Origin of the sequence: Nocardia rhizosphaerihabitans (assembly GCF_014646295.1) — a bacterium.
In the GTDB taxonomy this organism is placed as follows: Bacteria; Actinomycetota; Actinomycetes; order Mycobacteriales; family Mycobacteriaceae; genus Nocardia; species Nocardia rhizosphaerihabitans.
The window spans coordinates 223,989-280,770 of the sequence record NZ_BMNE01000006.1 but is presented as its reverse complement, the minus strand read 5'-3'; the positions used below and the strand labels follow the sequence as shown (position 1 = coordinate 280,770).

Sequence of the window (56,782 nt, the reverse complement as noted above, 5' to 3'; positions counted from 1 at the left end):
GCACATGGCCAGTACCCAGCCGGCAGGCGGCCATCCTGGTTGCCAGAGCCGGACCGGGACGAGTACCACGGAGACGCCGAGGGCTCCGACAGCGAGCAGCCGGCGGGTCTTCGACCAGCGCAAGGCCGCGACGATGGTGACGACGATCGCCGCTGCGATCAACCCTCCGATCAGGCCCGACTGCACCGTGACGGTGGCACCGGGAACAGCGGCCGTGCGGTCGGCCACCGAGAGCAACCACCACAGCGGTGGCCGTGCGCACCACAGCACCCACACCGCCGCGTCGTCCCACACGCACGCGAGGACCGCGCCCACCGCCCCGATCACCGTGATGAGCCCGACCACCGGCGCGACCAGTGCATTCGCGATGATCGCCACCAGACTCACCCGCCCCGACAGCGCGACCATGAGTGGCAGCGTCACGACGAAGGCCCCCGCGGACACCGCGACGATCTCCGCAGGCGCACGCCACCATCCGCGCGCCCGCAGCCAATCCGCCCAGCTCGGGGCGAGCAGGATCAGCCCGGCTGTGGCCAGGACCGACAGCGCGAATCCGGCACTCACCGCCAATTGCGGTGCCACACCGAGCAATCCGATGACCGCGGCACCGAGTGCGGGCAACGCCTGTTTACGCCGGCCGGTGAGCAGCGCGAGCACCGTTACCGAGCCCATCGCCGCCGCGCGCAGCACACTCGGGTCGGGGCGGGCGAGGACGACGAACAGGACGACCACCCCGGCGGCGGCCACGACGCTGGTACGCGGACCTGCCGTGAGCAGCCGGGTAAGTGCCAGCAACGCAGTCAGCAGGATCGTGAAATTTGCACCACTAACCACACAAAGGTGTTGCAGCCCTGCGATTTCGAACGCTTCGCGAACATCATCGGACAGTTCGGAGGTGTCGCCGACAACGAGTGCCGGTAGCAGGCCCGCCGCGGCTTGCGGGAGCGCTCGCCCTGCTGCCTCGACGAGATCCGCCCGGACGTCCGCGGCAAGCCGCTGCCACCACGGCAGGGTGCCGACGAGCTCCGGATCGGCTACCGCGTTCAGGGTCGCCACGGTCAGGTCCGCTCGATTCGGCTCGCTCACGCGGGCGCGGAACCGGATCATCTGCCCGGGCGACAGGTCCGCCCATTCGCCACCACCGGCGAGGACGACCACCGCCCCACCCGCCCGCATCGTCGACGCACCGCCGCCGAACTCGCGCAGCCCGGCATGGACAATCCACCGCCGCTGCCCACCGAACCCGCCGGCACGCATCGGTTTCGCGTCATCGGTGACAACGGCCAGCACCGTCACCGACCGCCCGAACGATTCCCGCAACGGGTGCGTCTGCACGTGATGCTCACGCCACGCCCCCGCCGCCCCGAAACCAGCCGCGAGCAGCATCGACGCCAGCCCCGCCACCGCGACAACTCGCCACCGCTCCCGCTGGTGCGCGATCGCCCACAACAACACAACCCACAACCCGATCGCCACCACCACAGCACCGACCGCCAGCATCAACCCCGCGAGCCACCCGAGCGACACCGCGACAATCGTCGCCACCCAGCACCCCAGTGCGGCAGGCACCAGCCGCATATCGAGGACCTGCCGCTCCGACTCCTCCACCACCTCCTCGTCACGCGACCCCGCCCTCATTCGCAAGCCGGGTTCACGCCCGAACCATCGCCGCCCACCCCGCGCCGCCCGAGAACCGACCCCACCCCGAGGCATCCGAACTCCACACTGCTGCACGAATGTCCGACACAGTCCGCAAAACAGGGCGAAAATTCACCTGCCGACGCCACGTGATCGCCGGTCGACACCACGTGATCCGCGACCGACACAACGTGGTCCGCAGTTGACGGGACTCCCCCTGCGGCCGATGCCAGATGGTCGACAGTCGATCCCGCGTGGGCTGGGTTCGATGCCACGTACTCGAGGGGCGGCACAAAGTGGTCCTCGACTGATACGGCGCAGTCCGCGATCAGCGCCAGCTGGTCCGCGGTCGACGTCGAGTGCGCCAGTGCGGGTACGACGAGGCTGTCCGCGGTCGATGCGACACGGTCTACGGATGATGCCGCAAGGTCGGGTGTCGAGGTTGTGGCGTGGCTGACCGTCAGACGATCGCCCGGCGGGCCGGTATCTATGGTGGAGCCGGTGGTTTCGCGGTCTCCTGCCGGATCGGGCAGTGGAGTCATGTCGTCACCAGGTCGCGCAGGCGGGCGAGGCGGGCGGGGCCGATGCCGTCTACTTCGCCCAGTTGGGCGACGTCGGTGAATCGGCCATTTGTCGAGCGCCAGGCGAGGATCGCTGTGGCGGTGACCGGTCCGACGCCGGGAAGCGCGTCGAGCTCCGCTTCCGTCGCGGTGTTCAGGTTGAGGCGGGCCTTGCCGCCCTTGCCGTTCGGGGCGGTGGCGGTGTTCGTGCCCGCGGTGCTCGCCGCGGTCGGTGCGGTAGCGGAGGCCGTGTCGGCGGCGCCGATCATTATGCTGCCTAGGCGTGGGGGACCTGGTTGGGGGCCGGTCGCGCCGACGACGAGCTGATCGCCGTCGGACAGCCGTTGCGCCAGGTTCAGGCCGGCCAGGTCCGCGCCGTCTCGGGCGCCGCCCGCGATCTCGATGGCGTCGGCGATGCGGGAGCCGCCGGGCAGACGGTGCAGGCCCGGCCGGTCGACCAGACCCACCACGCTGACCACGACTTCCGTGCTCGCGCTCGGTCCGGTCCCTGCTACCGCGGCGGCTGTGGCGGTCGGCTCGGCACGTACACCGACGCTCTCCGCGCGCACTAGCGGCACCGGCGGCACCGCCTGCTGGGCCGGCTGATCGCGCACCACCATGATGCCGGTGAGCACGACGGCGACCAGCCCCACCAGGCCGAGTACCAGCGCACCCCGGCGTCCTGGATCGAGGCGCGCCCCACGGAACCGGTCGGGCACAAGCCGTTGCAGGCCGCCGGGTTGCGCGCCGTCGTCGAGCCAACCCGGCGCACGCACCTCCCCTACCGACGGCGTGAGTTCTTCATCGTCCCAGCGACCCTCGGCGCCGCCATCGACGCGGGGACCTGCCGGGGTGGCACCGCGATCTGACTCACCGCGCATGCCGCCCGGCCCCACCTTCTCGCGTACCGCCAGCCCGCCCAGCCGTTGCCGTACCCGCTCGTGCTCTTCGTGTCGTGACATGGCAGCGACGCTACGAGGACGCGGCCTCGGCAAACCGCCGCCGACCTGGGCATGAAACGAACCTGTGGACAACGTCGAGCCTGTGGACAACTCCCGGTCCTGGCGGCCGCGCGCGTGAACGGCGCGCTCGCGGTGCCCTACCGTGGCGAACCAGTTTCGCGATCTCATACCGTACGGGTGACGACCGGCCGACGTCGGCGGGGAAGCCTTGGTTTGTGGTCGACCGACCGCGTACACCGGAAACGGAGGACCCTATGCCAAAGACCGACGACGAAACATTCGTCTATCTCGCGACATATCCGAACGAGGCCGCGGCTCGCGACGATTACCAAGTTGTCAAGGACCTGCACGGCGAGGGCTTGGTCGGCTCCTATGACGCGGCCGTGGTCACCAAAGATGCCAAAGGCAAGGTTCACGAGAACAAGGACGAGACGGCGACTCGCCACGGCGCGTGGGGAGGTATCGCAGCAGGCGCGGTACTAGGAGTGATCTTCCCGCCTGCGGTCCTCGCATCGGCAGCTGTCGGCGGCGTCGTCGGAAGCGTCGGCGGGCACCTCGCCAGGGGCATATCGCGTTCGAAGGTCAAGGAACTCGGCGACTTCATCGACCCCGGCCAGGCCGGCCTCGTCGTCATCGGGGAGCTCAAGGTCAAAGAAGCCATCGAGAAGGCTGTGACCAGGGCAGAGAAGGAAACCGCCGAAGAACTCGGTGTCGCACCCGAGGAGATCGATCGGGTGTTGCAGGAGGCTTTGAAGGGGCTGTAGCGCACGGTTCCTGCACCGTGCCGAATGCCCGGGTCGAGTACCCGGGCATTCGGGGCCACGTCACGGCCGGGTCGTGTGTTGCTCAGCTCGAGGATGGCGCCCGGCCCAGGCGGCGTAACGCTGGGCCAGGGGTGCGGCACTGAGTCCATGAGCCAGTACCGAAAGTCCGATCGTCACGACCGCGGTGGTCAAGAGCAGATCTTCGTGGGGCAGTTCTTGGTGTTCTTCGAGGATAAGGATGACGAAGACGATCGTGGCGAGCCCGCGGGGTCCGAACCAGCCGACGAAGGCAATGGTCGGGGCACGGGTGTGGGTGCCGATCATCGACAGCGCGACCGGGACCATCCGGACAACGGTGAGGCTCAGCACCGCGTAGCCCAGTACCGCCCAGGACAGGTGACCGAGGGCCGGACCGAGCAGCACGGCGCCGAAGACGATGAAGGTGACGGCGTTGAACAGGTCGCCGGATTCGTCGAGCAGGCCGGCGTTGTCGCTGTCGTTCGCGGTGCGGCGGCGGATCGTGCCGAAAGTCAGTCCACCGACGAATGCCGCGATAAACCCCGACCCGCCCAGTGGCACGGCGACGGTGTAGCCGAGTAGGGCGGCCGCGACGGGAACGATCTGCGCCCAGAGTGGGTCGATGGTGTGGCGACGCTGCGCAGTGACCAGAATCGCGGCGGCGATCGCCCCGGCGACAAGCCCTGCCAAGACGCCGTACCCGATCTGTTCGGAGACCAGCCGGGCCGCGGCGCCCTCGCCGATCGCACCGGACTCGGCGTGTGCGATCGCCAACACGATCAAGAACAGGGGCACACAGATTCCGTCGTTGAGACCACTTTCGACATTCAAGCCTTGCCGCACGCGCGCAGGCAGCACCGGTAGCGTGACCACCGCCTGTCCCAACGCGGCGTCGGTAGGAGCCAGAATGACCGCGAGCAGCAGCGCCTCTGGCCAAGCGAGATCACCGAGCACGACCACCGCTACGGCGAAACCCGCAGCGATAGTCAACGGCAAACCGATTCCGAGAAGCCTCATGGGAAGAGAGATCTCGGCACGCAACTCGGCCAGGTCCACCCGCGAGGCATCGGAAAACAACACCATCGCCAACGTCACCTCGGCGAGGAGTTTGATGATCTCGGCGGTGGCTTCCACATCGATCAGCCCCAGCGACACGCCCCCGAGCAACAGGCCCGCGGCGGTGAAGATCATCGGTGCGGTGATCGGTGTACCCGAGACCCGTCCCGAGATCGACGCGAAGATCAACAACACCGTGGCGATCGCCGGTAATGCCCACGTCACGCGCGCTGTCCTTATCGCACCCGGTCGAGCTCGGGGGCATCGAACAACAACAACCGAGCGGTCGCCTGGCCGATGGCGGCAGCCTCGTCCAGGACCTTGCGCATCCGCTGGTCAGGGGTGATCTGCGCCGGAACGGTGTCGCGATCGATGCTCATCTCTCTGTGTTCCCTTCAATCCGGTTAGGCGATGTCGGACGTCGGCAGAATCTGGCGTGAGGACGATCGGCCGACCGCACGGCCTCGGGCCCGCGTCACCGGCCACTGCAGAAATAGCCTCCTCCGAAAGGGGCGCGCACGCTTCACACGAATCGGGTGAGGCTCCCATGCTTCGCTCACTCGGCTTTCCCGATCACCCCATGGGCGACCTCTGCGCGGTGGTCACCGGCCGCACGTACCACTCAATCGACCTTCAGGGCTCGCGCCGGATACTGCACACCGGTCAGCCGCTCGGAGACCTCCCACAGTCGCCCTTGCCGGTGACGGTCACGCGAGTCCGAACTCGATCGCACCCGCTCCGGGTAGCCTTGGATTTCGAAAAGCCCTGAAGGACCGTAATATTCGCTTCCCGCTGCGCTCGGGTCGGTGGCTGCGCGCAGCGTCGGCAGTGCGCCCATGGCGGGCGTCCGGCCGAAAAGGCGGGCGATCGCCAGATTGGGCAATCGAAACGCTGCCGGCGAGTAGCGGAAGACGTCGGTACTCGCGCCACCGGGATGAGCGGCCAACGCCACCGCCGAGGTATCGGCGAGACGGCGATCGAGCTCGTAGGTGAACAGCAGGTTCGCCAATTTCGACTTTCCGTAGGCGTTTCCGATCGGTGCGGCCGGATCATCGAGATCGATTCGGCCGAACCGGTGGCCGATACTGCTGACGGTGACCACCCTCGCCGCATCGGCGGCCGTGATGCGGTCCAACAGCAAACCTGTCAGAGCGAAGTGCCCGAGGTGGTTGACGCCGAATTGCACCTCGAATCCGTCCTCGGTGGTCCCGGGCAACCCGGTCACACCCGCGTTGTTGATCAGCAGATCGATGCGGTCATGACGAGCGCCGATGGCCGCGGCCGCGACGCGGACCGACGCGAGCGAAGCGAGATCGAGTTCGACGGTATCGATCACGGCGCCGGGCACCCGGCACCCGATGCGGTCGGCAGCGGCCTGAGCCTTGCCCTGATCGCGACAGGCGAGCACGACCTCGGCGCCTCGTTCCGCCAGTGCCGTCGCGGTCTCGAAACCTAGACCGGTGTTCGCTCCGGTGATCACGGCGACCCTGCCGGTGAGGTCGGGCATGTCGGCTGTAGTCCACTTACTCACGGCATCTCCTAAGATGAACGAGTGGTTCACATTAAAGTGAACCACTCGTTCATGTTGTTCGCAAGAGGAGCCCAGGAGGAGCAGATGACCGGTAGACCCCAGCGCGCGGACGCGCTGCGCAATCGCCAGGCGATCGTCGGCGCCGCGCGCGAGCTGGTCATCAGTCGCGGACCGGGCGTCGGAATGGATCAGCTCGCCGCTGCCGCAGGTGTCGCGGTGGGGACGCTGTATCGACATTTCCCGACCAAGAAGGACCTGATAGAGGCGATCGTGGACGAACTCTCGTCGACGATCGGCGAATCACTGGACGCCGCCCTCGCGCGAGCCGAAGCGAATCCGGGTTCGGCCCGCGAGGAGCTGATCGCATTGCTGCGCAGCGTGGTGATCGACATGAGTCAGGAGCGCCTTTTCCGTTTCGCCGTCGCCGAGATAGCCGAGGCGCCTTTCCGGGAGCTGCACGAGCGTGGCCGCGCCGCCGTCGACCGACTGGTCGCGCTCGCGCACCGCGCCGACGCGCTGTATCCCGATATCACCAGCGATGATGTGATCCTGCTGCTGGCCACCGCGCCCGCCGAAGACATCGAAGAACCACAACGACTTCGGTGGCTGGCGCTGGCCCGCCGGGCGCTCACGCCGGACAGCGGGCCGACGGGAGATTGACCGAAGCGACGCAGGAAACGAACCTGTGGACAACGTCGAGCCTGTGGACAACTCCCGGTCAGCGGCCACCTGAACGCGGAATCCGCGCGGTCGGAGCGAATACGGTGCGCGCATGGCCGAAACGACGTACGGATGGTGCCATGGACCTGGCACAGCGATTCCGCGACTTCGCGTTCCGCGAGGTACACAACAATTCCCCGCTCTACCATCGGCGGGCTGTCCACATCGCCGAGGACCAGGCGGTGCTGGCGTTGATCGCCGAGCTGCCCACGGACAAACAGCAACCCAACCTGGTCCTGGCGGCCGCGCGGGTGAACGGCGCAGTCGCGGTGTCCTACCGCGAGTTCCGCGGACAGCTGATCGCGCACTGGCCCGCGATCTCGGCGACAGCGCTGGCCAGACGCACCCAGACGAACGAAGCAGGCCGAGCGGCGACACTGCTGCCGGTGCTCGCCCGGCTTCCCGGACCACTGTCGGTGACCGAGGTCGGCGCCTCGGCGGGACTGTGCCTGTACCCCGACCGCTTCAGCTACCGCTACGACGACATCTCGCTGGATCCCGCCGATGGGCCGTCCCCAGTGGTGTTGCCGTGCAAGGTAACCGGCGACGCCCCGATACCGGCTCGGCTACCCGAAGTGGTGCATCGAGCCGGAGTCGACCTGAACCCGCTGGACGCGGACGACATCCGGGATCGGGAATGGCTGGAAGCACTGGTCTGGCCGGGGCAGGACGAACGACTCGCCAGGCTGCGAGCATCCTGCGCGATCGCTGCCGCGAACCCTCCGCTCCTGGTGACGGGCGACCTGAACGAGAAGGTCGCCGAGCTGGTCCACACCGCGCCGCCCGGCAGCACCGTAGTCGTATTCCACAGCGCGGTACTCACCTATCTGCCCCCACCGGCTCGCGAGGAGTTCATCACCTCGGTGCGCGAGCTCCCCTGCCATTGGGTGTCCCAGGAGGGCACCGGTGTGATCGCGGAGTTCACCGATCGGCTGCCCCAAAGGGACTCGGCCACAGCGCGAATGGTGCTCGCGGTGGACGGCGAGCCGGTGGCCTACGCCGGGCCGCACGGCCAGTCGCTGGACTGGTTCGGCCCGGCGTAGCGCGGACGATGTCAGATCCGGCGCATCACCGAGACCACCCGGCCCAGGATCACGGCCTCGTCGCCGTCGATGACCGAGTAGGCGGGGTTGCGGGGTTCGAGCTGCACATGGCCGTTGCGTCGGCGATACACCTTGACGGTGGCTTCCTCGCCGATCATGGCGGCGACGATGTCACCGGAGTTTGCCTCGCGCTGGCTGCGGACCACGACGAGGTCGCCGTCGCAGATCGCGGCATCGATCATCGAGTCGCCACGGACGCGGAGGCCGAAAACCTCGCCGCGGCCGACGAGTTCACGCGGCAGGGTGAGCAGATCGTCGGCGTGCTGCTCGGCCAGGATCGGGGTGCCAGCGGCGATGTCGCCGACCACGGGCACCGTCACCGACCCGTCAGAGCTCCCGCCCGGTGCGTGCCGCAGGAACAGGCGCACATCGATGGGGCGGGTCATCGTGGCACCGCGGCGCAGAAAGCCGTCCTCCTCCAAGGCTTTCAGATGCTTGGAGACAGTGGACGTGGAGCGCAGGCCGACGGCGTCGGCGATCTCCCTGGCGCTGGGCGGGTAGCCGTGCGCGAGCACCGAGTCCCGGATCACGGCGAGGATGTGTTGCCTGCGGGGCGGCAGGTGCGCGGTGTCGGGGTAGTCGAAGTCGTCGTATCCGGTCACCGGGGCATCGTAGAGGCCGGCGGGTTCAGACCGTCGGCGCAGGCTCCCGGCGTGGCATCCTGCGGCGGAAACCGGTGCCGGTCACGAACACCCGCCGGGGACAACGAGCACGCCGAGCGCGCCGACGCCGAGGTGCACGCCCAGGGTGGGGCCGAACTCGGTGACGTAGAGCTCTTCGACCTCGGGCACCTGTTCGCGCAGCTGAGCGGCGATGGTCTCGGCGGCATCGGCGGCTCCCAGATGCTGCACGCCCAGCGCAGCGCCGTCCCGGCCCGCGGCATCCACCGCGGCGGCCACCAGCTTCGCGTAGGCACGGGATCTCGTCCGCACCTTCTCGCGCAGTTCCAGTTTGCCCTCGACCAATTGCAGCAGTGGCTTCGTCACCAGTTCGCTGCCGAAGAACGCGGCGGCACTGCTGAGCCTGCCGCCCTTGCGGAGCTGCTCGGTGCGGTTGACCAGGATGAACGTGCGAGCACGAGCGGAGGCCGCCACCGCACGTTCGTAGACGGCATCCAGCGCCTCGCCCGCGCGTGCCCGGCGCGCGGCAGCGAGCACAGGCAAACCGGTCGCCAAGCCGGCGCCGAGCGAATCCACCAGGCGCACACTATCTTCGGCACCCATATCACGGACCGCCTGCCTGCCCGACTCCCAGGTCGCCGACAGGGTGCGCGACAGGTGCACGGCGACGACACCGTCGCCGTCGCTGTGACTCAGCGCGCGTTCGTAGGCCTCGCGCAGCTCACCCGGCGAGGCAGCCGAGGTAGTGACCGAGTCCGTCGAGTAGTCGATCTCGACGGGGTCGACGCCCTCCCGGATCTGCCGGTCGCCGACGAGCACATGCAACGGCACCACTTCGATACCGAGCTCGGCGACGACGTCGGCGGACAGCCCGGCCGCCGAATCGGTGACCACCACAACCGGCACGGACTACCGGACCTCCTGCAGCGCCTTGGTCATCGCCGTCGCCACCGCCGCGTGTCCCGCCCAGCCCCAGTGGATGCCGTCCGGGTTCGCCGCACCCGACTCGATGTCGTCGCGCACGGCCTCACCGAGGTCGACCAGCGGCACCGAGGTACGGCCCGACCACGCCTGCAGCGCCTTGACCGCGCGTGCCCGGCCCCGGTGCACCCGCCCGTAGGCATCACACTTGTGTACCGACGGCAGCACCGCGACCACGGGCAGCTCGGGACGCAGATGGTTCAGCGCCTCGCGCGACTGCTCCAGGTAGTCGACACTCACCTTCGGCGGAAGCGCCACCGGCCGACCGAGCTTCGACAGCTTCGGCTGCAGCCAGTTGTAGGAGGCGCGCACGCCACGGCGCAGCTTGGGCGGGCGGATGTAGCGGATCAGTTCCCGCAGCGCGGTGGGCAGCGGGGAGGGCAGCGTGTCCATGCCACCGACGGCGAACACGACCGCGCCGGCCCGCGGCACCGCGGCCCAGACCCGGGGATCACCGATGAGCGCCCAGTAGGCGTCGCGGCAGGTCCAGCCGATTCGGGCGATCAGCTCCACATCCCAATCCAGTTCGGCGGCCACCATATTCGGCCAGATCCGCGGATCGTCCGCGGGCAGACCACCCTTCGGCCCGTAGTAGGCGAGGGAGTCGGCGATCACCAGCAGCACGGGGCGCGGCGACGCGGATTCCACCGGCCGGGGCGCGGTGGCTTCCTCGACGAGCACGACCTCCACGGCCGCCTCGGCGAGCGGTTCACCCTGTGCGGCAGCGGTCTCCACAACCAGCGAGTCCGGAGCGGATACCTCGGCCACCGAGACTGCCTCGGCGGCAGAATCCGCAGACACCGCGACGGACTCCGCCGTCACCGTCTCGATCGAGTCGCCCACCGGCTCGGCACCCGCAGCAGGGTCTGCATCGGCTGCCGGATCGCCGGAACCATCAGCCGCAGTGGCCGACTGGAGGTCCTGCGCCGCGGCGGGCTCTGCCACGGAGCTCGTCGTTGCCTCGAGATCGTCAGCATCCGCAGCGGGGCTCGCAGCATCGGACGACTCCGTCACGGATACGGCCGACTCGGCGGTATCCGACTGCGCAACAGCCGATTCGGCATCGGCACCATCCGGCTGCGCGGCAGAGTCCGCTACGGCCTCGGCGTCAGTCTCGGCGACAGCATCGCCCGCTGTGGCAGGCTCGCCGTCGACATCGGCGTCCGAGTCCTCCGACGAGTCGCCCGCGGACGCCGAATCGCTTGCCGCCGAGTCGACCTGCTCGGGCTCGGCGGTTACCGGAGCCGGCGGCGGCCCGAACAGCGCGTCGGGTAGCGAGCGTTCGCTGCGCGCGGTGACCTGCTTGAAGAGTTCGTCCGGTACCGAACGGATGGGCTCCTCACGCTCGGGGCGTGCGGGCCGAGCGGGTGGCGGGCCGAACAGCGCGTCCGGCAATTGCCGTCCGGGCTTGGCCGTCACCTGCTGGAACAGTTCGTCCGGTACCGATCGGACGGGCTCTTCAGAGGACATCGGGAGCTACCTTCGCCGCTGCGTTCCAAACATCGAGGCGCCAGCCGGGTCGGTCGATGTCCGGGCCGTGACTGGACAGCTGTACCCAGCTCGTATTGGCCAGCCCACCGAGGGCAGGCCAGTTCTCTGGGGGCAGTTCCAGCAACGCGGCCGTGAGGGCAGCGATCAACCCGCCGTGCGCCACCAGGATGATAGTCCGGCCGGGCCAATCCTGTCGCTCGTTGTACAGTTCGCGCACCACGGGCAGCGAACGCGCACCGACCTCGAGTTTGCTCTCGCCACCGGGCGGTGTGTAGGTGGCGTCGAGCCGCCACTGCACACGCGCGCCGGGGTAGTCGGCGTCGACCTCGAGATGGGTCAGACCCTCCCAGTCGCCGAGGTGGGTCTCGCGCAGCCGCTGATCGGTGACGACCGGCAGCTCACTGATGTCGCCGAGCGCCTGCGCCGTCTCCTTGGCGCGCCGCAGATCGGAGGCGTGGATGGCGATGGCATTGCGCGAAACCAGTTCGCGCGCCGCCTCTTTGGCCTGCTGACGACCGAGCTCGGTGAGATCGGTGTCGATCTGACCCTGCATCCGGTCGGCCGCGTTCCATTCGGTCTGCCCGTGCCGCAGCAGGATCAGCGTGCGCACATGGGCGTACTTGCTCACTCGGTGTCGCCCTCTGCCTGTGCGTCGTCGGCGGCCGGAGTCGGCGGTGCAGCGATGCCATCGACAGGGACGGTCGGGCAATCACGCCACAACCGCTCCAGCGCATAGAAATTGCGCTCGTCGTTGTGCTGGATGTGCACGACGATGTCGACGTAGTCGAGCAGCGCCCAGCGGCCCTCGCGGGTGCCTTCGCGACGGACCGGCTTGTGCCCGGCTTCGCGCAGCTTCTCTTCGACGTTGTCGACGATCGCGTTGACCTGACGCTCGTTGGGCGCCGAGGCGATGACGAAGCAGTCGGTGATCACCAGCTGTTCGGAGACGTCGAGGACGACGACATCGGTCGCGAGCTTGTCGTCTGCCGCGAGTGCGGCGACCTTGGCCATTTCGACCGCTTCGGCGGTGGCGCTCATGCAGCCTCCCCCAGACAGGTCAGACCCTCGATCGTGTGGCTCAACGTCAGCTACCTTCCGTTCCTGCGGGCACATACAGGTGCCGCTTCGATATGTACTGCACCACGCCGTCGGGGACGAGGTACCAGACCGGCCGACCCTCCGCGGCGCGGCGGCGGCATTCGCTCGACGAGATGGCCAGCGCGGGGATCTCGATCATCGTCACGGCATCGGCGGGCAGGTCCCGCAGATGCTCCTCGAGATGGTCGGTGTTCAGCTCGTACCCCGGACGGCTCACCCCGACGAACTTCGCCAGTTCGAACAGTTCGGTCCAATCCTGCCATGTCAGGATGTTGGCCAGCGCGTCCGCACCGGTGATGAAGTACAGCTCGGCGTCGGGATGAGCGCTCTGCATCTCGCGCAGGGTGTCGACCGTGTAGGTGACCTTGTTGCGTTCGATGTCGGCCCGGCTGACCGAGAACCTGGGGTTGGACGCGGTGGCGATGACCGTCATCAGATACCGGTCCTCGGCGGGGCTGACCTGTTTGTTCACCTTCTGCCACGGCTGACCGGTCGGAACGAAGATGACCTCGTCGAGCTCGAACCGATTCGCGACCTCGCTGGCCGCGACCAGGTGGCCGTGGTGAACGGGGTCGAAGGTGCCGCCCATGACGCCGAGCTTGCGGCGCGGCCGAGCTGTTTCGTGCATGAGGTCCGAGCTTAACGGGACTGTCACCGTCCGAGCGGACCGGACCGCTCCGTGGCAGCTCGGCGTCAGCACGGACCCGACGCCTGCGCGCACATCTGCGCGAACTGGGCGCGGGTGCGGTCCAGCTCATCGGCGATGTGCGGGCCCGGATCGGTGGCGAGCCGGCCGTTCAGTTCGGCCATCAGGACGTCGATCGTGACCCACCACGGCCCACGGACCCGGCCTCGCGGTCCGCGCAGCTGTAACCAGGCCGCCGCGCGGAGGCAGCGGGCACGCGGCACGATCTTGCCCAGCTCGCCCCACAGGCCCGCGGCCCGCAGGTAGCCGCCCAGCGCGGCGGATTCCTGCCCGCAACATTCCCGGGCCACGGCCGCCGACCACACCAGATCGGCGTGGCGATGCCGCTGCGTGGCCGAACCGGCGAGCAGCCGCGCCGCCTCGGTGAACTGCCAGGCGGCCTGGCGGTGCCTGCCGAGCCGGAGCAGCGACTCGGCGAACTCGGCGCGGACCAGCGCGAGCTCGCCGGACGGGTAGCCGGCGCCGCCGCTCAGCAAGGGCCGGTCGAAGGCGGTGACGGCCTCCACGTGCTTGCCCGCCCGATGCCAGGCCCGGCCCGCGACCAGCCACAGGTGTGCGGAGTCGGCCGCCGAGATGGGGTGCCAGCACGCGGCGGCCGAGGCGGCTGCCCTGGCCACATCGCGGTCGCGGCCCGGTTGGGCGGCGACCGCGGTGACCAGCCGGGTGCGCAACTCGGCGAGTTCTCGGCCACCGATTTCGCCGAAGCCGACGACCAGCGCGCGGCGCAACTGCTCTTCGGCGGCGGCGGGCGCGTCTGCCAGCCGGGCTGCCGCGATACCGGCCAGCCTGCGCGCAGCCCGCGCTCCGGAACCAGGGGGCAGGTGCCCGGCCTGCACAGGCTCGCCGGACACCACGGCCCGACCGCGACTGTCAAGTGTCGGCCCCGGCCCGTGTCCCTCCCCCTGCGCCTGCCCCTGCGCCTGCCCCTGGGCCTGGGCTGCATTGCCGCTGCGGGCTGCCGCCCCGAACCCGTCCGCGACGACGGGTTCCGCTGCTGCACAGGCACTCTCGTCGGACGATGGATCAATCACCAGGCGAACCACATCCACCGCGCGACGGCTCGGGCCCGCCGCGCTGTCACCCTGTCCGAGACCCGTCGGTCGGACCGCTCGTCGTCGCGCGACGCCCCTGCCAGCATGGCGGTGATCTTGGTGGGCAGACCATGTAAGCGGCTTAACGTCCGCTGAAACCGTCAGACCTTGGGGCGCTTGGACTTCGGGAGCTTGGCGACGATGGCGTCGTAGGAGGCGTCGATCAGCTCGCGCAGTTCGTCGGGCGGGACGGCGCCGTCGACGGTGATGCTGTTCCAGCCGTAGCGCCCGATATAGGCGGAAGCGCTGACGTCATCGGGGTAGATGTGGACCAGTTCGTCGGCCTCGCCGCGGTCGCGCCCGCATTTGAGCCCGATCGACGTGCCCTCCCCGAGGAAAGCGAAGATCTTGTCGCCCACCTTGACGACGACGTCGCCCTCCCACGGTTCGTCTTGCCAGGCACCGGGTTTGGCCAGGCAGTAGGTCAGCAGATCCTCGCTCATCACCAGCTCCTTCAGACGGGCAACAACCGGGAGACCACGTCGGTCAGCTGCCGGGCGGACCGGCATTCGTGCATCTCGATCACCTCGCCGTACTCGCGGGCCGCCGAATCGCCGGTACCCCACAGGTTGCGCGGTTCGGGATTGAGCCAGTGCGCGTGCCGGGCGGTGTCGACCAGCTGCCGCAGGGTGTCCAGCTGCGGATTGCGGTAGTTGGTGCGGCCGTCGCCGAGCACCAGCAGGGAACTGCGGCTGGTGACCGCGTCACCGAAGTTGTCGGCGAAGGTGGTCAGCGCCTGGCCGTAGTCGGAGTGCCCGTCGGCGTCGATGATCCGCGACTCGGTGAAGATCCTGGTCAGCACGTTGTCGAGGCCCGCGTACGGGTCGAAGAAGGTGGTGACTTCGTCGGTGCGGTCGACGAAGGCGAAGATCCTGACCCGGGAGAACTGCTCGCGCAGCGCGCTGACGAGCAGCATGGTGAAGTTCGAGAATCCGGCGACCGAGCCCGAGATGTCGCACAGCAGAACCAGTTCCGGGCGGCCGGGCCGGGGCTTGCGGTTCACCAGGTCGATCGGCACGCCGCCGGTGGACATCGAGGCCCGCAAAGTTTTGCGCAGATCGATCTCGCCGCGGCGGGCCTTCTTGCGCCGCACCGCGAGGCGGGAGGCGAGGATCCGGGCCAGCCGCTGGCTGCCGCGCCGCAATTCGACCAGTTCCCGCTCGGAAGCCCGCAGGAAGTCGGCGTCCTCGGCCTGGCGGGCGACGCCGTAGGTGGCGACGCGTTCGCGCCCGATCTGTTCGGCGACCCGGCGGTTGGTCTCGGCTTCCACACTCGCCCGGAAGCCGGCGATTCGTTCCCGGACGATCCGCTGCGCGACCTCGGTATCGCGGTCGCTCGCATCCGGCGGCAGCGCCAAGCCCGCCAGCACCCGGGACAGTAGGGTTTGTGGCGCAAGGTCTTTCAACGCCTGATACGCCGAGAACGATGGTCCGCGCGCCGACTGGTACTGGCCCAGCTGTTCGACGATCTGCCCGGCCAGCAACTGCAACTGGGCGCCGCTGTCCTCGGCGGTGAGCAGTTCGGCCAGTTGTTCCCGCAGGGCGGGCAGGTCGACCTGGCCGTCCGGGGTGCGCGGCAGGTCGGCGGCCTCGGCGCTGCGCTCCCCCACCGCGACCGGGAACCACAGGTCGAACAGACCGTCGAAGGTGCGCCGGTGGGTGGGACGGCGCAGCAGTGCGCACGCCAGCCCCTCGCGCACCGACTCGCGATCGAGCAGGTCCAGCACGGTGAGCACCCGGCCCGCATCGACGGTTTCCGAGGGCCCGACCGGCACGCCGCGGGCCCGCAGCGCCGCGACGAACCCGGCGACGTGCCCGCCGAGTCCGTGCGGGCCAAACGCGGTCATCTCAGGCCAGCTTCAGCTCGGCCAGCGCGCGCTGGTGGTCGCTGCGATGCTTGAGCACCACGCCGAGCGTGGCGCGCACCGTCGCGTCGTCGAGATCCGCGGCTCCCAGCGCGAGCAGCGTGTGACCCCAGTCGATCGATTCGGCCACCGACGGCAGCTTCTTGAGCTGCATCCCGCGCAGGACGTGCACGATCCGCACCAGCTGCTCGGCCACCGTCGCCGACAGCTCCGGCACCCGGCTGGCCAGGATGCGGCGCTCGAGCTCCTCGTCGGGGAAGTCCAGGTGCAGGTACAGACAGCGGCGCTTGAGCGCCTCGGACAGCTCACGGGTGGCGTTCGAGGTGAGCACGACGAACGGTTTGCGGGTCGCGGTGATGGTGCCCAGTTCCGGGACGGTCACCGCGAAATCGCTGAGTACCTCGAGCAGCAGGCCCTCGATCTCGACATCGGCCTTGTCGGTCTCGTCGATCAGCAGCACCGTCGGCTCGCTGCGCCGGATGGCGGTGAGCAGCGGGCGCGAGAGCAGGAATTCCTCGGTGAAGACGTCGGCTTTGGTTTCGGCCCAATCGTTCTCACTCGACGCCTGGATCCGCAGGATCTGCTTGGCGTGGTTCCACTCGTAGAGTGCGCGTGCCTCGTCGACGCCTTCGTAGCACTGCAGCCGGACCAGCTCGGCCCCGGCGACCTGGGCCACCGCGCGCGAGAGCTCGGTCTTGCCGACACCGGCGGGACCTTCGATGAGCAGGGGCTTGCCCAGCCGGTCGGCCAGGAAGACCGAGGTGGCCGTGGCCTTGTCGGCCAGGTAGCCGGTCTCGGCCAGCCGGGAGATGACGTCGTCGACCGAAGTGAAGATCGGTTCTTGTACCAGTGTCACGATCACACCGGCCGAGTCTGGCCGTCGCCCCACACGATCCACTTGGTGGAGGTGAGTTCGGGCAGTGCCATCGGGCCGCGGGCGTGCAGCTTCTGGGTGGAGATACCGATCTCGGCGCCGAAGCCGAACTGCTCACCGTCGGTGAAGGCGGTGGACGCGTTCACCATCACCGCGGCCGCGTCGACGCGGGAGGTGAACTCCCTGGCGGCGGCCAGGTCGGCGGTGACGATGGCCTCGGTGTGGCCGGTGCCCCAGGTGTTGATGTGCTCGACGGCGGCGTCGAGACCGTCGACGACCTTCAGCGCGATGTCCATGGTGAGGTACTCCTCACCCCAGTCGGCGTCGGTCGCCGGGACCTGACCGGGCAGGTCGCCGTGGATGGTGACGCCAGCGTCCTCGAGCGCCTTGCTCAGGCGCGGCAGCGCGGTCTCGGCGACCGCCGCGTCGATGAGCACGGTCTCGGCCGCGTTGCAGACGCTGGGGCGGCGGGTCTTGGCGTTGAGCAGGATGGCCTCGGCCATGTCCAGGTCGGCGGCGGCGTGCACGTAGACGTGGCAGTTGCCGGTGCCGGTCTCGATGGTCGGCACCTGGGCGTCGCGCACGACCGTGTTGATCAGGCCTGCGCCGCCGCGCGGGATGACCACGTCGACGAGGCCGCGGGCCTGGATCAGGTGGGTGACGCTGGAGCGGTCGTTGCTGGGCAGCAGCTGCACCGCGTCGGCCGGGATGCCCTGGGCGACAAGGGCTTCGCGCAGCACCTCGACCAGGGTGGCGTTGGAGTTCGCCGCCGAGGAGGAGCCGCGCAGCAGGGCCGCGTTGCCCGACTTGAGCGCGAGACCGAACGCGTCGACGGTGACGTTTGGCCTGGCCTCGTAGACCATGCCGACCACGCCGAGCGGCACGCGGGTCTGGCGGATCTCGAGCCCGTTGGGCAGCGTGGAACCGCGGACGACGCCGCCGACCGGATCGGGCAGCCCGGCGACCTGGCGCAGGCCCGAGGCGATGCCGTCGATGCGCTCCTTGGTCAGCCGCAGGCGGTCGAGCAGGTTCTCCTCGGTGCCTGCGGCCTGCGCGGTCGCGATGTCGGCGGCATTGGCCGCCAGGACACGATCGGCGGCGCCGAGCAGCGCGTCGGCCGCCGCGTGCAGTGCGTCGTTCTTCTGCGCCGTGGTCAGCTGAGCCAGCACGCGGGACGCGACGCGAGCCCTGCGGGCGGCGTCGTGCACCGCTGCGCGGATGTCGAGCTCGGGGGTCACTTCTACCGTCATGGGTATCAGCGTACGCAGTGCGGCTGTCCCGCTCGCCGCCACCCGGACCCCGGAATACGGCTCCGACCGGCGGCGGGACCGAGTTGTCCACAGGATTTCGCGCCGCCGCCGGACTTGTCCACAGGTCACGCCGCGCTCGCCACCCGAAATCGCCGCCGACCGTACAGTCGCCGCTAGATTTGCCGCCATGGACTCCGCCGCATCCACCGTCGTCGTGCTGGGCAGCGTCAACATGGATCTGGTCACCACCACGGCGCACCGCCCCGCACCGGGCGAGACCGTGCTCGGGTCCGGTTTCGCGACCGTCCCCGGCGGCAAGGGCGCGAACCAGGCGATCGCGGCAGCCCGCTCCGGCGCACGGGTGCGATTCCTCGGCGCGATCGGTGCCGACGCGTTCGGGACCACTCTGCGATCCACACTGGCCGAGGCCGGTGTCGACACCGCGCTGCTGCGCACGGTCGAGGGCCCCAGCGGCGTGGCGACGATCGTCGTCGACGAGTCCGGCGAGAACAGCATCATCGTCGTCGCGGGCGCGAACGGCCGGGTGACCGACCTGACCGAAGACGAACTCGTGGCGATCGCGGCCGCCGACATCCTGCTGTGCCAGTTGGAGATTCCGCTCGACACGGTGGCCGCCGCCGCCCGGCACGCCCGCGCCTCGGGCACGATCGTCGCGCTCAATCCCTCACCCGTGCAACCGCTGCCCGCTGCTCTGTGGGCCGACGTGGACCTGGCCATCGTGAATTCCCTGGAGTCCGACCGGTATTCGGCCGAACTGAACCAGGTACCGCACGTAGTGCGAACCCTCGGCGGCGACGGTGCGGTGTATCGAGCCGGCGACGGCACCGAGTTCGCGGTCGCCGGGCGCCCGGTCGATGTCGTCGACACCACCGGCGCGGGCGACGCCTTCACCGGCGCCCTCGTCGCCACCTGGGCAATCGGGCCGCACGCCGCGGTGACCTGGGCCAATGCCGCCGGTGCGGTGGCGACCACCCGTCTCGGCGCCAGCTCATCGATCCCCGGCCGCGCCCGGATCGAGCTCGCGCTCGCCGCGGACTGATCGGTTCGGTCCTGCGGTTCGCGTAGCTCCCCTGCCGCGCGGTGCACGCCGTCCGATGCCCGACGCGACCCGGCAAAATTCACGTGCGCGGCACGGTTCACGGTCCTACCGTTGGTAGTACAAAAAGGAAAGGACCGACCATGTTTCCCGTCGAGCTGCGCGGCACCCGAGCGCAGACGCTCATGTGGGCCAACGAGCACGAGATCGAGCAGTCCGCGCTGCGTCAGCTCCGCAATATCGCGGAACTGAAATGGGTGTATGGATTGCGCGTGATGCCCGATGTGCACCTGGGTAAAGGGGCAACGGTGGGGTCGGTCATCGCGATGCGGGACGCGGTCGCGCCCGCCGCGGTCGGTGTGGATATCGGCTGTGGCATGGAGAGCGTCAAGACCGGGTTGACTGCATCGGATCTGCCCGACGACCTGCGGTCGCTGCGGTCGAGGATCGAGCGGGCGGTGCCCGTGGGGTTCAACGCGCACAAGGAGGCGGTGAACGTCGGTGCGCTGCATGCCGGTTCGCACGGGCAGTCGGCCCGGACGAAGGGCTGGGACCGGTTCTGGCGTGGGTTCCGCGACCTGCATCCGGGTGTGTCGTCGTTGGAGTCCAAGGCGCACAAGCAGATCGGGTCGCTTGGGTCGGGCAATCACTTCATCGAGGTCTGCCTCGACCAGGAAGACGCGGTGTGGATTCTGCTGCACTCCGGGTCGCGCAATATCGGCAAGGAGCTGGCGGAGCGGCATATGGCGGTGGCGCGGGCGTTGCCGCACAACCAGTCGCTGCCCGATCGCGATCTGGCCGTATTCCTTTCGGGAACACCGGAAATGGACGCCTACCGGCGTGACCTCACCTGGGCGCAGGAATACGCCGCGCGTAATCGCGCGGTGATGCTGTCGCTGGTGTGCCGGGCGGTGCGCGACGAATTCGCAGGCCGCGACGTGCGTTTCGACGAGCCGATTTCCTGCCACCACAACTATGTGTCGGAGGAGATCATCGACGGCATGCCGATGCTGGTGACGCGGAAGGGCGCGGTGCGGGCGGGCGTGGGTGATCTCGCGTTGATTCCCGGATCGATGGGGACGCGGTCGTATGTGGTGCGCGGCAAGGGGAATCCGGCTTCGTTCCAGTCGGCGTCGCACGGCGCGGGGCGGCGGTTGAGCCGGACCGCGGCCAAGAAGCAGTTCACCGTCGCGGATCTGGTCGCCCAGACCGAGGGCGTTGAGTCGCGCAAGGACGCGGGCGTGGTCGACGAGATCCCGGCCGCGTACAAGGACATCGACGAGGTGATCGCGGCCCAGGCCGACCTGGTCGACGTGGTGGCGACGCTGCGTCAGGTCCTCTGTGTGAAGGGTTGAGTCATCGTCGGCGCAGGGTGCCCGCCACCCCCGCGCCGACGAGCAACAGCCCGAGGACGAAGGTGAAGCCGCTGGTGATCCACGCATTGAGCGCGATGTGCAGCTCATCGGTCATCAGCGGCAGATCCCCCACCAGCCGCCAGGTGCTCTCCGGCGATACGAAGTAGATCAGTCCAGGCAGCACACCCCAGACCAGCCCGGCCAGGACCGTCGCGATCGGCGTGAACCCCGCGAGCGCGCTGACCAGCAACAACAGCAGCGCACCCGCGATGATCTGCAGAGTCGAGCCGATCCGATCGGCGGCGTCACCGAGGATCACCCAGCGACTGGTGTCCAGCGCACCATGCGCGGCCAACGCCATACCGACGGGTGTCACAACCAACGCGAGAAAAGCACCTGCCACCGTGCGAGACGCTCCCGAATTCGTCCGGAACTGCGACCCGGGCGGCGTCCATCCAGCAGGCGGATCAAATCTGTTCGCCATGGAGCCCCTCCGGCAATCCGGTAACTCGCCCTATTGTCCTCCCCTACCCGGCATTTCGCAGAACGAATGCCTTATCCCATGCCGCACCGCCCATGCTGCCGACAGGTCTCGCAAGGACATGGGTTAATCCCCGGGCACGGGCTTACCAAGCCACCACCCCACCGGCGGCCGCCTGCCTCCGCCACCCCCAGCTCTGGCCTGAATCACGGAGAGCCGGGACTGTCTGTACCGGTGATCAAACCTGTCGGTGGGGTCGGGCAGCATGGTGCCCATGACCTCAGCGACCGGCAACGACGTGCTCGACCTGACGGCTCCCGACCTGCGCGAACGCGCCGAGGAGTTGTTGCGGGAGCTGGCCGGCCCCGAGGCGCGGTTGCGGGAGGACCAGTGGACCGCGATCGAGGCGCTGGTGGTGCAGCGCAGGCGGGCGCTGGTGGTGCAGCGGACCGGCTGGGGTAAGTCGGCGGTGTACTTCATCGCGGCGAAGCTGCTGCGTCGTGCCGGGCGGGGTCCGACGGTGATCGTGTCGCCGCTGCTGGCGTTGATGCGCAACCAGGTGGCGGCCGCCGAGCGGGCCGGGGTGGTGGCGGACACGATCAACTCGGGCAATGTCACCGAGTGGGACGAGATCCATCAGCGGGTGGCCGACGGCGAGGTCGACGTGCTGCTGGTGAGCCCGGAACGGTTGAACAACCCCGACTTTCGCGATCAGGTGCTGCCGCGGCTGGCCGCCGACGCCGGGCTGGTGGTGATCGATGAGGCGCACTGTGTGTCGGACTGGGGGCACGATTTCCGGCCCGACTATCGCCGCATCCGAACGCTGATCGCCGATCTCGGCTCCGATGTTCCGGTGCTGGCGACCACCGCGACCGCCAACGACCGGGTGGTCACCGATGTGGCGGGACAGATCGGTACCGACACGCTGGTGTTGCGCGGCACGCTGGACCGCGAGTCGCTGCATCTGTCGGTGGTGCGGTTCGACGATGCCGTGCAGCGCACCGCCTGGCTGGGCGGGCAGCTCGACCGGCTGCCCGGGTCGGGCATCATCTACTGCCTCACGGTGGCCGCCGCGCACGATCTGGCCGATGTGCTGAATTCGCACGGTCACACCGTCGCCGCCTATACCGGACAGACCGACCCGGCCGAACGCGAAGTGCTCGAGGGCGCCCTGCTGAACAACGAGGTCAAGGCGCTGATCGCGACCTCGGCGCTGGGTATGGGCTTCGACAAGCCCGATCTCGGGTTCGTGGTGCACGTCGGCGCGCCGTCGTCCCCCATCGCCTACTACCAGCAGGTCGGCCGTGCCGGTCGCGGTACCGAGCGGGCCGAGGTGGTGTTGCTGCCCGGCGCGGAGGACGCTCGGATCTGGAGTTACTTCGCCTCGGTGGCGTTCCCGCGTGAGCACATCGTGCGCGCGGTGCTGGCCGCCCTCGACACCGATCGGCCGATGTCGACGATCGCGCTGGAACCGCTCGTCGAGCTGAACCGGTCGCGGCTGGAGATGGTGCTGAAGGTGCTCGACGTCGACGGTGCGGTGCGCCGGGTGCGTGGCGGCTGGCTGTCCACCGGCGAACCGTGGACCTATGACACCGAGCGCTACGAGCGCCTCGCCGCTGCCCGCGATACCGAGCAGCAGGCGATGATCGACTACCAGGCGACCACGGCCTGCCGGATGACATTCCTGCGCCGCCAGCTCGACGACCCCGGTCTCGGCGCGCTCGACGCCGCCACCCCCGACTGCGGGCGCTGCGACAACTGCACCGGCACCCGTCCCGACACCACCGTCGACGAGGCCGCCGTCGCCGCCACCCGGGCCAGGCTGGATCGCCCCGGCCTCGACCTGGCGCCGCGCAAGCAGTGGCCAACGGGCATGGCGAAACTGGGAATCCCGTTGTCCGGCAAGATCTCCGCGGGCGCCGACACCGGCCGCGTCCTCGGCAGGCTCACCGACCTCGGCTGGGGTCAGCGCCTGCGCGCCCTGCTCGACGGCCCCGACGCCCCGGTGCCCGACGCCGTCTTCGACGCGTGCATCGCCGTGCTGCGCGACTGGAACTGGGCCACCCGCCCGACCTCGGTCCTGGCCCTGGAATCGCCCCGCTATCCCCAGCTCACCGCGAGCCTGGCAGCCCGGCTCGCGCAGATCGGGCGGCTGGACAACCTGGGCATCCTGCACACCAGGCCGGACCGGCCGCCGGTCTCGGCGGCGAACTCCGCCCACCGGGTGGCCGGCCTGTTCGACTCGTGGGAGGTGCCCGACCTCACCGGTGTCGAGGGCCCGATCCTGCTGGTCGACACCCTCACCGACACCGGCTGGACCATGACCGTCGCCGCCCACGCCCTGCGCACCAGCGGCGCGGACGCCGTCCTGCCGTTCGCACTCGCAACCCCGACCTGATCCCCGTCGCCTGCTCCGGCGGGACCGCCGCGATCCTGGACGCCGCGAGCCGACGTGGCGCCGCGAAGGCCCGCCGACCTCAGGGTCTGCCGCGCCCCCTCCCCGACCCTTCCCACTTCCCGTAAACTCAGTGCGTCCGTGCAGGTCAATCGGCCGACGATGGAGTCGTCATGACGTCCACAGCACTGAAGAAGATCCCCCCGCTGCCCGTGCTCCGCGCGATCGACCGGGTGCGTGACGCGCTCGGCGGTCTGCATCGGAAGCTGGTGCCCGGCCACATCGCGCTGCTGGATCTGCAGATCGCCGGATTCCTCTCCCAGGCCATCAGCACCGCCGCCGAGCTCGGGATCGCCGACGAGCTGGCCGAGGGCCCGCGCACGGCCGCCCAGCTGGCGCGTGCGGTCGACGTCGACGAGGAGGGTATGCGCAGGCTGATGCGGCTGCTGGTGAGCTACGACGTGTTCGCCCAGCGGCGCGACGGCACCTACACGCTCACCCGCATCGGTGACGCGCTGCGCAGCGATGCCGAGGTGACCCTGCGTGATCTGTCCCGGTTCTTCGGCTCGCAGTTCCACCGCAACCACTGGACCCATCTCACCGACGCGGTGCGCACCGGCGAACCCGTCGGCCGGAACTTGGACGGGTCGAACTTCTTCGAGTACGCGGCGGTGAACCGCGAGGTCGGCGAGTTGTTCGATCGCGCGATGACCAGCGTGAGCACGCTGTCGATCGAACCGCTGCTCACCGCCTACGATTTCGGCCGGTTCGGCACGCTCGTCGATGTCGGCGGCGGGCGCGGCAGCCTGCTGATCGAGATCCTCGGCCGGTATCCGACGACACGTGGCATCGTGTTCGACCTGCCGAACGTGGTCGACGACCTGAACGCCGACCTCGCCGCCGTTGGCCTCGCGCAACGATGCGCGGTGGAGAGCGGGTCGTTCTTCGCGGAGGTGCCCCAGGGCGGTGACGCCTACCTGCTCAAACACATCCTGCACGACTGGTCCGACGAGCAGGCCGAGCAGATCCTGCGCACCGTGCGCGCCGCGATGAGCCGCTCGGCGACCTTGCTGGTGATCGAACTGGTGCTGCCGGATCATCAGCGTCCGCATCCGGGCAAGTTCATCGATCTGGAGATGCTGGTGAACACCGAGGGCGGCCACGAGCGCACCGAGAAGCAGTTCCGCGACCTGCTGGCGCGCTGCGGGTTCACGCTTCGGCGCACGGTGGAAACGGCGGCGCCCGATTGCGTGCTGGAGGCCGTCCCCCGCTGACTCCCCTCCTCGACACGCCGCCGTCGATTGTGGGTGCGACCGGCCACCAGTGTTTGAATGCGGCTATGACCAGGACCTCATTTGCTCGATCCCTGATGGCCGTCGCCGCGGGCTGTGCGGCCGGATTCACCCTGTCGACCGCTCCCGCCCAGGCGTCGAACGAGAACCCGCTCGACTGCGCCGGTGTGCCGGGCGCCCAGGCCGCCGCCGATCGCGAGAGCGCGCGGCGCGGCATCGCGATCACCCCGCTGTGCTTCAGCGGCGGCCTCTACAGCAACATCCACGCGGGTATCCCGCTGGCGGTGCTGAACCCGCTGACCATGCCGGGCACCGCGAGCGTGTGCATCGACGAACGCGGAACCGTCGAGGCCGCAGCCAAATTCGAATGGACCGAGCAGGTCCACGTGATGCCGATGTGCATCCAGAACCGGGCGTTCGGGGTCTACGAGCTGTAGTTTCGCACCGCGCGCGAGCGGTCCGCACGGAGTCGATCCGTGCGGACCTTTTTTGACTCTTGCCCTATACGTATACATCTACTTATAGTGAGACGGACGGGACGCAGAGTCGCCGCACAACCGCACATCGACCACGACGACGAGCCGAAGCAAGGGGCTCGCCGCTCGTACACCCATGCCCATATGCGCACGCACTTATCGAATTGGAGTGATCAATGACCACCGAAACGCACACCGAGGCACCCGCGATCGTGGACACCGTCAAGCCCACCGCGGACGGATTCGGTCCGATCGTCGTGAAGGTCGGCCCCGGTGGCGGGCGCACCCAGCGATTCACCGGACGCAAGGTCGGCGAGTCACGGCAGGTGACCAGGAAGGCCGTCGAGGTCGTCCGGGTGTTCCTCACCCACAAGGGCAACTACGTGGTGCAGAAGCAGATCGCCGAGTGGTCGGAGTTCTCGCTGCCCGAGAACTGGACCAGGGACTGGAAGAACTGGCGCGCGATGGTCGGCATCGGGGAGCAGGACTGGGGTGATTTCACCGTCGAGGTGGTCGATTCGCTCGAAGCGCTGCGCGATCAAGTCCCGCCGAAGGTCTACCTGACGATCGTCGACCGTGTCAGCCACCCGCTGATCCAAGACCTCGACATCTGACTTCCAGGCCCGGAAAGGACCTCCCACCATGTTCGCAAGACTGGGGCGCGTCGTCGTCCACCATCCGTGGAAAGTGATCGGCCTGTGGGTGATCGCGATCGTCGCCGTGCTGTCGACGGCGCCCGCGCTCACCGCGACCACCGACCAATCCGAGTTCCTGCCTTCGCATTACGAGTCGATTCAGGCGATGAAGCTGCAGGAGCAGGCATTTCCGCAGCACGCCGCGCCCGCCGCGCTCATCGTGGCGGTGCGGGCCGACGGCGCGGCGCTGACCGAGGCAGACTCGGCGACGGTCAGCGCGGCCGCCGCCGCGCTCACCGCGCAGAACATCAAGGGTGTCACCGGAATCCAGGTGACACCACCGTCGGAGAACCGCCTGGTCCAGGTCATCGCGGTGCAGATGACCAAGCTGACCGACGCCGCCGACAAGACGCAAGGCGAGGCGGTCAAGAGCCTGCGCGAGCACCTGAGGGAGCAGGTGCGTGACACCGGATTGAAGGCAGGCATCACCGGCACGGCGGCGCAGACCCTCGATCAGACCGAGCAGGGCGAGAAGGGCATGGCGATCATCGGCATCGCCACGATCGTGCTGATCCTGGTGCTGTTGCTGATCATCTTCCGCAGCCCGGTCATCGCGCTGCTGCCGGTGGTCACCATCGGCGCGATCTCGAGCACGGTCGGCGGCCTGATCGCCATGGCCGCCAAGGCTTTCGACCTCGAGATCGATACCTCGGTGAACTCGATCCTGCTGGTCGTGCTGTTCGGTGTCGGCACCGACTACATCCTGTTCCTGATGTTCCGCTACCGGGAACGGCTGCGGGCCGGCGACGATCCGAAGACCGCGATGGTCAACGCCGTCGCCAAGGTCGGCGAGGCCGTCACGTCGGCGGCGGCCGCGGTGATCATCGCGTTCATGGCGCTGACGCTGTCGAGCCTCGGGATGTTCCGGGCGCTGGGCCCCGCACTGGCGATCGCGGTCGCGGTGGCCCTGCTGGCCGGGCTCACGCTGGTGCCCGCGATCGTCTCGCTGCTGGGCACCAAGGTGTTCTGGCCGTCGAAGGCCTGGCAGATCGAGCCGAAGGGCGCCCGGTTCGGTGCGATCGGCGCGGCGATGGGCAGGCGGCCCGGCGTATTCGCCGTCGCTTCCGGTGGCGTGCTGGTGGCACTCGGGGTGTTCGCGGTCGGCTTCAACCCGACCTTCGATCTGAGTTCGGGCTCCACCACCGACGCCTCGGAATCGGTGGCCTTCACCACCGAGCTGCTCGAGGGGATGCCCGCGGGGGCGACGCAACCGTCGGATGTGTTGCTGCAGTCGGCAGCTCCGCTGGCCGAAGACCAGCTGGCGACCTATCGCACGGTGCTGACCCAGGTCGACGGTGTCGGCCAGGTCGGGCAGGCGCAGCTCTCGGCGGACCGGACGATCGCGAACTTCCAGGTGACGCTGGCGAACGCACCGGAATCCGATGCCGCGCTCGACACGGTGGCCGGCCCGCTGCGTGAGGTCGCCCACCAGGCGGCGCCCGCGGGAGCGACGGCGGCGGTCGGTGGCATGACCGCGGTGTACGTCGACTTCGAGGACGCGATGAATCACGACTACCGGATCGTTTTCCCGGTGGCCGCGATCCTGATCATGCTGGTGCTGGCGCTGCTGCTGCGCAGCCTCGTCGCACCCTGGTACCTGATGGCCTCGGTGTTCCTCGGTTTCGCCGCGACTCTCGGCGCGACGGTGCTGGTCTTCCAGCAGATCCAGGGCCAGCACGGGCTGATCTTCACGCTGCCGGTGATCATGTACCTGTTCGTCGTCGCGCTGGGCACCGACTACAACATCCTGATGGTCGCCCGGTTGCGGGAGGAAGCCCGTGCGGGGCACACGCCCCGCGAGGCGGCGGCGCTGGCCGTGCGGCACACCGGGCCGACGGTGGCCGCAGCCGGTCTCATCCTGGCGGGCACCTTCGCCTCGATGATGCTGGCGGGCAACAGCACCCTGTCGCAGATGGGCTTCGCCATCTCGGTGGGCATCGCGATCGCCGCGTTCGTGATGGCGCTGTTCTTCACCCCGGCGGTCACGGCGCTGCTCGGGCGCCGCGCCTGGTGGCCGGGACACGGTGGCGACAGCGACGAGGAACGCTCGCCCCGGTGGGCGGAGTACTCCTACGCCGAGAGCTACTACACGCCCCCGGCACAGAGCCGCCAGGGCTGACAAACCCTCCCACCGCAGGTCCGCTCCCCCGCCGGGAGCGGGCCTGCTCGTCTATCGTTGCGCAGGTGGCCAAGTCTGCGACACCGGCGGTCGAGCTGGCGGTGGGTGAGCACACGGTGCGGGTCAGCAACCCGGACCGGGTGTACTTCCCCGAGCTCGGCGCGACCAAGCTCGACCTGGTGCAGTACTACCTGAGCGTGGGTGACGGGATCGTCAACGCGCTGCGGGACCGGCCGTGCATGCTGCACCGGTTCCCGAAGGGCCTGCCCGGCGGGAAGGTCCATCAGAAGCGGTTGCCCGGCGGCGCCCCCGACTGGATTTCGACTGTGCGCGTGTACTTTCCGCGCTACGGCAGGCACGCCGACGAACTGTGCGTGCAGAAGCTCGCCGACGTGATCTGGGCGGTGCAGATGTCCACGGTCGAGTTCCATCCGTGGAATTCGCGGGCGAGCGACACCGAATCCCCCGACGAATGGCGCATCGACCTCGACCCCATGCCGGAGTGCCCGTGGCCGCGGGTGCAGCGGGTGGCGGGGGTGGTGCACGAGATCCTCGACGAGCTGGGCGCGGTCGGCTGGCCCAAGACCTCCGGCGGCTCCGGACTGCACGTCTACGTGCGGATCGCCCCCGAATACGGGTTCAAGGAGGTGCGCAGGGCCGCGCTGGCCTTCGCGCAGGAGGTCGAGCGCAGGGCGCCCGAGGACGTGACGACGGCCTGGTGGCGGCGCGATCGCGATCCGGCCCAGCTGTTCGTCGACTACAACCAGAACGCCCGCGACCACACCATCGCCGCCGCCTACTCGGTCCGCGGCGTGCCCGCGGCGACGGTGTCGACCCCGGTGCGCTGGACCGAGATCGACGACATACATCCCCGCGACTTCACCATCGAGACCGTGCCCGCCCGCTACGCCGAACTCGGCGACATCCAGGCGGGCATGGACGACGCCGTTTTCGACATCGCGCCCCTGCTCGAGCTGGCCGACCGCCACGGCATCGACGAGCCCGTCGACCTCGACGAATCGTGAGCGCGCCCGACGGGGAAGAATCGAGGCTCCGGGTCCGCGCACGCGCGGCGACGGCAGCAGCTCACTACACAGGAGGACCCGTGCAGCAATCCGCGACCACGATCGCGATCGGCCCGGACCGGCAGCCACCTCGCCTGCTCGAGAAGGCCGTCGTCGGAGCGGGCGCGAAGGTCGGCGAGCTCACCGATGCCGACGCGCTGATCTGGACCGGCACGCCCGGTGACTTCCCCGCCACGCTGCCCGCCGCAGTCCGGTGGGTACAACTGCCCGCCGCGGGTATCGAGGACTTCTTCGACGCCGACGTCTTCCGCGCGAACCCGGACGTGCTGTTCACCTCGGCGGCGGGCGCCTTCTCGCACAGCGTCGCCGAGCACGCGCTCATGCTGCTGCTGGCGGGCGTGCGCTACCTGCCTGAGCATCTGCGGGCGACGTCGTGGCAGCAGCGCGAGTTCTTCCCGCACGTGGGATCGTTGCGCGGCAAGACGGTGACGATCGTCGGTGCGGGCGGGATCGGACGCGCGCTGATTCCGATGCTGGCGCCGCTGGGTGCGCATGTGATCGCGGTGAACCGGTCGGGCAGGCCCGTGACGGGCGCGGGTATCCCGGCCGATGTGGAGACGGTGCCCGCCGAGCAGCTGGGCCGGGTGTGGTCGCATACCGACCATGTAGTGGTCGCCGCGCCCGCGACAGCGCAGACCCGGCACCTTATCGGTGCGGACGAGCTGGCCAGGCTGCGGCCCTCGTCGTGGGTCGTCAATGTGGCCCGCGGCAGCCTGATCGATACCGACGCACTGGTCAGCGCGCTGTCGCGGGGAGTGATCGGCGGCGCGGGCCTCGACGTGACCGACCCGGAGCCGCTGCCGGACGGGCATCCGCTGTGGACGTTGCCGAACGCGATCATCACCCCGCACGATTCGAATCCGCCGCAGCTGCGGCTGGCGGCCTTCGCCGATCATGTCGGCGCGAATATCGCCCGGTTCGTGGCGGGCGAGCCGCTGCTCGCGATCGTCGAGCCGGAGCGGGGTTACTGAGCGATCCCGCCGCGGGGACGTGCGTCCGCCGAAATGCTCCTCTGCCTATTCATTACGGCCGAAGGTTCCATTCGGCAGGTTTGGCGGGTGATCGATGCGCCGGAATCGGACACTGCGGTTAGGCTGTGCTCGTCCTGGTTCGGTAAGGATGGGATCGGCAATGGGATGGACCTTCAGCGCTGACGAATTCGCGCACGTGTGGCGGGAATCCGGTCAGGACCGAATGCCCTTCCCGATCCGGGTGCTCGAGTCGCCACGCACCGAGTACGAGGCCGCCCGCTTGCGCGCGGGCCTGGACCACCGACTACCCGGCGGCGGCGACCCCGACCTCGCCGCCTGCCTGCGGATCATCGCCGCACCCCACGCCAGGATCGTGCTCGTCGGCGGCGCGCACACCCCCGGCAGCGAGATCCGGCTGCTCGCCTGCTCGGTGTTCGACCACGCGGTGCTCGTGCTCCAGGAACCCGGCACCCGCCCCGATTACGGTGGCAGCGTGCGTGTTTCGATCGGTCATACCGCGGGGATCGGCGCCCGCGTCGCCGCCTGTCTGCCCGACACGCCACCCGGCCGCGAACCGGCGCGCGAGGCCGATACCGCCGCTGTCCGCGACGAGGAAACCGTGATCGCGACCCATCCCGCCGTCCCCCGGATCCAGCGGCTGCTGCGCAAGCCGCACACCGCCGAAGGCCATATCCGCATCGAGACCGGGCTCGACCGGGACACCCCGGCGCCGCCGGTGCACTACAGCTGGATCGATGTGGCCGGCGACGGCCGCTACCTGCTGCGCGCGGGCGAAACCGTGCACGTCGTGCCCGCGGCGGCCGCTCAGCTCGCCGCGCAACTGCAGCGCAGGCTCGCACCGGTGCACAGTTCGAACACCAGAAGGTCCGGTTAGCCTGGACGCCGACGCACGATCTGGAGGGGACGCGATGACGATCGACAGCAGCAGAGCCGAGATCTCCCGGTTCCGCAGCGCCGCCGCGGCGGGGACCGTGAAGTTCGATCCCGATGCCGCGCGCCGGTGCGCCGACCTCTACGAGCAGCAGGCCGATCGGCTCGCCCAGCTCCGTCAGCGTCTCGAATCCGCCTCCGAGGCAGAAGGATTCGGTGGTTTCGTCTCCGCCCAGCAGCTGCAGGCAGGCTTCGCGCACAAGGCGCGCGACGCCGCCGAGCTGATCGATCACTACATCGAAGCCGCCTACCGGATGAAGGAGGCGTTCCTGCTCAGCGGCGGTCTCCTGGACGAGGCCGATGCCGCCGCGGCCGCCGCGCTGCGCGCCGTCGAGACGAGGCTGCGCTGATGAGCGGCACCGACCCCACCTACATCGGTGCGATGGAACATTTCGAGTCCATGCCGCACGAACAGATCTACGCGCGCACCCAGCAGATCGACGCGGCCGCCGTGCTCAGTGCGTCGATGGACTGGCTGGAAAGCGCCGCCGCCCTCACCACATCCATGCCGCTGACCAGGTCCAATGCCGAGCGGGTCATCGAGGAGACCGGCTGGGAGGGCGCCGCCGCCGACGCCGCTATCGCCAGCACCCGCAGCTTCGCGGCCGCGCTCGACGAGCTGGCGGAGGTGTTCGGCGAGGTCGGCGCCCGCCTCGGCGGGGTCGCCGCCGCCGCGGAAGCGGTGAAGCTCGCGGTGGTCGCGCCCGGTGGTTCCGGGCCGATCGGGACCATCGCGCGGTTGCTCGAGGCCGCCCATGTCATCGACGCCCAGATGGCGGCGGAAGCGCTGCGCCAGGAGGCGGTGCTGGCGATGAACATGATCTACAAGCCCGCGTATTCGCTCGCAGGAACAGGGGTGCCCGCGTTGCCTGCGCCGCCCGGGGCCGCCCAGGGTTCGTCTGCGGGGCAGGGGGGTTCGAGCAACGGCTCGGTCGTGGAACCCGGGGCACCGCAGGGTGAGTCGACGCAGGGCGGTACCTCGCAGTCTCCCGGCGCGACTGCACCGGGCACGCAGACCCCGCCGTCCGGGGAGAGCCCCGCACCGAGCCAGAGTCCGGCACCGTCGACCACAGAACAACCGGCACCCGCCCCGACGACACCGGAACAGCCGCCATCACCTACCACCGGCCAACCGGCACCGCAGACCCCCTCGCCGACCACGGAACAGCCTGCGCCACAACCGGAAACATCAGCACCACAGCCCTCACCGACGACTCCGGAACCGGCGCCACAGAACCCCGCGCCCACCTCGGAACAGCCTGCGCCACAACCCGAACCATCAGCAACACAGCCCCCGCCCTCCTCGGAGCAACCGGTACCGTCAGCGCCGCAGCCCGCACCGCCAGCACCCGAACCTGCGCCGCAAGCGCCCGCGCCCACCGCGGAACAGCCCACGCCGGAAGTTCCGGCACCACAGCCCGCACCCACCTCGGAGCAACCGGTGCCGTCGGCGCCGCCGCCCGCACCGCGAGCACCTGAACCGGCGCCGCAAGCACCCGCACCCACCTCGGAGCAACCTGCGCCGGAACCGTCCGCGCCTCAGCCTGCACCCCGCGCGCCCGAGCCGCATGGGATCGCACCGGCACCGCCGGTGCCCGGGGGCCCGGTCGATCCGGGTGGGCAACCGGGTGTCACCGGTCCGATTCCGGACACGAATGTCCCTGGCCCGCAACCGAACACGCCGCCACCTGCGCCGCCGCTCGATCTCGACCAGCCGGGCGTCATCCCGCCGCGGCGGTGATCGCCACCGGACATGGAGGACGCTGTGGAGTGCTTGCTGGTCGCGGTGATCTTCGCCGCTGCCGTGATCGGACTCGACCAGCTCGGACTGTGGGCGGAGCGGCGGGGCTGGATCTACTGGCGCAAGTCACGCGGAACCGCCGGTGCCGGGCCCGGCATGCTGGCGGTGTTGGACGGCCTGTTCAATCCGGCGTCCGAGCACGTTGTCGAGGAACGTGAATCCAAGCAGTTGGTGCGTGTCGAGGCGGGCTCGGGCCGTGAGCTCGACCTCGACACGCGAACGGTCTACCTGCGCACAGTGAATCCGTCCCCGGCGGACGAATCTGCCGGCGTGGGCGTCAGACCTTGACGAGGTCGTCGGCGTGGATGACCGGGCGCTGCATGGTGTCGGGGAGTTCGGTGGTGGAGCGGCCGAGCATGGTGGACAGTTCGGTGCTGTCGTATTCGACCACGCCGCGGGCTACCACGCGGTTGTCGGGGCTGACCAGGTCGACGACGTCGCCGCCGAAGAAGCGGCCGCGGACGCCGGTGATGCCCGCGGCGAGGAGGGAGCGGCGTTTGGCGACGGCTTCGACGGCGCCCGCGTCGATGAGGACCGAGCCGCGGGTGTCGGCGGCGTGGCGGACCCAGAACTTGCGGCCGGACAGGCGGACCGGGCGGGCGGCGAAGGCGGTGCCGACGGTGCCGTCGGCGAGCGCGGTCGCGGCGTCGGCGGCCGAGGCGAGCAGGACGGGGATGCCGGCGTCGGCGGCGAGACGGGCGGCGGACAGTTTCGATGCCATGCCGCCGGTGCCGAGCGCGCCGCCGCTGCCCGCGATGACGCCGTCGAGGTCGGCGCTGCTGCGCACCTCGGGAATGAAGTTCGCGGCGCCCTTGCGCGGGTCGCCGTCGTAGAGGCCGGAGACGTCCGACAGCAGGATCAGGGCGTCGGCGCCGACCAGGTGTGCCACCAGGGCGGCGAGGCGGTCGTTGTCGCCGAAGCGGATCTCTTCCGTCGCGACGGTGTCGTTCTCGTTGACCACGGCGATCGCGCCGAGCGAACGCAACCGGTCGAGGGTGCGCTGGGCATTGCGGTGGTGCTCGCGGCGGGCGAAGTCGTCGGCGGAGAGCAGGACCTGGCCGACGGTGCGGTCGTAGCGGGCGAACGAGGTGCCCCAGGCGTGCGCGAGGGCCAGCTGGCCGACGCTGGCCGCGGCCTGTTTGGTGGCGAGATCCTTGGGCCTGCGGGACAATCCGAGCGGCGCGATGCCGGCGCCGATCGCGCCCGAGGACACGACCACCACGTCCGACCCGGCGCGCATGCGCGCTTCGACGGCGTCGGCCAGCCGGTCGAGCCGATCGGTGTCGAGACCGCCCTCGAGGCTGGTCAGCGCCGACGAACCGATCTTCACCACGACCGCGCGCGCCGACACGATGGCCTGGCGCGCTGCACTCAACTCCGAACTCACCTGCATTGCCTAACTCCCTGCACCGCGATCACCGTCGTCGACGGTCCCAGCTCATGCCGGTGACCCACCGCAGTATGCCGATCGAACGGCCGCGTCCGACACCGGTTTTCGACCGGCGCCGACGCGGCCGGACCCCTACTTCCCGTCTTCGTCGAGCAAACCGCGACGCGCACGCGAGGCGAGCTTGCGCTCGGCCGCGCCGACGCGGTCGTTGTTCTCCAGCCGGATGTCGGTACCGCGGCCGGTCGGCACGATGTCGACACCGGCGGACACCTGCGGCTCCCACTCGAACGACACATCGCCGATCGTGACCGAGCAACCCGGCTCGGCACCCTGCTTGACCAGCTCGGCCTCGACGCCGAGGCGGGCCAGGCGGTCGGCCAGGTAGCCGACGGCTTCGTCGTTGTCGAACTGGGTCTGGCGCACCCAGCGCTCCGGCCGGGTGCCGCGCACGATGAAGCCACCCGGCTCCTGCGGGTCGGCGATCACACTGAAACCGGACTCGTCGGTCGCGATCGGGCGGATCACCGTGCGCTTCGGAGCGGCCTTCGGGTGATCTTCGCGATACTGGCGGACCATGTCGGCCAGTGCGAAGGTCAGCGGGCGCAGACCGGCGCGACTCACCGCGGAGATCTCGAACACCGGCCAGCCGCGTTCGGTGAACTCGGGGGTCACCATCTCGGCCAGTTCGGCGGCGTCGGGGACGTCGGTCTTGTTGAGGATGACCACGCGGGGGCGGTCGGCGAGGTCGCCCAGGCTGGCGTCACCGGCCAGGGCCGGCTTGTAGGCGGCCAGTTCGGCCTCGAGCGCGTCGACGTCGGAGACCGGGTCGCGGCCCGGCTCCAGGGTCGCGCAGTCGACGACGTGCGCGAGCACCGCGCAGCGCTCGAGGTGGCGCAGGAAGTCCAGGCCCAGGCCACGGCCGTCGCTGGCGCCGGGGATCAGACCCGGCACGTCGGCGACGGTGAAAGTCGTGTCGCCGCTGGCGACCACGCCCAGGTTCGGGACCAGGGTGGTGAACGGGTAGTCGGCGATCTTCGGCTTGGCCGCGGAGAGCACCGAGACCAGCGAGGACTTGCCCGCCGACGGGAACCCGACCAGGCCGACGTCGGCGACCGACTTCAGCTCCAGGACCAGGTCGAGCTCTTGGCCCTCTTCACCGAGCAGTGCGAAACCGGGGGCCTTGCGCGCCTTGGAGGCCAGCGAGGCGTTGCCGAGACCGCCGCGGCCGCCCTTGGCGACGACGAACCGGTTGCCGACACCGACGAGGTCGACGACGACCTCGCCGTCGGAGTCGACGACGACGGTGCCGTCGGGCACCTTCAGCACCAGATCGGTGCCCATCTTGCCGTCACGGTTGCCGCCCTCGCCGGGCTTGCCGTTGCCCGCCTTGGCGTGCGGGTGGAAATGGAAATCGAGCAGGGTGTGGACGTTGCCGTCGACTTCGAGGATCACGTCCCCGCCGTTGCCGCCGTTGCCGCCGTCTGGTCCACCCAACGGCTTGAACTTCTCACGATGCACCGAGGCGCAACCGTGTCCACCTCTACCGGCACGAACATGCAGCACGACGCGGTCGATGAATTTGGACATGGGTTGATCCTCCTCCTTCTGACTGGTCGATTGCGGTAAGGGTGGGCGAACACGACGGAGCGGGTCAGGGAAACAACCCTGACCCGCTCCGGTGTCCGTGGGGAGCTGACGCTCCAGGCGGTCAGGCCTGGGCCGGCTCCGGGACGACGATGTTGACGGTCTTGCGGCCACGCTTGGTGCCGAACTCGACCGCGCCCGCCGCGAGGGCGAACAGGGTGTCGTCGCCGCCACGACCGACGTTCACGCCGGGGTGGAAGTGGGTTCCGCGCTGACGGACGAGGATCTCGCCCGCGCTGACCTTCTGGCCACCGAAGCGCTTCACGCCGAGGCGCTGGGCGTTCGAATCACGACCGTTCCGGGAGCTGGATGCACCCTTCTTATGTGCCATTGCTTCGTCTCCTCGGGATGTCTTACTTGATGCCGGTGACCTTGATGACCGTCAGCGGCTGACGGTGACCCTGGCGCTTGTGGTAGCCGGTCTTGTTCTTGAACTTGTGGATCCGGATCTTCGGACCCTTGGTCTGGTCGACGACCTCGGCGGCCACGGAGATCTTGGCCAGCTTGTCGGCGTCGGTGGTCAGATCGGCGCCGTCGACGACGAGAACCGGGGTCAGGGCCACGGCGGTGCCGGGCTCGCCCTCGATCTTCTCGACCTTCACCAGGTCACCGACCGCGACCTTGTACTGCTTTCCGCCGGTCTTGACGATTGCGTACGCTGCCATCGGTCGGCTTCCTCCACTCACGTTGGTCCTGCACATGTCCACGCCACAGCTGCGACGCGTATTTCTGGGCTCATCCCCGCAGGGCGGGGGAAGAACGTTTGGCTGCCTGCGGAATCATCCGGCCGTTCGGCCAGATGCCCAATCGCGGGGCAGCGACCGACCTAGGTTACCAGAACGGCAACCCCACCCCCAATTCGGCCGGTCAGGGCCGAATCGGGGGCCTGCGGCTACTTCGATTCGGCGGCAGGCGCGCCCGCGGGACGCGCCACCGCGCGACGGCGCGGCTTCCGTTCCGGGACGATCACCGGCTCGGCGGCGAAGTCCACCACGGCCGCCGCGGGCGGCTGATCGTTGGCTGAGAGCACGAACACCGCACCCGCACTGTCGGCTGCCGGAGCGGCCGTCGAACGGGCCACGCGACGCCTGCGGGGCGCGTGCGGGGCAGGCTCCTCGGCGACGGGGGCCTGCTCGACCTCGTCCGGTTCGGGCTCGGCGACTACGGCCTCGGGCTCGACCTCGGCGCCCGCCGGTTCGGTGGCCACCTCCACCGGCTCGACCGCAGTCGCGGGCTCCTCGGCCGGGACTTCCGGCTCGGCCGGGATGACCCCGGTCAGCGCCTGGCTCTCCGCGGCCTGCTCGCCGGCTGCCGCGCTCCGGCTCGACCGGCGCGAACGCGAACGCGAACGCCGGGTCGGCTCGGCGGCGACGGTCTCCTCGACCGCGACCTGCTCGGCCGTCGTCGTCTCGTCCGCGTCCTCACCGTGGTGGGCGGCCATCGCGAGCGCGACCGGATGGGCCCGCTTGACCGCGATGTCCTCCTCATCGTGCTCGGCGGCCGGTGCGGTGCCGTTGGTCGACGGTGCGGCGGACGCGGCGGCCTGCTTGTCCTGGCCCTTGTCCTTGCCGCGACGGCGGCGCGAACCGCCCTCCTTGGCCCGGCCCGCCTGCTCGTCGACACCCGACCCGGCGTCCACCGGGTAGGAGTGCACGAGGATGCCGCGACCATGGCAGTGCTCACAGGTGGTGGAGAACGCCTCGACCAATCCGGTGCCCAGCTTCTTGCGGGTCATCTGGACCAGGCCCAGCGAGGTCACCTCCGAGACCTGGTGGCGGGTGCGATCCCGGCCCAGTGCCTCGGTGAGCCTGCGCAGCACCAGGTCACGGTTGGATTCGAGCACCATGTCGATGAAGTCGACGACGATCATGCCGCCGATGTCGCGCAGCCGCATCTGGCGCACGATCTCCTCGGCAGCCTCCAAGTTGTTCTTGGTGACCGTCTCCTCCAGGTTCGACGAGCCCGAACCGGTGAACTTGCCGGTGTTGACGTCGACGACGGTCATCGCCTCGGTCCGGTCGATCACCAGGGTGCCGCCCGAGGGCAGCCACACCTTGCGGTCGAGCGCCTTGGCCAGCTGCTCATCGATGCGGAAGGCATCGAACACGTCGACACCGTTGTTCTCGTGCCGGTTCACCCGCGGCAGCAGATCGGGCGCGACGGTGCGCACGTAGGTCTCGACGGTGCTCCACGCGCGGTCACCCTCGATGACCAGCCTGGCGAAGTCCTCGTTGAACAGATCGCGGATGACCTTGACCAGCATGTCGGGCTCTTCGTAGAGAGCCTTCGGCGCGTTGGACTCCTTGGCCGCCGCCTCTTCGATGGTGCGCCAGGTGGCCTGCAGACGCTCGACGTCGCGCGCCAGCTCGGGCTCGCTGACACCCTCGGACGCGGTCCGGATGATCACGCCCGCGTCGGCGGGCACGATCTCGCGCAGGATCTCCTTGAGCCGCTTGCGCTCGGTGTCGGGCAGCTTGCGGCTGATCCCGGTGGAGGTGCCGCCCGGCACGTACACCAGGAAGCGACCGGCCAGCGAGATCTGGGTGGTCAGACGGGCGCCCTTGTGACCGACCGGGTCCTTGGACACCTGCACCAGCACCTGATCGCCGGGCTTGAGCGCCTGCTCGATCTTGCGCTCCTTGCCGCCCAGACCGGCGGCATCCCAGTTCACCTCACCGGCGTAGAGCACGCCGTTGCGGCCACGGCCGATGTCGATGAACGCCGCCTCCATGCTGGGCAGCACGTTCTGCACCTTGCCGAGGTAGACGTTGCCCACCATCGACGCCTGGCCGGAACTGGTCACGAAGTGCTCGACGAGGATGTTGTCCTCGAGCACCGCGACCTGGGTGGTGATCTGGTGACCCGGCGCGTGCTCGGCGGCGTCGAACGCCTTCTCCCGCACGACCATCACCCGGTCGACCGCCTCGCGGCGGGCCAGGAACTCCGACTCGGTCAGGATCGGCGGACGTCGGCGCCCTGCCTCGCGGCCGTCACGACGGCGCTGACGCTTGGCCTCGAGCCGGGTGGAACCGGAGATGCCCTGCACCTCGTCGGACCCGGACCGGCTACGGCTCTTGTTGCGCGGCTCGCGCTCGTGCACGACGGTGTTCGGCGGATCGTCCTCCGAGGACGTGTCGGCCTCGCCGGACTCCCCGCCGACCTTGCGGCGGCGACGACGGCGACGGCGACGGCTCGCGCCCTCGGGCTGCGAATCGTCCTCGTCCTCGGTGTCGGTCTCGACGTCCTCGGCCTGCTCGGCCTCGTCGGTGGCGGCTTCGGCTGCCGGGGCGGTGTCGTCCTCGGTGTCGTCGGTGTCGGTGTCCTCACCGTCGGCGGACTGCTCGCCACGCCCACGGCCGCGACCACGACGGCCACGACGACGGCGCCGCGGCTGACCGTCGGCATCGTTGTCACCGGCGGCATCGACGTCGGCGGACTCGTCCTCGGCCGTGTCGGTCTCGGGCTCGACCTCCTCGACCGGCTCCTCGGTGCGCTTGACGGTCCGCTCGGCGCGGCGGCGCTTGCGCGCCTCCTCGGCGGCGGTGGCGTCCGGCGGCAGGAACAGCGGCGCCGTGAAGGCGGGCGCCTCGAAGGTCACCGGCTCGGCCGGGGCCGGGGCAGGCTCCTCGGTGGTCCGGTGGGTGAACAGGCCGGTGTGCGCGTCGTCGGCCATGGCGGCGAACACTTCGTCGGTGCGCGCGACCTCGGGTGCCGAGAACATCGGCGCGGGCGCGGTGGTCGTGTCGGCCGGCTGCTCGGCGACGGGGGCGGTCGGAGGCTTGGCAGCCGCCGCGGTGGTGGATGCCGGGGATTCGCCGGTGTCGGCGTCAGCGGCGGCGATCGCGTCGCGCACCGTCTCGGCGACGGCGCGATCCACATTCGATTGAACGCTGCGGGCCTCGGCCCCCAGCTCGGCCAGTTTGGCCAGGATGCGTTTGCTGGTCACTCCCAACCGCTTGGCCAGTGCATGAACTCGAATTCGCTCCGGCAATTGATCGGCATCCTGTTGTGTTGTGTCCAGCGGCTCTGTATCGGCCACGAAGTCTCCTCGGGCCCCCGGGCGCGTCCATCCCCGGTACGGGAGTGACGCGGCCGACGCGGGGGCATCGTCCGTGCACCTCGTACCCGATGGTACGAGGGTCATCTGGTCTCGCCCCGCGTGTCCGGTCTCACCTCGATCGATCTGGCGGGCCAACCGGTCACGCGGCGCCTGGCTGTGCGGCGTGACGCCACGCTCCGAGCGCTCATCCAGCGTGCCTGCGCGGGCAACCCCAGCAACAGGGTCGTCCGTGGCAGCGATGATCGGCATCCAACCGCGGTGTCATCCGGTCATGTCCGTCACCGCTGTCGCGTACCTGCGCGACAGGCTGTCACCAACCGCCCTGTTTGAGCATCGGCGTCGAACACATCCGTAGTCAGTATCCCATACGGTTCGCGCGGGGATCGCCATCGGCGCAACTCACGCGAACTCGGGCCGCTCGAGCCCGTCGCGCCCGCACCGGACGCGACGAGCGAGTACAGCGCGAATCAAGCAGGAAATTCGGGGAACCAGAGCGCGATCTCACGCTTGGCGGACTCGGGCGAGTCGGAACCGTGAACGAGGTTGAACTGGGTCTCCAGACCGAAGTCACCGCGGATGGTGCCCGGGGTTGCCTTCTCGACCGGATCGGTGCCACCGGCGAGCTGACGGAACGCCGCGATCGCGCGCGGACCCTCCAGCACGGCCGCCACGACCGGGCCCGAGGTGATGAATTCGATGAGCGAACCGAAGAACGGGCGCTCGGCGTGCTCGGCGTAGTGCTCTTCGGCGAGCTCGGTCGACACGTTCTTCAGCTCCAGCGCCTTGAGGGTCAGGCCCTTGCGCTCGATGCGGGCGAGCACCTCGCCGACGAGGCCACGGGAGACGCCGTCCGGCTTGATGAGTACCAAAGTCTGCTCAGTCACGGCGTCACTCTAACCGGCGTCGCCGCCCTGAGCCGAACTCGTGTCGGTTCGGCCGCCCATCCGCTGACTGGGCAGCAGGCCCGCGTCCATCCGGCGCTGCACGTCCGAGCGCAGGACGAGGATGAACGCCCACACCGCGGCGAACACCAGGCCGATGATCCCGATCGACAGGTGGATGAACGTGCCCGCCAGCAGCAACACCTGCAGACCGAGGTTGAACGGGATCGCCCACGACTTCCGCTGCACGCCCGCGCCGAGGACCATCAGCAACGCCAGCACAACGAGATAGGTGCCGGAGAACCAGGTGATCCCGCCGCCGACGTCGGCGACCACCGGCAGTGCCAGCAGCACCACGATGGCCTCGAGGACCAAGGTGCCCGCCATGACCCCGCGCAGACCCTTCCACGGGTCGGTGGCCGGGGGTGGAACCTCACTCATGCCGGACCCTTTCCGAAGAGGGCGCGCGCGGCGCCCGCGGTCACCACCGAACCGGTGACGACGACGCCCGCGCCCGAGATCACGTCACCCTCGTCGCCCGCCTGCTCGGCCAGCGCGATCGCCGATTCCAGGGCGTCGGGCAGGGTGTCGGCGGTGATCACCCGCTCGTCGCCGAAACGCTGGACGGCCAGGTCGGCGAGCGCGTCGACCTCCATGGCGCGCGGCGAACCGTTGCTGGTGACCACGATCTCGTCGAACACCGGTTCCAGTGCGTCCAGGATGCCCGCCGCGTCCTTGTCCGCGAGCACGGCGACGACGCCGACCAGCTTGCGGAAGTCGAACTCGCTGGTGAGGGTGTTCGCCAGCGCCTGCGCGCCCGCGGGATTGTGCGCCGCGTCGACGAAGATGGTCGGCGCGTTGCGCATCCGTTCCATCCGGCCGGGGCTGGCCGCGCTCGCGAAGCCGGCGCGCACCGCCTCGATGTCGAGCTGACGATCCGCGCCCGCCCCGAAGAACGCCTCCACCGCGGCCAGCGCGAGCGAGGCGTTGCGGGCCTGGTGCTCGCCGTGCAGCGGCAGGAAGATCTCGTCGTAGACGCCGCCGAGTCCTTGCAGGGTGAGCAGCTGACCACCGACGGCGACGGCCCGCTCCAGCACCCGGAACTCCGCGCCCTCGCGGGCCACCGCGGCGTCGACCTCGACGGCCCTGCGCAGCAGCACGTCCATCACCTCGGGCTCCTGCTCGGCGATCACCGCGACGGTGTCGACCGGGATCAGCGCCTCGGGCGCGCGCTTGATGATCCCGGCCTTCTCCTTGGCGATCGAGGCGAGGTCGGGGCCGAGATACTCGGTGTGGTCCAGGCCGATCGGGGTGATCACCGCGACCTGCCCGTCGATCACATTGGTGGCGTCCCAGGTACCGCCCATGCCGGTTTCCACGACGGCCACGTCCACCGGCGCCTCGGCGAAAGCGGCGAACGCCATGCCGGTGAGCACCTCGAACTTGCTCATCGCCGGGCCGCCGACCGCCTCGGACTGCTGGTCGATCATCCCGATGTATGGCTCGAGTTCGCGGAAGGTCTCCACGTAGCGGGCCGGGCTGATCGGGGCATTGTCGATGCTGATCCGCTCGGTCGCCAGCTGCAGGTGCGGGCTGGTGATCCGGCCGGTGCGCCGGTGCAGCGCGGTGAGCAGGGCGTCGATCATCCTGGTCACCGACGTCTTGCCGTTGGTGCCTGCGACGTGGATCGCCGGGTAGTTGCGCTGCGGGTTGCCCAGCAGATCCATCAGCGTGGCGATCCGGGTCAGCGACGGCTCGATCTTGGTTTCCGGCCAGCGCTTGTCCAGCTCGGCCTCGACCAGCGCCATCTCGGCCAGGTCGACCGGCGACGGCCCGGCGCCGAGTGGAGCCGGGCGGTGGTCGTCGGCTTCGTACTGCGGCTCCGGCTCGTCGTTCACTTGCCGCTCAGCTCCGCCAGACGGGCGCCGATGCGCGCGACTTCGGCCGCGGCCACATCCCGGCGGCCGGTGATCTTGTCGACGACCTGCTGCGGCGCCTTGGCCAGGAACGCCTCGTTGCCCAGCTTGGCCGTGGTGGTGTCGAGGTCCTTCTGCGCGACCGCGAGATCCTTCTCCAGCCTGCGGCGTTCGGCGTCGAGGTCGATGGCGCCGGAGGTGTCGAGCTGCACGGTGACCGTCGCGCCGGACAGGCGGACCTGCACCTCGGCGGTGGTTGCGAAGTCGTCACCCGGTTCGGTCAGGCGGGCCAGGTTGGCCACCGAGCCGGCGAACGCGCCGAGCCCGGCCGCATCCAGGCCGACCAGGGTGGCCTTCACCCTCTGCTTGTCGGCCAGGCCCTGATCGCTGCGGAAGCGGCGGATCTCGGTGATCAGGCGTTGCGTGTCGGCGACCCGCTGCGCGGCGACGGTGTCGGTGGCGATGCCACTCGCGGCAGGCCAGGGCGCGACCACGACCGACTCGCCGCCGGTCAGTGCCTTCCACAGGGTCTCGGTGACGAACGGGATCACCGGGTGCAGCAGGCGCAGGACCGCGTCGAGCACGGTGCCGAGCACCACCGCGGTGCTCTCGGCGCGCGCGTCGGACTCCGCGAACTGCACCTTCGACAGTTCCAGGTACCAGTCGCACAGTTCGTCCCAGGCGAAGTGGTACAGCGCCTCGCAGGCCTTGCCGAACTCGTAGGCGTCGAAGGCGGCGTCGACCTCGGCGCGCACCTCGTCGAGCCGGTCGACGATCCAGCGATCGGTGTCGGTGAGGGTCTCGCGCGGGGGCAGCTCACCGGAGCGCGCGCCGTTCATCAGCGCGAACTTGGTGGCGTTGAACAGCTTGGTGACGAAGCTGCGCGAGGCCAGCGCGTGCGGTTCGCCGACCGACAGGTCGCCGCCGGGCTGGGCGCCGCGGGCCAGGGTGAAGCGCAGCGCGTCGGCGCCGTAGGAGTTGATCCAGTCCAGCGGGTCGATGCCGTTGCCACGCGACTTCGACATCTTCTTGCCGAACTGGTCGCGGATCAGGCCGTGCAGGAAGACGTCCTCGAACGGCACCTGCTTCTGTCCGCCCTTGCCGACGGTGAGCGCGGGATCGTCGCTGACGAACATGCCGAACATCATCATCCTGGCCACCCAGAAGAACAGGATGTCGTAGCCGGTGACCAGCACGCTGGTCGGATAGAACTTCGCCAGCTCCGGGGTGGCCTCGGGCCAGCCCATCGTGGAGAACGGCCACAGGCCCGAGGAGAACCAGGTGTCGAGCACGTCCGGGTCCTGCACCCAGCCCTCGGGCGCTTCCTCGTCCGGGCCGAGGCACACGATCTCGCCCTCGGGGCCGTACCAGATCGGGATGCGGTGACCCCACCACAGCTGACGCGAGATGCACCAGTCGTGCATGTTGTCGACCCAGTCGAACCAGCGCGGTTCCTGGCTGGCTGGGTGGATCTTCACGTCGCCGTCGCGGACGGCGTCACCGGCGGCCTTGGCCAGCGACTCGACCTTGACCCACCACTGCATCGACAGGCGCGGCTCGATCGGCTCGCCGGAGCGCTCGGAGTGGCCGACGCTGTGCACGTACGGCCGCTTCTCCGCGACGACGCGGCCCTCGGCTTCGAGGCGCTCGCGCACCTTCACCCGGGCCTCGAAGCGGTCCATGCCGTCGAATTCGGTTCCGGTGCCGGTGATCCGGCCGCCCTCGTCCATGATCGTCGGCATCGGCAGGTTGTGCCGCAGGCCCATCTCGAAGTCGTTGGGGTCGTGCGCGGGGGTGATCTTCACCGCGCCGGTGCCGAACTCCGGGTCGACGTAGTCGTCGGCGATGACCGGGATCTGGGTGCCGGTGATCGGGTGGTAGACGGTGGTGCCGATCATCGCGGCGTAGCGCGGATCGTCGGGGTGCACGGCCACGGCGGTGTCACCCAGCATCGTCTCCACGCGGGTGGTCGCGACGACGACGTGCGGTTCGTTGTCGTCGAGCGAGCCGTAGCGCAGCGAGACCAGCTCGCCCTCGACGTCCTTGTAGTCGACCTCGAGGTCCGAGATGCCGGTCTCGAGCACCGGCGACCAGTTCACCAGGCGCTCGGCCCGGTAGATCAGGCCCGCGTCGTACATGCGCTTGAAGATGGTGCGGACGGCACGCGAGAGGCCCTCGTCCATGGTGAAGCGGTCGCGGCTCCAGTCGACGCCGTCGCCGAGCGCGCGCATCTGCCACTGGATGGCGCCGCCGGACTCGCGCTTCCAGTCCCACACCTTGTCGATGAACAGCTCGCGGCCGAAGTCCTCTTTGGTCTTACCGTCGGCGGCGAGCTGCTTCTCCACCACGGTCTGGGTCGCGATGCCCGCGTGGTCCATGCCGGGCAGCCACAGCACCTCGTAGCCCTGCATCCGCTTGCGGCGGGTGAGGGTGTCCATGAGGGTGTGGTCGAGGGCGTGGCCCATGTGCAGGGTGCCGGTGACATTCGGCGGCGGCAGCACGATCGAGTAGGCGGGCTTGCCGCTGGTCGCATCGGCGCCGAAGTATCCGGCGGCTACCCAGCCCTCGTACAGGTCGGCCTCTACCTCGCTGGGGTTCCAGCTCTTGGGCAGGGCATCGGCACGATTACGCGAGTTGTCTGGGGCTGCGCTGGTCACCCACCAATCCTAAGGGGCCCCGGCAAAGCAATTGACGCCCCCCGCCACAGCACGGCAGCGCCGAAAAAACAGAGACGGAATCTTCGGTGGATGAGGGACACCGAAGACTCCGTCTACCCCTGTGATACTACCGGCGATTCACCACGGCCCGGGGGATCCATAGGCAATTCTCAGCTTCGCCCCCACCGCCGGGCGACTATTTGTCACCTGGGCACAACGACACGCGGAAGTTGTTGTGAGCCAGTCGTGTCCGCCGAACATCCGGGTAATTCCCGATTGCCGAATTGTCCGTTTTCCCGGAGTCTGGAGAGGGTGACGCCCCCGCTCGATTCCGCCGCGACTCCCCCGCCCCGATCCGCGCCGCCGCGGATCATCGCTCCCCACGCGCTGGTGGACCTACGCGCGGGCGAAGTCGACCAGCTCCACTACCCCGCCACCAGCGTGCTGGTCTTCGCCGGGGTGCCCGGCGCGGGCAAATCCACTGCGCTACACCGCTTCTTCGCCGCGGGCCCCGACGCCGAGGAGCCGGTGCGCACGGCATCGGGTGCGCTGGTGCTCGATTCGAATCACACCCGCAACCGGCTGCGGCACCGGCTCGGCCTGCTGCCGTATCCGCTGTGGCGGCCGCTGGTGCACCTGGCGCACTACCGCGCGATTCGCGAGGCGCTGCGCACCGCCGACGGGCCGGTGGCGATCCACGACTGCGCGACCTTCGCCTGGAGCCGCCGGATGATCGCCCGCTGGGCGCAGGCCGGACGCCGTGAACTGCACATGGTGCTGATCGACGTGCCGCCGACGCAGGCCAGGCACGGTCAGGTCACCCGGGGCAGGCGGGTCAACAGCGTGGCGTTCTCCGCGCACTGCCGCCGATGGGAGCGGATGATGCAGTCCCTGGGTGCGCGCGGTTCGGTGCCGACGGACCCGGCGCCGTTGGAGTCGGCGTCGGTGGTGATCGTCGACCGGCCGACCCTCAGCGCCGTCACCCGCATCACCTTCGACGCCGCCTGAGCACTCCCGGCCTACGGCACCAGCACCGTCAGCGCGCCCGGCATCGCCTGCACGGTGACCGGCAGCATCCCCGCGGGTTCGCCGTCGGCCGTGGCGTAGCCGCCGTCGGCGGTGACGGTGATGCGCCGGGCGCGGTAGCGCTTGGTCGACGGGTGGTCGATGCGCTTGCCCGCCGACAGGGCGGGCAGCAGCCGCGCCATCTCGAGCCGGGAGACCGCGCCGACCACGGTGATGTCGAGGTAGCCGTCGTCGGCGAGCGCCTCCGGGCAGACCAGCATGCCGCCGCCGTAGGTGCGGGTGTTGCCGATCGGGGCCATCACGGCATCGGTGTGGACCACCGCCTGTTCGCCGTCGGGGTTGTCGAGCGCGCCGGGCGCGAGGCCCGACAGCTCGATGGTGAACGGCAGTGTGTAGCCACGCATCAGCTCGGCCACCGCGGCCACGGTGTAGCGCAGCGGACCGCGCGGGTAACGCATCTTGTTGGCGCGCAAGGTGACCCGCGCGTCGAAGCCGGTGCCGACGACGGTCGCGAACCAGGTGGGTGTCGCATACGTCGACTCGATCCGGCCGAGGTCGATGTGGCGGACCCGCCCGCGCAGCACGATGTCGGTGGCCGCGTGCGGATCGCCGGTCGGGATGCCGAGCTCCCTGGCCAGGTCGTTGCCGGTACCCGCGGGGACCAGGCCCAGCGGCACGGTGCTGTGCGCGACCGCGGCCAGCAGCACGTTCATCAGCCCGTCGCCGCCGACGCAGATCACCGCGTCGGGCCGCCGGAGCTCGCTCTGGACGGCCGCCCTGACCTGCTCGACCGATTCGGCCGCGCTGGGCGCCCGCACCTCGGCCACCTCGACACCCTGGGCCAGCAGCCGCTCCAGCACCGCCTCGGCGACGCCGTCACCCCGCCCCGCACCCGAATGCGGATTCGTGACGACGAGCACCCGCCGCACCGAAAGTTCGCTCACGGCACCAGCTTTCCAGGATTGAGCACCCCGGCGGGGTCGAGTTCGCGTTTTACCGCGCGCAACACGCGAACGCCCAGGTCGCCGACCTCGGCCGACATCCACGGACGGTGGTCGGCGCCGACGGCGTGGTGGTGGGTGATGGTGCCGCCCGCGGCGATGATCGCGTCACCGACCGCGGACTTGGCGATATGCCACTGCGCGATCGGGTCGTCGAGTTGCTTGGCGACGATCGTGAAGTACAGCGAGGCGCCGGTCGGATAGGTGTGCGAGATATGGCACATCACCAGCGCGGGCGTGCCCTGCGCGCCCAGCGAATCCATCAGCGCGCCGGTGACCTTGGTCTTCAGGTTCGACAGATTCGCCCAGGTGGTCGCGGTCTCCAGGGTCTCGCACAGCACACCGACGTCGAGCAGCGCGTCCCGCAGGTATGGCGCGGCGAAGCGGCCGTGCTCCCACTGCTGGGCGGGTGCGTCGCCGAGCGCGGTGCCGCCGGCGGCGGTCAGCAGTCCGCTCGCCTCCAGCGCGCGGGCGGCGACGTGCTCCTCGGTGCCCTCGTAGGTGGTGATGGCCAGACAGCCCGTGACCGGGGCGCCACCGACGTCACCGGAGCGGGCCAGGTTCAGCCCGGTCTCGGCTTCGTCGGACAGCCGCAGCACCGTCGGTGCCGCGCCGGTCTGCACCAGCGAGCGCAGCGCGGCCGCGCCGGTGGCGAAGTCGGGGAACGACCAGGCCTGGTAGGCAGTGGTTTCCGGGATCGGGTGCACGCGCAGCGTCACCGAGGTGATGATGCCGAGGGTGCCCTCGGAGCCAACGAACAGCTCACGCAGGTCCGGCCCGGCGGCCGAGGCAGGCGCCCGGCCGAGCTCGACGGTGCCCTGCGGGGTGGCGACGACCAGTCGCTCGACCATGTCGTCGAATCGGCCGTAGCCCGCCGAGGCCTGACCCGACGATCTGGTCGCGGCGAACCCGCCGATGGTCGCGAACTCGAAGCTCTGCGGGAAGTGCCCGAGCGAGAGCCCGTGCTCGCCGAGCAGTGCCTCCGCCCGCGGTCCGGTGAGACCGGCGCCCAAGGTCGCCAGGCCGCTCACCGGGTCGACCCCGGTGACGGTGTCGAGCCTGCGCAGATCCAGCGCGACGACGGTCGCGAACTGCCCGCGCACCGGATCGACCCCGCCGACCACGCTGGTGCCGCCGCCGAACGGGACGACGGCGATCCCGTGCTCGGAGCAGTAGGCCAGCAGGGCCAGGACCTGGGCGTGATCGGCGGGGAAGAGGATCGCGTCGGGCGCGTCCTGCGGGCCGTCGGCCCGGCGGCGCAGCAGATCCGGGGTGCTCTTGCCGCCCGCGTGGCGCAGCCGGACGACATCGTCGGTGCTGAGATGTTCGTCACCCACGATGGCCGTGAGTCCGGCCCGATCGCCGGCCGTGAGAGTGGAGGGGCGCAGCGGCACGTCGCCCTCGTCGCGACGCGCCACCGGCTCGCCCGAGATACCGAACACCTGCGCGAGCAGGCCGCGGATCTGCGCCGACAGGGGCTGGTGTCCAGCGGGGACACCCCAGGCGTCCCACACCATACTCGGCTGCAGGGTGGTGGCACCGGAATTTTCGGGTTGCGTCTCGACCATGCGTTACATTCTGACATATAGTGTCAAGCAGTAACCAGTACGATATGTCCTCGAGTCGACATCCGGCCGCTGTCGGATGTCACTGCCCCGCATTCACGACACCGACCCCGCTGGTCCGCTCGATACCCTTGAGCGTTGCCAGCTCGACCACGGCGCCGGATCCGGCGCCGCCGAACACACCGGGGTGAAGCACGATGATCGACATCGCGACCAACGCGGACGAGCAACTCTCGCCCACCGACGTGGCGATTCTCGATGCCACGCGAGCCTGCGTCGTCGACTTCGGTGTCCGTCGCACCACTCTCACCGAAGTGGCGCGCCGCGCCGGGGTCAGCAGGCCGACGGTGTACCGGCGCTGGCCCGACACCGGGTCGCTGATCGCCGAACTGCTCGTGCGCGAGTTACGCACGATCGTCGGCGAGACCATGCCCGATGTCGGCCTCGGCCGGGACCGGCTGGTCCGTGGCATCGTCGCCGGTGCCGCGGCGATCCGGGCGAACGCGGTGTTCGCCAAGATCTTCCGCACCGACACCGATCTGATGCTGACCTATGTGTTCGGACGGCTGGGGCGCAACCAGCGCACGCTGATCGAGCTGTTCGCGGCAGAGATCCGGCTCGGCCACGAAGACGGATCGATCCGCGCGGGCGATGCCGAGCAGATGGCGGCCATGCTGCTGCTCATCACCCAGTCCGCGGTGCAGTCCGCGGGCACGGTGGAGCGGCTGCTGGCCGGTGCGCAGTTCGACGCGGAGTTGTCGAGGGCGATCGAGGGTTACCTGCTCCCGCCACGCGAGAAGGACTGTGATGACTCCTGATTCGAAGTTCGCCCTCAACGCGACCCGCCGCGCCGCCGACCTGACCGCCCTGGGGGATCGGCCCGAAGTCGACGTCCTGGTGATCGGCGGTGGCGTGACCGGCGCCGGTGTCGCGCTCGACGCGGCCGCACGCGGATTGCGCACCCTGCTGGTCGAGCGCACCGACTTCGCGTTCGGCACCAGCCGCTGGAGTTCGAAACTGGTGCACGGCGGCCTGCGATACCTGGCGAGCGGGCGGGTCGGGATCGCGCACGAGAGCGCGGTCGAGCGCGGCATCATGCTGCGGACCACCGCGCCACACCTGGTGCGCCCGCTCCCCCAGCTGGTTCCGCTGCTGCCCGGTATCAAGACGGCCCAGAGTTCGCTCATCCGTGCGGGTTTCGCCGCCGGTGACGCCCTGCGCATCGCCGCCCGCACCTCCGCCGGCACCCTGCCGCGCTCACGCCGGGTCGCCGCCGCCGAGGCACTGCGGCTGGCTCCGACCGTGCGCCGCGAGGGGCTGCGCGGCGGTCTGCAGGCCTGGGACGGTCAGCTCGTCGACGACGCGCGCCTTGTCGTCGCCCTGGCCCGCACCGCGGCCGCCGAGGGCGCGACCGTGCTCACCCGCATGGAAGCCGTTGCCGCGACCGGCGATTCGGTCCAGCTGCGCGACACGCGCACGGGCGAGGCGCTGACCGTGCGGGCCCGCGCGGTGATCAACGCGACCGGCGTGTGGGCGGGCGAGGTCGACCACAGCATCGAACTGCGGCCGAGCCGCGGCACCCACCTGGTGTTCGACGCCGCCGCGTTCGGCGGCCTGAGCGCGGCGCTGACGGTGCCGGTCCCCGGCAGCATCAGCCGCTTCGTCTTCGCGCTCCCGGCCGCGCACGGCCGCGTCTACCTCGGTCTCACCGACGAGGACGCGCCCGGCCCGATCCCGGACGAGCCGCAGCCCACCGAAGCCGAGATCGACTTCCTGCTCGACACCATCAACACCGCGCTGCGCGAACCGCTGACCCGCGCCGACATCCGCGGCCGCTTCGCCGGGCTGCGCCCGCTGCTGAAGACCGCCGACGACAGCACCGCCGACATCTCCCGCGAGCACGCGGTCCTCACCTCCCCCGACGGCCTGATCACCGTCGTCGGCGGCAAGCTCACCACCTACCGCCAGATGGCCCAGGACGCCGTCGACGCCGCCGTCGCCCACGCCGCGCTGCCCGCGTCGAACTGCCGCACGACCCGCCTGCCCCTGGTCGGCGCGGTCGCGGGCGCGGCGCGCGACCGCATCGACGCACCCCCGGTCCTCATCGAGCGCTACGGCAGCGAGGCAGGCCAGATCGTCTCGGCCTGGCTGGCCGACCCAGCCCTGCGCGAACCGGTCGCCCCCGGAATCGACGTCACCGCCGCCGAATTCGACTTCGCCATCAGCCACGAGGGCGCCCTCACCGTCGACGACCTGCTCGACCGCCGCTCCCGCATCGGCCTGGTCCCGTCCGACCGCGCCGCCGCCACTCCCGCCGCGGAAGCCGCCTTCGCCCGGGCCGTCGTCGGCAGCTGACGGCGGCCGTGGCGGCTGCACGGCGGATCGCGCTGCCGCTACCCCGTCGCGCGGCGGCGCGGGCCGTCGTCGGTAGCCGACCGCACGACCGCCCGCCAGTGACGCGCCGCGGCATCGCACCCCAGCCATCGAGCCGCGTGCACCGCGACGACCGCCCGGTCGGCGACCCCGCGCGGCGAGCCGCCGGTCAGCCGTCCACCCAGGAGCCCAGATCGGCACGCATGCAGGCGCGGGGCCATTCGTCGAGGCCGTGGGCGATCTCGGCGGCGCGGATCGCCCGCAGCTCCGGTGTCTCGTCGGCGGCGGGGATGTAGGTGAAGCCGAGCCGCTCGTAGTACGGGCCGTTCCACGGCACCTCGGTGAACGTGGTGAGGGTGATCTCGTGCATCCCACGGTCTTTCGCCCAGCGGACCGCGTGGTCGATCAGGCGTTTGCCGAGGCGCAGGCCCGCGTAGGCCGGGTCGACCGACACCTGGTCGATGTGCGGCTGTCCGTCGACGAGGCCGAGTACCAGATAGCCGATCGGACGGCCGGTGTCGTCGGGCCACACCCACGCGCGCTCGGCGGCGATGTACTCGCGCAGGGTGTCGGCCTGCGGCGGGTCGTCCTCGGCGACCGCGGTCATGCCCACCTCGGCGAACGGCGCGCCGGCACGTTGCTCGATCTCCTGCAGCACCGAGATCTCGGATTCGCTCGCGGGCCGGATCGGGCCGCCGACCACCCGGCGCCGCTCGGCGGTCCCTGGCTGATCGACGCCGGTCACCGCGCGTCCACCGGGGTGGCGATGATGCCGTCGAGCAGGGCGCGCAGTGCCCACCGGGCGCGGGCGTCGCCGCTCGACGGCCTCTGCGCCCGCAGCGCGACGATGGTCGGATACCGCTCGGCGGGCAGTTCGGCGAAGCGCTCGGTGATGTACTCGCTTCCGCCCGCGAGGTTGCAGGCGGCCCGCTCGGCAGCTTCGGCCGTGATGTGCCGGTGGATCAGGTCGACGGCGCCGGTGGCGGTCGCCGGATCGAGTCCGCCTTCGCGGAGCAGGGCGAGCAGGTGTTCGATCAGGCCGAGCGCGTGTTCGGTGGCCGGGATCCGGGCGAAGGCGTGCAGGGCGAGACCTTCATGCCTGCCGAGCGCTTCGATCGCGTTCTCGACGAGGGTGGTCAGGCGCTGCCGCCAGTCACCGCCGCTGGGCGTGGTGACGGTGGACAGGACGTGGTCGAGCATGCCGGTCATCAGGTCGTCGCGATGGGCGACGTAGACGTAGAGCGAAGCGGCGCCGGTGTCGAGTTCCTGAGCGACCCGGCGCATGGTCAGCGCGGCAAGGCCGTCGGTGTCGAGGATGCGCAATCCGGTCTCGATGACCACCTCGCGGCTGAGCGGGGCTTTCGCCGGTCTGACCCGGCGACTGACGGGTGCGGCATTCATGCGCTGATCATACGCGGCGCACGAACGACGTTTGGCACGAACGCTGTTCGTATTTCGCCGACCCTGTTGCGCACCAAGGGATTCACCTCCAGCCTGCCCACCTCCTCGCTCGCACCTCGGCAAGCACCGCCGTCGCCGCGGTGACCTCAACCCTCAGCCCCCGCGCGCCAGTCGTTCTATGCTGACAACGGCCAGTCCGACAAGGAGGCATTGATGCGCGCGCATTCGTCCACCGTGGCCATCGTGCCCGGGACCGGGATCGTCGCCCGATTCGGCGACGTCGTCGTCTATCTCGCAGGCGAGACACCGTCCACCGATCGCCTGCTCGGCGCGGTCGAGACCGTCGCGATGAGCACCGCGGCCTCGGCGCCCGGCGCGGCGCTGGCCCAGCGACTAGCCGGTGTCGTCTTCGGTGGCGCCTCCGCACCGCCACCGTTCGGCGTGCTGGCGCCCACTGCCGACGGGATGCTGATCCTGTTGCGCGGCGCGGTGATCGCCGAGATCTCCGGCGCCGAGGGCAACCGCCGCCTCGCCGGCGACCGCGCCTTCACCTGGGTCGACGAGATCATCCGCGAACCCGTCCGCCGGATCGCGGTCGGCGCCGAGATGGCAGACCCGACCAGCGCCAATCCGCGCACCGATCTGCGCGCGGGCATCGTCACCGGCAACGGTTTCGTGCTCACCCTCGGCCGTCGCCGCAATCCGGCGCCGCGCCGCGTCGAGTCGATCGACGAGCCGCCGCCGACCGAAGCCACCGGGTTCCGGGCACTGCGCGAACCGTCCGGCCACGCCGAGAACGGTGAGGCACGGCCCGCCACCGCCGGTTTCGCCCTGCCCGGCGAGTCCGCGTCCGGATCCGCCGGTCCGGCAACCGGTTTCGTGCCCGAGGCGGGCAGCGCCGACGGCGAGACGGTGAGCACGGGCTCGCGGCCGACCACCGGTGACGGCGTCACCGTCAGCACCGGGCCGCGCAACACCCCGGCCACCAGCGCTCCCCTGGCCTGGTCGCAGGCATTGGATGCGGCGAAGCGGGCCGAGCCCGTCGCGCTGGGAAAATCGGCGCCGCAGCCGAGTAGTCCGCGCGGCGCTCTCGTCACCGAGGACGGGCTCAGCTATCCGCTGGACCGGCCCTATGTCCTCGGCCGTAACCCCTCCGGCGACGAATCGGTGCGGGCCGCCGCCGCCACCCCCATCTTGATCGAACGCGACCGGCTCGTCTCCCGGGTCCATGCCTTCGTCGCCCCCGACCGTGGCAAGGTGTTCGTCCGGGAAGCCCCCGCCACCTCCGGTACGTTCTTCGCCGCCCCCGACTCCGAACGCTGGTCCCGCGTCGGCACCCTGCCCATCGAGCTGCAGCCGGGCTGGCGCCTGCGGATCAACGATTTCCTGCTGACCTACTGCGTCTGAGAACCTCGTCAGGACGAACTATCCCGACGCCCGTGGTGTGCACGCTGTGCGTCCACGGGCGTCGGATCACTGTTCGGCTCAGGCCTCGAGGGCGTCGAGCAGCGCCGCGCGCTGGCGAGCACCGAGCCCGCCGATGCGGCGATCCTCGGGGATCTCGGCCTGATCCATCAGCTTGGCCGCCTTCACCGGGCCGACACCCGGCAGCGCCTTGATCACCGCAGCGACCTTGGTCTTCTTCACCAGGTCATCGCTGTCGGCCTTCTTGAGCAGATCGGCGACGGTGACCTTGCCCTCCTTCACCTTGCCGATCAGTTCCGAGCGCGCCTTGCGCACGGCAGCCGCTTTGGCCAACGCCTCGGTGCGCTGTTCGGCGGTCATCGTAGGCAGTGCCATGTCTCCTCCGCTTCCACTCGTCACTCGAACAACTCGAACATCTGATTGACGGACCGAGTAAACAGCAACCGAACGGCAGCACCAGTCCGACACACCGCGAGGATACGCCGATGAGTTTTGCGCGTTGAGCCCGTCGTAATGGGTGAACGACCAGCAAGACGGACTAAACGGACGAAAGGATCGTCGCCATGGAGCTTTCCCTGACCCAGTTCCTCACGATCGACGGTGTCTATCAAGCGCCGGGCGGCCCGGAGGAGGACACCAGCGACGGCTTCACCCACGGCGGCTGGTCGGTCCCCTACGGCGACGAGGACTTCGGCGTCTTCATGGACTCGGTGTTCGACCGGGTCGACGCGTTCCTGCTCGGCAGGCGCACCTACGACATCTTCGCCGGGTACTGGCCCAAGGTCGACGACCCGGACAACCCGGTGGCCACCAAGCTCAACGACCTGCCCAAGTACGTCGCCACCGGCACCCTCACCGAGGCGGACTGGGCAGGCACCGAGCTGCTGCGCGGCGACATCGTGGCCGAGGTGACCGCACTCAAGGCCCGCCCCGGCCGGGAACTGCAGATGCACGGCAGCGGCGCGCTCGCCCACACTCTGCTCGCGGCCGGTCTGATCGACACGATGAACCTGCTGACCTTCCCGGTAGTGCTCGGCACCGGCAAGAAGCTGTTCACCGACACGGTGCGACCCACCGGCTTCACCCTCACCGAGTCACGCACCACCTCCACCGGCGTGCTCATCGCGAGCTACCGTGCCGACGGCGCACCGAAGTACGGCGACTACTCCACCGAGTGACGCGCGTAACACCACACCCGCCTGCAGCGAAAAAGTCAGCAGAAGCACCACACGGGATCAAGGTTCAACGGCGAACCACGGAGGATCAACGAAGCTCCTCGGCCCCGGGCGCGACCGGTTCCCCGGTCGTCACCGTCTCCCCGTGACAGTGCGGTTCCAGCTACACAGTTGTGCGCCAGACGTTTTCCGGCCACCGCGGGCCGGCCCTAACCGGCCCGCGGTTGTGCTCTCCGCCACCTTATGCGCAAGAATGACGCGACCCGGCGAACCCTTTTGCTAACTGGAGTTGCGATGCGCGAGGAACACCCGCTCGATGACGAGGTCGTTGCGTTGCCGGTCCGGGTCGAACGGGCCAGGCGGCGTATCGCCTACCAGTCCGATCCGGCCCTGACCGACGCGCTGTCCGAGGACGAGCTGCGCGCCGAGCGCGAACTCGCCGAGAAGATCCGCACCTACGAGCGCGACCAGCGCTGGAAGCAGATCAAGTCGGCCTCCGCCCACGCCGACCGGCTGCGCGAGACCACCGCCGAGATGGAGCGGGCCGAGATGGCCGACGTGATGCTGGCCCGCAAGGCCATCGCCGCGCAGCGCCGCGAATCCAACCCGCGCGCCCGGCTGGCCTCGCTCTACCAGCACCGCACGTGGTCGCTGCGCGCACTGGCCGGCGTGGTGATCGCGGGCATGCTGTGGTCGGCGGTCAACGTCCAGCACAACATCGCTCCGGGCGGGCCGGGCGACCCGCTCTACTGGGCCAGCTTCGGCCTGGAGGCGATGATCAGCGTCTGCCTGGTCATCATCATGATCGGTACCACCCGCGTGTCCGAGTGGGGCGTGATGGGCAACCGCACCCAGGTCCTGGTCGCCGAGCTGTTCCTGCTCACCCTCACCATCGCCCTCAACACGTACCCGCACCTGAGCGCCAGGCACTGGTACGACGCCGCGGTGCACGCCGTGGCCCCGGTGATGATCGGTGTCGCCCTGATGATCCACAACGCCGCCAGCGCCCGCTACAGCACCGCCATCGCCCGCGCCTCGGCCGAGATCCCCGCCGAGGATGCCGACGATCTCCTCTCGGCGGCTCCGGCCTTCCACGAGAGCTAGCAGTAGACAAAAAGAGGGCCCGTACTCCGATCGGAGTACGGGCCCTCTTTCGTGGGGCTCTAGGCCGACTTCTCGCGGCGCTCGGTGCGCTGGGTCTTGCGGGGCACGATCGTCGGCAGGACGTTCTCGGTGACCGTGTCGGCGTCCACGACCACCTTG

General features: G+C 69.8%; 55 protein-coding genes (2 of these 55 only partly in view). 22 read left to right on the top strand and 33 right to left on the bottom strand.

Features of this window, described 5'->3' with window-relative positions:
• Positions 1-1,608, bottom strand: partial view of a ComEC/Rec2 family competence protein gene (locus IEY60_RS25625; RefSeq protein WP_229740117.1) — the 5' portion only. 945 nt of this gene lie to the left of the window's left edge; the window shows 1,608 of its 2,553 coding nt (coding positions 1-1,608); its start codon is at positions 1,606-1,608; the stop codon falls past the left edge of the window.
• Positions 1,609-2,176: 568 nt separating this feature from the next.
• Complete coding sequence (locus IEY60_RS25620) at positions 2,177-3,160, bottom strand: ComEA family DNA-binding protein (protein ID WP_189033026.1); 984 nt, start codon at positions 3,158-3,160, stop codon at positions 2,177-2,179.
• A gap of 254 nt (positions 3,161-3,414) precedes the next feature.
• On the opposite strand from IEY60_RS25620, the gene IEY60_RS25615 reads away from it, so the two are divergent.
• Positions 3,415-3,924: a DUF1269 domain-containing protein gene (locus IEY60_RS25615; RefSeq protein ID WP_189033025.1), complete on the top strand. Its 510-nt coding sequence runs from the start codon at positions 3,415-3,417 to the stop codon at positions 3,922-3,924.
• 60 nt (positions 3,925-3,984) lie between these two features.
• Here the strand turns inward: IEY60_RS25615 and IEY60_RS25610 are convergent, their stop codons facing one another.
• The 3 genes from IEY60_RS25610 to IEY60_RS25600 form a co-directional block, all read right to left on the bottom strand.
• Positions 3,985-5,223: a cation:proton antiporter gene (locus IEY60_RS25610; protein WP_189033024.1), complete on the bottom strand. Its 1,239-nt coding sequence runs from the start codon at positions 5,221-5,223 to the stop codon at positions 3,985-3,987.
• An 11-nt stretch (positions 5,224-5,234) separates the two neighbouring features.
• Complete coding sequence (locus IEY60_RS25605; RefSeq protein WP_189033023.1) at positions 5,235-5,378, bottom strand: hypothetical protein; 144 nt, start codon at positions 5,376-5,378, stop codon at positions 5,235-5,237.
• A 242-nt stretch (positions 5,379-5,620) separates the two neighbouring features.
• Positions 5,621-6,529, bottom strand: coding sequence for an oxidoreductase (locus IEY60_RS25600; RefSeq protein WP_189033287.1), 909 nt, complete (start codon positions 6,527-6,529; stop codon positions 5,621-5,623).
• An 84-nt stretch (positions 6,530-6,613) separates the two neighbouring features.
• Here IEY60_RS25600 and IEY60_RS25595 point away from each other — a divergent pair, with 84 nt between their 5' ends.
• Together IEY60_RS25595 and IEY60_RS25590 are read left to right on the top strand one after the other, a co-directional pair.
• A complete protein-coding gene (locus IEY60_RS25595) occupies positions 6,614-7,189 on the top strand; it encodes a TetR/AcrR family transcriptional regulator (protein WP_229740116.1) in 576 nt (191 codons plus the stop codon).
• Between the two features lie 140 nt (positions 7,190-7,329).
• On the top strand, positions 7,330-8,292 hold the full coding sequence (locus IEY60_RS25590; RefSeq protein WP_189033021.1) for a DUF2332 domain-containing protein: 963 nt from the start codon (positions 7,330-7,332) through the stop codon (positions 8,290-8,292).
• 11 nt (positions 8,293-8,303) lie between these two features.
• Here IEY60_RS25590 and lexA read toward each other — a convergent pair whose 3' ends face one another.
• From lexA to IEY60_RS25535, 11 genes are all read right to left on the bottom strand, one after another.
• Positions 8,304-8,954: a transcriptional repressor LexA gene (gene lexA / locus IEY60_RS25585; protein ID WP_189033020.1), complete on the bottom strand. Its 651-nt coding sequence runs from the start codon at positions 8,952-8,954 to the stop codon at positions 8,304-8,306.
• 81 nt (positions 8,955-9,035) lie between these two features.
• Positions 9,036-9,878, bottom strand: coding sequence for a DegV family protein (locus tag IEY60_RS25580; protein ID WP_189033019.1), 843 nt, complete (start codon positions 9,876-9,878; stop codon positions 9,036-9,038).
• A 3-nt stretch (positions 9,879-9,881) separates the two neighbouring features.
• A complete protein-coding gene (gene octT / locus IEY60_RS35955; RefSeq protein ID WP_229740115.1) occupies positions 9,882-11,423 on the bottom strand; it encodes a diglucosylglycerate octanoyltransferase in 1,542 nt (513 codons plus the stop codon).
• Positions 11,413-12,072, bottom strand: a complete 660-nt coding sequence (locus IEY60_RS25570; protein WP_189033018.1) for a histidine phosphatase family protein — start codon at positions 12,070-12,072, stop codon at positions 11,413-11,415. The genes octT and IEY60_RS25570 overlap by 11 nt, the downstream gene beginning before the upstream one ends.
• Positions 12,069-12,482, bottom strand: a complete 414-nt coding sequence (gene rsfS, locus IEY60_RS25565) for a ribosome silencing factor (RefSeq protein ID WP_189033017.1) — start codon at positions 12,480-12,482, stop codon at positions 12,069-12,071. Before rsfS ends, IEY60_RS25570 begins: the two co-directional genes overlap by 4 nt.
• A gap of 46 nt (positions 12,483-12,528) precedes the next feature.
• The gene (nadD, locus tag IEY60_RS25560) at positions 12,529-13,170 is read right to left on the bottom strand and encodes a nicotinate-nucleotide adenylyltransferase (protein ID WP_189033016.1); all 642 of its coding nucleotides are present in this window, start codon (positions 13,168-13,170) and stop codon (positions 12,529-12,531) included.
• Between the two features lie 65 nt (positions 13,171-13,235).
• Complete coding sequence (locus IEY60_RS25555; RefSeq protein ID WP_189033015.1) at positions 13,236-14,099, bottom strand: hypothetical protein; 864 nt, start codon at positions 14,097-14,099, stop codon at positions 13,236-13,238.
• A gap of 341 nt (positions 14,100-14,440) precedes the next feature.
• Positions 14,441-14,782: an MmcQ/YjbR family DNA-binding protein gene (locus IEY60_RS25550; protein WP_189033014.1), complete on the bottom strand. Its 342-nt coding sequence runs from the start codon at positions 14,780-14,782 to the stop codon at positions 14,441-14,443.
• Positions 14,783-14,793: 11 nt separating this feature from the next.
• Complete coding sequence (locus IEY60_RS25545) at positions 14,794-16,185, bottom strand: vWA domain-containing protein (RefSeq protein WP_189033013.1); 1,392 nt, start codon at positions 16,183-16,185, stop codon at positions 14,794-14,796.
• A gap of 1 nt (position 16,186) precedes the next feature.
• The gene (locus IEY60_RS25540) at positions 16,187-17,065 is read right to left on the bottom strand and encodes an AAA family ATPase (RefSeq protein ID WP_189033012.1); all 879 of its coding nucleotides are present in this window, start codon (positions 17,063-17,065) and stop codon (positions 16,187-16,189) included.
• Positions 17,062-18,327 carry a glutamate-5-semialdehyde dehydrogenase gene (locus IEY60_RS25535; RefSeq protein ID WP_189033011.1) on the bottom strand — a complete coding sequence of 422 codons (1,266 nt, stop codon included), beginning with the start codon at positions 18,325-18,327 and terminating at the stop codon, positions 17,062-17,064. The genes IEY60_RS25540 and IEY60_RS25535 overlap by 4 nt, the downstream gene beginning before the upstream one ends.
• A 187-nt stretch (positions 18,328-18,514) precedes the next feature.
• On the opposite strand from IEY60_RS25535, the gene IEY60_RS25530 reads away from it, so the two are divergent.
• Together IEY60_RS25530 and IEY60_RS25525 are read left to right on the top strand one after the other, a co-directional pair.
• Positions 18,515-19,387 (top strand): ribokinase, encoded by an 873-nt coding sequence (locus IEY60_RS25530; protein WP_189033010.1) that lies wholly within the window; start codon positions 18,515-18,517, stop codon positions 19,385-19,387.
• Positions 19,388-19,527: 140 nt separating this feature from the next.
• Entirely contained in the window at positions 19,528-20,739 is a 1,212-nt protein-coding gene (locus IEY60_RS25525; protein WP_189033285.1) for an RtcB family protein, read from the top strand.
• 1 nt (position 20,740) lies between these two features.
• Here the strand turns inward: IEY60_RS25525 and IEY60_RS25520 are convergent, their stop codons facing one another.
• Positions 20,741-21,121 carry a hypothetical protein gene (locus IEY60_RS25520; protein ID WP_229740114.1) on the bottom strand — a complete coding sequence of 127 codons (381 nt, stop codon included), beginning with the start codon at positions 21,119-21,121 and terminating at the stop codon, positions 20,741-20,743.
• Between the two features lie 373 nt (positions 21,122-21,494).
• Here IEY60_RS25520 and IEY60_RS25515 point away from each other — a divergent pair, with 373 nt between their 5' ends.
• From IEY60_RS25515 to IEY60_RS25465, 11 genes are all read left to right on the top strand, one after another.
• Positions 21,495-23,618 carry a RecQ family ATP-dependent DNA helicase gene (locus IEY60_RS25515; protein ID WP_229740113.1) on the top strand — a complete coding sequence of 708 codons (2,124 nt, stop codon included), beginning with the start codon at positions 21,495-21,497 and terminating at the stop codon, positions 23,616-23,618.
• A gap of 170 nt (positions 23,619-23,788) precedes the next feature.
• The gene (locus tag IEY60_RS25510; RefSeq protein WP_189033008.1) at positions 23,789-24,889 is read left to right on the top strand and encodes a methyltransferase; all 1,101 of its coding nucleotides are present in this window, start codon (positions 23,789-23,791) and stop codon (positions 24,887-24,889) included.
• A 65-nt stretch (positions 24,890-24,954) separates the two neighbouring features.
• Positions 24,955-25,344 (top strand): hypothetical protein, encoded by a 390-nt coding sequence (locus IEY60_RS25505; protein ID WP_229740112.1) that lies wholly within the window; start codon positions 24,955-24,957, stop codon positions 25,342-25,344.
• Positions 25,345-25,559: 215 nt separating this feature from the next.
• Positions 25,560-25,997, top strand: coding sequence for an EXLDI protein (locus IEY60_RS25500; RefSeq protein WP_189033007.1), 438 nt, complete (start codon positions 25,560-25,562; stop codon positions 25,995-25,997).
• A 28-nt stretch (positions 25,998-26,025) separates the two neighbouring features.
• On the top strand, positions 26,026-28,197 hold the full coding sequence (locus IEY60_RS25495; protein ID WP_189033006.1) for an MMPL family transporter: 2,172 nt from the start codon (positions 26,026-26,028) through the stop codon (positions 28,195-28,197).
• Between the two features lie 65 nt (positions 28,198-28,262).
• Complete coding sequence (ligD, locus tag IEY60_RS25490; RefSeq protein ID WP_189033005.1) at positions 28,263-29,222, top strand: non-homologous end-joining DNA ligase; 960 nt, start codon at positions 28,263-28,265, stop codon at positions 29,220-29,222.
• A gap of 80 nt (positions 29,223-29,302) precedes the next feature.
• Positions 29,303-30,253 (top strand): D-isomer specific 2-hydroxyacid dehydrogenase family protein, encoded by a 951-nt coding sequence (locus IEY60_RS25485; protein WP_189033004.1) that lies wholly within the window; start codon positions 29,303-29,305, stop codon positions 30,251-30,253.
• Positions 30,254-30,413: 160 nt separating this feature from the next.
• Positions 30,414-31,148 (top strand): ESX secretion-associated protein EspG, encoded by a 735-nt coding sequence (locus IEY60_RS25480; RefSeq protein WP_189033003.1) that lies wholly within the window; start codon positions 30,414-30,416, stop codon positions 31,146-31,148.
• A 34-nt stretch (positions 31,149-31,182) separates the two neighbouring features.
• Positions 31,183-31,554, top strand: coding sequence for a hypothetical protein (locus IEY60_RS25475; protein ID WP_189033002.1), 372 nt, complete (start codon positions 31,183-31,185; stop codon positions 31,552-31,554).
• Positions 31,554-32,945 (top strand): hypothetical protein, encoded by a 1,392-nt coding sequence (locus tag IEY60_RS25470; RefSeq protein WP_189033001.1) that lies wholly within the window; start codon positions 31,554-31,556, stop codon positions 32,943-32,945. The genes IEY60_RS25475 and IEY60_RS25470 overlap by 1 nt, the downstream gene beginning before the upstream one ends.
• A 33-nt stretch (positions 32,946-32,978) precedes the next feature.
• Positions 32,979-33,293, top strand: coding sequence for a DUF6191 domain-containing protein (locus IEY60_RS25465; RefSeq protein WP_189033000.1), 315 nt, complete (start codon positions 32,979-32,981; stop codon positions 33,291-33,293).
• Here IEY60_RS25465 and proB read toward each other — a convergent pair.
• The 9 genes from proB to IEY60_RS25420 form a co-directional block, all read right to left on the bottom strand.
• The gene (gene proB / locus IEY60_RS25460; protein ID WP_444543807.1) at positions 33,283-34,398 is read right to left on the bottom strand and encodes a glutamate 5-kinase; all 1,116 of its coding nucleotides are present in this window, start codon (positions 34,396-34,398) and stop codon (positions 33,283-33,285) included. The genes IEY60_RS25465 and proB overlap by 11 nt on opposite strands.
• A 129-nt stretch (positions 34,399-34,527) precedes the next feature.
• On the bottom strand, positions 34,528-35,982 hold the full coding sequence (gene obgE / locus IEY60_RS25455; protein ID WP_189032999.1) for a GTPase ObgE: 1,455 nt from the start codon (positions 35,980-35,982) through the stop codon (positions 34,528-34,530).
• A 121-nt stretch (positions 35,983-36,103) separates the two neighbouring features.
• Positions 36,104-36,370: a 50S ribosomal protein L27 gene (gene rpmA, locus IEY60_RS25450; protein ID WP_022567181.1), complete on the bottom strand. Its 267-nt coding sequence runs from the start codon at positions 36,368-36,370 to the stop codon at positions 36,104-36,106.
• 22 nt (positions 36,371-36,392) lie between these two features.
• Entirely contained in the window at positions 36,393-36,704 is a 312-nt protein-coding gene (gene rplU, locus IEY60_RS25445; RefSeq protein WP_110039506.1) for a 50S ribosomal protein L21, read from the bottom strand.
• Between the two features lie 227 nt (positions 36,705-36,931).
• Positions 36,932-40,078 (bottom strand): translation initiation factor IF-2 N-terminal domain-containing protein, encoded by a 3,147-nt coding sequence (locus IEY60_RS25440; RefSeq protein ID WP_229740111.1) that lies wholly within the window; start codon positions 40,076-40,078, stop codon positions 36,932-36,934.
• 488 nt (positions 40,079-40,566) lie between these two features.
• On the bottom strand, positions 40,567-40,983 hold the full coding sequence (ndk, locus tag IEY60_RS25435; protein ID WP_189032997.1) for a nucleoside-diphosphate kinase: 417 nt from the start codon (positions 40,981-40,983) through the stop codon (positions 40,567-40,569).
• A 9-nt stretch (positions 40,984-40,992) separates the two neighbouring features.
• Positions 40,993-41,421 (bottom strand): DUF4233 domain-containing protein, encoded by a 429-nt coding sequence (locus IEY60_RS25430; protein WP_189032996.1) that lies wholly within the window; start codon positions 41,419-41,421, stop codon positions 40,993-40,995.
• Positions 41,418-42,788, bottom strand: a complete 1,371-nt coding sequence (gene folC, locus IEY60_RS25425; RefSeq protein WP_189033281.1) for a bifunctional tetrahydrofolate synthase/dihydrofolate synthase — start codon at positions 42,786-42,788, stop codon at positions 41,418-41,420. The genes IEY60_RS25430 and folC overlap by 4 nt, the downstream gene beginning before the upstream one ends.
• A gap of 86 nt (positions 42,789-42,874) precedes the next feature.
• The gene (locus IEY60_RS25420) at positions 42,875-45,553 is read right to left on the bottom strand and encodes a valine--tRNA ligase (RefSeq protein ID WP_189032995.1); all 2,679 of its coding nucleotides are present in this window, start codon (positions 45,551-45,553) and stop codon (positions 42,875-42,877) included.
• A gap of 312 nt (positions 45,554-45,865) precedes the next feature.
• Between IEY60_RS25420 and IEY60_RS25415 the strand changes: the two genes are divergently transcribed.
• A complete protein-coding gene (locus tag IEY60_RS25415) occupies positions 45,866-46,561 on the top strand; it encodes an AAA family ATPase (RefSeq protein WP_229740110.1) in 696 nt (231 codons plus the stop codon).
• Between the two features lie 11 nt (positions 46,562-46,572).
• Here IEY60_RS25415 and IEY60_RS25410 read toward each other — a convergent pair whose 3' ends face one another.
• The 3 genes from IEY60_RS25410 to IEY60_RS36280 all read right to left on the bottom strand — a co-directional run bounded on the left by IEY60_RS25410 (position 46,573) and on the right by IEY60_RS36280 (position 49,353).
• Positions 46,573-47,523: a YegS/Rv2252/BmrU family lipid kinase gene (locus IEY60_RS25410; RefSeq protein WP_189032994.1), complete on the bottom strand. Its 951-nt coding sequence runs from the start codon at positions 47,521-47,523 to the stop codon at positions 46,573-46,575.
• Positions 47,520-49,148 (bottom strand): FAD-binding oxidoreductase, encoded by a 1,629-nt coding sequence (locus tag IEY60_RS25405; RefSeq protein WP_189032993.1) that lies wholly within the window; start codon positions 49,146-49,148, stop codon positions 47,520-47,522. Before IEY60_RS25405 ends, IEY60_RS25410 begins: the two co-directional genes overlap by 4 nt.
• Positions 49,149-49,227: 79 nt before the next feature.
• On the bottom strand, positions 49,228-49,353 hold the full coding sequence (locus IEY60_RS36280; RefSeq protein WP_268241492.1) for a hypothetical protein: 126 nt from the start codon (positions 49,351-49,353) through the stop codon (positions 49,228-49,230).
• Here IEY60_RS36280 and IEY60_RS25400 point away from each other — a divergent pair.
• Positions 49,343-49,963: a TetR/AcrR family transcriptional regulator gene (locus IEY60_RS25400; RefSeq protein ID WP_189032992.1), complete on the top strand. Its 621-nt coding sequence runs from the start codon at positions 49,343-49,345 to the stop codon at positions 49,961-49,963. The genes IEY60_RS36280 and IEY60_RS25400 overlap by 11 nt on opposite strands.
• Positions 49,953-51,500 carry a glycerol-3-phosphate dehydrogenase/oxidase gene (locus IEY60_RS25395; protein ID WP_189032991.1) on the top strand — a complete coding sequence of 516 codons (1,548 nt, stop codon included), beginning with the start codon at positions 49,953-49,955 and terminating at the stop codon, positions 51,498-51,500. The genes IEY60_RS25400 and IEY60_RS25395 overlap by 11 nt, the downstream gene beginning before the upstream one ends.
• A gap of 187 nt (positions 51,501-51,687) precedes the next feature.
• On the opposite strand, the gene IEY60_RS25390 is transcribed toward IEY60_RS25395, so the two are convergent.
• Positions 51,688-52,263: a GNAT family N-acetyltransferase gene (locus IEY60_RS25390; protein ID WP_229740109.1), complete on the bottom strand. Its 576-nt coding sequence runs from the start codon at positions 52,261-52,263 to the stop codon at positions 51,688-51,690.
• Positions 52,260-52,919 carry a TetR/AcrR family transcriptional regulator gene (locus IEY60_RS25385; RefSeq protein WP_189032990.1) on the bottom strand — a complete coding sequence of 220 codons (660 nt, stop codon included), beginning with the start codon at positions 52,917-52,919 and terminating at the stop codon, positions 52,260-52,262. The genes IEY60_RS25390 and IEY60_RS25385 overlap by 4 nt, the downstream gene beginning before the upstream one ends.
• 213 nt (positions 52,920-53,132) lie before the next feature.
• Between IEY60_RS25385 and IEY60_RS25380 the strand changes: the two genes are divergently transcribed.
• Positions 53,133-54,326 (top strand): FHA domain-containing protein, encoded by a 1,194-nt coding sequence (locus IEY60_RS25380; RefSeq protein WP_189032989.1) that lies wholly within the window; start codon positions 53,133-53,135, stop codon positions 54,324-54,326.
• 78 nt (positions 54,327-54,404) lie between these two features.
• On the opposite strand, the gene mihF is transcribed toward IEY60_RS25380, so the two are convergent.
• Positions 54,405-54,719: an integration host factor, actinobacterial type gene (gene mihF / locus IEY60_RS25375; RefSeq protein ID WP_019045768.1), complete on the bottom strand. Its 315-nt coding sequence runs from the start codon at positions 54,717-54,719 to the stop codon at positions 54,405-54,407.
• 188 nt (positions 54,720-54,907) lie between these two features.
• Between mihF and IEY60_RS25370 the strand changes: the two genes are divergently transcribed.
• The gene (locus IEY60_RS25370; RefSeq protein WP_189032988.1) at positions 54,908-55,522 is read left to right on the top strand and encodes a dihydrofolate reductase family protein; all 615 of its coding nucleotides are present in this window, start codon (positions 54,908-54,910) and stop codon (positions 55,520-55,522) included.
• A 291-nt stretch (positions 55,523-55,813) separates the two neighbouring features.
• Positions 55,814-56,623: a hypothetical protein gene (locus tag IEY60_RS25365; RefSeq protein WP_189032987.1), complete on the top strand. Its 810-nt coding sequence runs from the start codon at positions 55,814-55,816 to the stop codon at positions 56,621-56,623.
• Between the two features lie 59 nt (positions 56,624-56,682).
• On the opposite strand, the gene clpX is transcribed toward IEY60_RS25365, so the two are convergent.
• Positions 56,683-56,782 carry the end of an ATP-dependent Clp protease ATP-binding subunit ClpX gene (clpX, locus tag IEY60_RS25360; protein WP_189032986.1) on the bottom strand. The gene runs 1,181 nt beyond the window's last position, so only the last 100 of its 1,281 coding nucleotides appear in the window; its start codon lies beyond the right edge, outside the window; its stop codon occupies positions 56,683-56,685.

What these genes read in the sequence shown, in the direction of transcription:
- IEY60_RS25620 (WP_189033026.1), bottom strand. Translation starts at nt 3,160, where the DNA reads ATGTCACGACACGAAGAGCACGAGCGGGTACGGCAACGGCTGGGCGGG.
- IEY60_RS25615 (WP_189033025.1), top strand. Translation starts at nt 3,415, where the DNA reads ATGCCAAAGACCGACGACGAAACATTCGTCTATCTCGCGACATATCCG.
- IEY60_RS25605 (WP_189033023.1), bottom strand. Translation starts at nt 5,378, where the DNA reads ATGAGCATCGATCGCGACACCGTTCCGGCGCAGATCACCCCTGACCAG.
- IEY60_RS25595 (WP_229740116.1), top strand. Translation starts at nt 6,614, where the DNA reads ATGACCGGTAGACCCCAGCGCGCGGACGCGCTGCGCAATCGCCAGGCG.
- IEY60_RS25590 (WP_189033021.1), top strand. Translation starts at nt 7,330, where the DNA reads ATGGACCTGGCACAGCGATTCCGCGACTTCGCGTTCCGCGAGGTACAC.
- octT (WP_229740115.1), bottom strand. Translation starts at nt 11,423, where the DNA reads ATGTCCTCTGAAGAGCCCGTCCGATCGGTACCGGACGAACTGTTCCAG.
- rsfS (WP_189033017.1), bottom strand. Translation starts at nt 12,482, where the DNA reads ATGAGCGCCACCGCCGAAGCGGTCGAAATGGCCAAGGTCGCCGCACTC.
- nadD (WP_189033016.1), bottom strand. Translation starts at nt 13,170, where the DNA reads ATGCACGAAACAGCTCGGCCGCGCCGCAAGCTCGGCGTCATGGGCGGC.
- IEY60_RS25550 (WP_189033014.1), bottom strand. Translation starts at nt 14,782, where the DNA reads ATGAGCGAGGATCTGCTGACCTACTGCCTGGCCAAACCCGGTGCCTGG.
- IEY60_RS25545 (WP_189033013.1), bottom strand. Translation starts at nt 16,185, where the DNA reads ATGACCGCGTTTGGCCCGCACGGACTCGGCGGGCACGTCGCCGGGTTC.
- IEY60_RS25535 (WP_189033011.1), bottom strand. Translation starts at nt 18,327, where the DNA reads ATGACGGTAGAAGTGACCCCCGAGCTCGACATCCGCGCAGCGGTGCAC.
- IEY60_RS25530 (WP_189033010.1), top strand. Translation starts at nt 18,515, where the DNA reads ATGGACTCCGCCGCATCCACCGTCGTCGTGCTGGGCAGCGTCAACATG.
- IEY60_RS25525 (WP_189033285.1), top strand. Translation starts at nt 19,528, where the DNA reads ATGTTTCCCGTCGAGCTGCGCGGCACCCGAGCGCAGACGCTCATGTGG.
- IEY60_RS25515 (WP_229740113.1), top strand. Translation starts at nt 21,495, where the DNA reads ATGACCTCAGCGACCGGCAACGACGTGCTCGACCTGACGGCTCCCGAC.
- IEY60_RS25510 (WP_189033008.1), top strand. Translation starts at nt 23,789, where the DNA reads ATGACGTCCACAGCACTGAAGAAGATCCCCCCGCTGCCCGTGCTCCGC.
- IEY60_RS25505 (WP_229740112.1), top strand. Translation starts at nt 24,955, where the DNA reads ATGACCAGGACCTCATTTGCTCGATCCCTGATGGCCGTCGCCGCGGGC.
- IEY60_RS25500 (WP_189033007.1), top strand. Translation starts at nt 25,560, where the DNA reads ATGACCACCGAAACGCACACCGAGGCACCCGCGATCGTGGACACCGTC.
- IEY60_RS25495 (WP_189033006.1), top strand. Translation starts at nt 26,026, where the DNA reads ATGTTCGCAAGACTGGGGCGCGTCGTCGTCCACCATCCGTGGAAAGTG.
- IEY60_RS25480 (WP_189033003.1), top strand. Translation starts at nt 30,414, where the DNA reads ATGGGATGGACCTTCAGCGCTGACGAATTCGCGCACGTGTGGCGGGAA.
- IEY60_RS25475 (WP_189033002.1), top strand. Translation starts at nt 31,183, where the DNA reads ATGACGATCGACAGCAGCAGAGCCGAGATCTCCCGGTTCCGCAGCGCC.
- IEY60_RS25470 (WP_189033001.1), top strand. Translation starts at nt 31,554, where the DNA reads ATGAGCGGCACCGACCCCACCTACATCGGTGCGATGGAACATTTCGAG.
- proB (WP_444543807.1), bottom strand. Translation starts at nt 34,398, where the DNA reads ATGCAGGTGAGTTCGGAGTTGAGTGCAGCGCGCCAGGCCATCGTGTCG.
- obgE (WP_189032999.1), bottom strand. Translation starts at nt 35,982, where the DNA reads ATGTCCAAATTCATCGACCGCGTCGTGCTGCATGTTCGTGCCGGTAGA.
- rpmA (WP_022567181.1), bottom strand. Translation starts at nt 36,370, where the DNA reads ATGGCACATAAGAAGGGTGCATCCAGCTCCCGGAACGGTCGTGATTCG.
- rplU (WP_110039506.1), bottom strand. Translation starts at nt 36,704, where the DNA reads ATGGCAGCGTACGCAATCGTCAAGACCGGCGGAAAGCAGTACAAGGTC.
- IEY60_RS25430 (WP_189032996.1), bottom strand. Translation starts at nt 41,421, where the DNA reads ATGAGTGAGGTTCCACCCCCGGCCACCGACCCGTGGAAGGGTCTGCGC.
- folC (WP_189033281.1), bottom strand. Translation starts at nt 42,788, where the DNA reads ATGGCGCTGGTCGAGGCCGAGCTGGACAAGCGCTGGCCGGAAACCAAG.
- IEY60_RS25405 (WP_189032993.1), bottom strand. Translation starts at nt 49,148, where the DNA reads ATGGTCGAGACGCAACCCGAAAATTCCGGTGCCACCACCCTGCAGCCG.
- IEY60_RS25400 (WP_189032992.1), top strand. Translation starts at nt 49,343, where the DNA reads ATGATCGACATCGCGACCAACGCGGACGAGCAACTCTCGCCCACCGAC.
- IEY60_RS36280 (WP_268241492.1), bottom strand. Translation starts at nt 49,353, where the DNA reads ATGTCGATCATCGTGCTTCACCCCGGTGTGTTCGGCGGCGCCGGATCC.
- IEY60_RS25395 (WP_189032991.1), top strand. Translation starts at nt 49,953, where the DNA reads ATGACTCCTGATTCGAAGTTCGCCCTCAACGCGACCCGCCGCGCCGCC.
- IEY60_RS25385 (WP_189032990.1), bottom strand. Translation starts at nt 52,919, where the DNA reads ATGAATGCCGCACCCGTCAGTCGCCGGGTCAGACCGGCGAAAGCCCCG.
- IEY60_RS25380 (WP_189032989.1), top strand. Translation starts at nt 53,133, where the DNA reads ATGCGCGCGCATTCGTCCACCGTGGCCATCGTGCCCGGGACCGGGATC.
- mihF (WP_019045768.1), bottom strand. Translation starts at nt 54,719, where the DNA reads ATGGCACTGCCTACGATGACCGCCGAACAGCGCACCGAGGCGTTGGCC.
- IEY60_RS25370 (WP_189032988.1), top strand. Translation starts at nt 54,908, where the DNA reads ATGGAGCTTTCCCTGACCCAGTTCCTCACGATCGACGGTGTCTATCAA.
- IEY60_RS25365 (WP_189032987.1), top strand. Translation starts at nt 55,814, where the DNA reads ATGCGCGAGGAACACCCGCTCGATGACGAGGTCGTTGCGTTGCCGGTC.